The 57,671-nt window shown below is 38.5% G+C and carries 57 protein-coding genes and 1 tRNA gene (1 of these 58 running past the window's edge); 5 read left to right on the top strand and 53 right to left on the bottom strand.

Going from position 1 to position 57,671, the window contains the following annotated elements:
* The 14 genes from rnr to ACIQXW_RS17385 all read right to left on the bottom strand — a co-directional run.
* A protein-coding gene (rnr, locus tag ACIQXW_RS17450) for a ribonuclease R (RefSeq protein WP_402764190.1) crosses the window boundary here: on the bottom strand, positions 1-286 show its start. Its footprint begins 2,168 nt before the window's first position; 286 of the gene's 2,454 nt are visible here — the first part of the coding sequence; it begins with the start codon at positions 284-286; its stop codon lies off the left edge, out of view.
* A 38-nt stretch (positions 287-324) separates the two neighbouring features.
* Positions 325-1,071: an alpha/beta hydrolase gene (locus ACIQXW_RS17445; protein ID WP_402764187.1), complete on the bottom strand. Its 747-nt coding sequence runs from the start codon at positions 1,069-1,071 to the stop codon at positions 325-327.
* A 180-nt stretch (positions 1,072-1,251) separates the two neighbouring features.
* Positions 1,252-1,479 (bottom strand): preprotein translocase subunit SecG, encoded by a 228-nt coding sequence (secG, locus tag ACIQXW_RS17440; protein WP_173479464.1) that lies wholly within the window; start codon positions 1,477-1,479, stop codon positions 1,252-1,254.
* Positions 1,480-2,071: 592 nt separating this feature from the next.
* Positions 2,072-3,364, bottom strand: a complete 1,293-nt coding sequence (gene eno / locus ACIQXW_RS17435) for a phosphopyruvate hydratase (protein ID WP_340822541.1) — start codon at positions 3,362-3,364, stop codon at positions 2,072-2,074.
* Positions 3,365-3,366: 2 nt separating this feature from the next.
* Entirely contained in the window at positions 3,367-4,908 is a 1,542-nt protein-coding gene (gpmI, locus tag ACIQXW_RS17430) for a 2,3-bisphosphoglycerate-independent phosphoglycerate mutase (RefSeq protein ID WP_402764184.1), read from the bottom strand.
* Positions 4,901-5,662, bottom strand: coding sequence for a triose-phosphate isomerase (gene tpiA, locus ACIQXW_RS17425; protein WP_340822539.1), 762 nt, complete (start codon positions 5,660-5,662; stop codon positions 4,901-4,903). Before tpiA ends, gpmI begins: the two co-directional genes overlap by 8 nt.
* Positions 5,663-5,679: 17 nt before the next feature.
* Positions 5,680-6,864, bottom strand: a complete 1,185-nt coding sequence (locus tag ACIQXW_RS17420) for a phosphoglycerate kinase (RefSeq protein ID WP_402764181.1) — start codon at positions 6,862-6,864, stop codon at positions 5,680-5,682.
* A gap of 350 nt (positions 6,865-7,214) precedes the next feature.
* Entirely contained in the window at positions 7,215-8,231 is a 1,017-nt protein-coding gene (gene gap / locus ACIQXW_RS17415; RefSeq protein WP_340822535.1) for a type I glyceraldehyde-3-phosphate dehydrogenase, read from the bottom strand.
* Between the two features lie 37 nt (positions 8,232-8,268).
* A complete protein-coding gene (locus ACIQXW_RS17410; protein WP_402764178.1) occupies positions 8,269-9,297 on the bottom strand; it encodes a sugar-binding transcriptional regulator in 1,029 nt (342 codons plus the stop codon).
* Positions 9,298-9,529: 232 nt separating this feature from the next.
* Positions 9,530-9,652: a hypothetical protein gene (locus tag ACIQXW_RS17405; protein WP_255313811.1), complete on the bottom strand. Its 123-nt coding sequence runs from the start codon at positions 9,650-9,652 to the stop codon at positions 9,530-9,532.
* Positions 9,653-9,965: 313 nt separating this feature from the next.
* Positions 9,966-10,202 (bottom strand): glutaredoxin family protein, encoded by a 237-nt coding sequence (locus ACIQXW_RS17400; protein ID WP_340822530.1) that lies wholly within the window; start codon positions 10,200-10,202, stop codon positions 9,966-9,968.
* A gap of 308 nt (positions 10,203-10,510) precedes the next feature.
* A complete protein-coding gene (locus ACIQXW_RS17395; protein WP_402764174.1) occupies positions 10,511-12,787 on the bottom strand; it encodes a S9 family peptidase in 2,277 nt (758 codons plus the stop codon).
* A 377-nt stretch (positions 12,788-13,164) separates the two neighbouring features.
* Positions 13,165-13,920, bottom strand: a complete 756-nt coding sequence (locus ACIQXW_RS17390; RefSeq protein ID WP_402764171.1) for a TPM domain-containing protein — start codon at positions 13,918-13,920, stop codon at positions 13,165-13,167.
* The gene (locus ACIQXW_RS17385; RefSeq protein ID WP_402764168.1) at positions 13,920-14,501 is read right to left on the bottom strand and encodes a LemA family protein; all 582 of its coding nucleotides are present in this window, start codon (positions 14,499-14,501) and stop codon (positions 13,920-13,922) included. The genes ACIQXW_RS17390 and ACIQXW_RS17385 overlap by 1 nt, the downstream gene beginning before the upstream one ends.
* 160 nt (positions 14,502-14,661) lie before the next feature.
* On the opposite strand from ACIQXW_RS17385, the gene ACIQXW_RS17380 reads away from it, so the two are divergent.
* Positions 14,662-15,276, top strand: coding sequence for a spore coat protein (locus ACIQXW_RS17380; RefSeq protein ID WP_340822526.1), 615 nt, complete (start codon positions 14,662-14,664; stop codon positions 15,274-15,276).
* A gap of 50 nt (positions 15,277-15,326) precedes the next feature.
* On the opposite strand, the gene ACIQXW_RS17375 is transcribed toward ACIQXW_RS17380, so the two are convergent.
* The 4 genes from ACIQXW_RS17375 to ACIQXW_RS17360 all read right to left on the bottom strand — a co-directional run bounded on the left by ACIQXW_RS17375 (position 15,327) and on the right by ACIQXW_RS17360 (position 18,215).
* Positions 15,327-16,049, bottom strand: a complete 723-nt coding sequence (locus ACIQXW_RS17375) for an amino acid ABC transporter ATP-binding protein (protein ID WP_340822525.1) — start codon at positions 16,047-16,049, stop codon at positions 15,327-15,329.
* The gene (locus ACIQXW_RS17370) at positions 16,046-16,750 is read right to left on the bottom strand and encodes an amino acid ABC transporter permease (protein ID WP_340822524.1); all 705 of its coding nucleotides are present in this window, start codon (positions 16,748-16,750) and stop codon (positions 16,046-16,048) included. Before ACIQXW_RS17370 ends, ACIQXW_RS17375 begins: the two co-directional genes overlap by 4 nt.
* Before the next feature lie 91 nt (positions 16,751-16,841).
* A complete protein-coding gene (locus ACIQXW_RS17365) occupies positions 16,842-17,636 on the bottom strand; it encodes a basic amino acid ABC transporter substrate-binding protein (RefSeq protein ID WP_340822523.1) in 795 nt (264 codons plus the stop codon).
* A 504-nt stretch (positions 17,637-18,140) separates the two neighbouring features.
* Positions 18,141-18,215, bottom strand: a tRNA-Arg gene (locus ACIQXW_RS17360).
* A gap of 307 nt (positions 18,216-18,522) precedes the next feature.
* Between ACIQXW_RS17360 and clpP the strand changes: the two genes are divergently transcribed.
* Positions 18,523-19,110 carry an ATP-dependent Clp endopeptidase proteolytic subunit ClpP gene (gene clpP / locus ACIQXW_RS17355; protein WP_024363901.1) on the top strand — a complete coding sequence of 196 codons (588 nt, stop codon included), beginning with the start codon at positions 18,523-18,525 and terminating at the stop codon, positions 19,108-19,110.
* A 302-nt stretch (positions 19,111-19,412) separates the two neighbouring features.
* Here clpP and ACIQXW_RS17350 read toward each other — a convergent pair whose 3' ends face one another.
* The 29 genes from ACIQXW_RS17350 to lplA all read right to left on the bottom strand — a co-directional run bounded on the left by ACIQXW_RS17350 (position 19,413) and on the right by lplA (position 47,811).
* Complete coding sequence (locus ACIQXW_RS17350; RefSeq protein ID WP_340822520.1) at positions 19,413-19,670, bottom strand: HPr family phosphocarrier protein; 258 nt, start codon at positions 19,668-19,670, stop codon at positions 19,413-19,415.
* A gap of 109 nt (positions 19,671-19,779) precedes the next feature.
* The gene (gene whiA, locus ACIQXW_RS17345) at positions 19,780-20,727 is read right to left on the bottom strand and encodes a DNA-binding protein WhiA (protein WP_173479448.1); all 948 of its coding nucleotides are present in this window, start codon (positions 20,725-20,727) and stop codon (positions 19,780-19,782) included.
* A 90-nt stretch (positions 20,728-20,817) separates the two neighbouring features.
* Positions 20,818-21,789: a gluconeogenesis factor YvcK family protein gene (locus ACIQXW_RS17340; protein WP_340822518.1), complete on the bottom strand. Its 972-nt coding sequence runs from the start codon at positions 21,787-21,789 to the stop codon at positions 20,818-20,820.
* 4 nt (positions 21,790-21,793) lie between these two features.
* The gene (gene rapZ, locus ACIQXW_RS17335) at positions 21,794-22,687 is read right to left on the bottom strand and encodes an RNase adapter RapZ (protein WP_340822516.1); all 894 of its coding nucleotides are present in this window, start codon (positions 22,685-22,687) and stop codon (positions 21,794-21,796) included.
* Between the two features lie 9 nt (positions 22,688-22,696).
* Positions 22,697-23,164, bottom strand: a complete 468-nt coding sequence (locus ACIQXW_RS17330) for an NUDIX domain-containing protein (RefSeq protein WP_340822515.1) — start codon at positions 23,162-23,164, stop codon at positions 22,697-22,699.
* Between the two features lie 668 nt (positions 23,165-23,832).
* Positions 23,833-24,777, bottom strand: coding sequence for a thioredoxin-disulfide reductase (gene trxB, locus ACIQXW_RS17325; RefSeq protein WP_402764159.1), 945 nt, complete (start codon positions 24,775-24,777; stop codon positions 23,833-23,835).
* Positions 24,778-24,881: 104 nt separating this feature from the next.
* The gene (locus ACIQXW_RS17320) at positions 24,882-26,399 is read right to left on the bottom strand and encodes a tetratricopeptide repeat protein (RefSeq protein ID WP_340822512.1); all 1,518 of its coding nucleotides are present in this window, start codon (positions 26,397-26,399) and stop codon (positions 24,882-24,884) included.
* Between the two features lie 90 nt (positions 26,400-26,489).
* A complete protein-coding gene (hisIE, locus tag ACIQXW_RS17315; protein ID WP_402764156.1) occupies positions 26,490-27,107 on the bottom strand; it encodes a bifunctional phosphoribosyl-AMP cyclohydrolase/phosphoribosyl-ATP diphosphatase HisIE in 618 nt (205 codons plus the stop codon).
* Positions 27,104-27,865, bottom strand: a complete 762-nt coding sequence (hisF, locus tag ACIQXW_RS17310) for an imidazole glycerol phosphate synthase subunit HisF (protein ID WP_402764153.1) — start codon at positions 27,863-27,865, stop codon at positions 27,104-27,106. Before hisF ends, hisIE begins: the two co-directional genes overlap by 4 nt.
* Positions 27,859-28,491: an imidazole glycerol phosphate synthase subunit HisH gene (hisH, locus tag ACIQXW_RS17305; protein WP_402764150.1), complete on the bottom strand. Its 633-nt coding sequence runs from the start codon at positions 28,489-28,491 to the stop codon at positions 27,859-27,861. The genes hisF and hisH overlap by 7 nt, the downstream gene beginning before the upstream one ends.
* Positions 28,488-29,087: an imidazoleglycerol-phosphate dehydratase HisB gene (gene hisB, locus ACIQXW_RS17300; RefSeq protein ID WP_401020021.1), complete on the bottom strand. Its 600-nt coding sequence runs from the start codon at positions 29,085-29,087 to the stop codon at positions 28,488-28,490. Before hisB ends, hisH begins: the two co-directional genes overlap by 4 nt.
* Positions 29,088-29,091: 4 nt before the next feature.
* A complete protein-coding gene (gene hisD / locus ACIQXW_RS17295) occupies positions 29,092-30,366 on the bottom strand; it encodes a histidinol dehydrogenase (protein ID WP_402764147.1) in 1,275 nt (424 codons plus the stop codon).
* A gap of 83 nt (positions 30,367-30,449) precedes the next feature.
* Positions 30,450-31,073, bottom strand: a complete 624-nt coding sequence (hisG, locus tag ACIQXW_RS17290) for an ATP phosphoribosyltransferase (RefSeq protein WP_340822501.1) — start codon at positions 31,071-31,073, stop codon at positions 30,450-30,452.
* Complete coding sequence (locus tag ACIQXW_RS17285) at positions 31,066-32,238, bottom strand: ATP phosphoribosyltransferase regulatory subunit (RefSeq protein ID WP_401020027.1); 1,173 nt, start codon at positions 32,236-32,238, stop codon at positions 31,066-31,068. The genes hisG and ACIQXW_RS17285 overlap by 8 nt, the downstream gene beginning before the upstream one ends.
* 445 nt (positions 32,239-32,683) lie before the next feature.
* Positions 32,684-33,226 carry an acyltransferase gene (locus ACIQXW_RS17280; RefSeq protein WP_340822498.1) on the bottom strand — a complete coding sequence of 181 codons (543 nt, stop codon included), beginning with the start codon at positions 33,224-33,226 and terminating at the stop codon, positions 32,684-32,686.
* A 4-nt stretch (positions 33,227-33,230) separates the two neighbouring features.
* Entirely contained in the window at positions 33,231-33,872 is a 642-nt protein-coding gene (gene ppaX, locus ACIQXW_RS17275) for a pyrophosphatase PpaX (RefSeq protein ID WP_402764143.1), read from the bottom strand.
* A 12-nt stretch (positions 33,873-33,884) separates the two neighbouring features.
* Positions 33,885-34,706, bottom strand: coding sequence for a prolipoprotein diacylglyceryl transferase (lgt, locus tag ACIQXW_RS17270; protein WP_340822495.1), 822 nt, complete (start codon positions 34,704-34,706; stop codon positions 33,885-33,887).
* 37 nt (positions 34,707-34,743) lie between these two features.
* Positions 34,744-35,679 carry an HPr(Ser) kinase/phosphatase gene (gene hprK / locus ACIQXW_RS17265; RefSeq protein ID WP_340822494.1) on the bottom strand — a complete coding sequence of 312 codons (936 nt, stop codon included), beginning with the start codon at positions 35,677-35,679 and terminating at the stop codon, positions 34,744-34,746.
* A 225-nt stretch (positions 35,680-35,904) separates the two neighbouring features.
* Positions 35,905-36,234: a cytochrome c551 gene (gene cccB / locus ACIQXW_RS17260; RefSeq protein ID WP_340822493.1), complete on the bottom strand. Its 330-nt coding sequence runs from the start codon at positions 36,232-36,234 to the stop codon at positions 35,905-35,907.
* 51 nt (positions 36,235-36,285) lie between these two features.
* On the bottom strand, positions 36,286-37,134 hold the full coding sequence (locus ACIQXW_RS17255) for a YitT family protein (RefSeq protein WP_401020032.1): 849 nt from the start codon (positions 37,132-37,134) through the stop codon (positions 36,286-36,288).
* Positions 37,135-37,300: 166 nt separating this feature from the next.
* Positions 37,301-38,530 (bottom strand): EAL and HDOD domain-containing protein, encoded by a 1,230-nt coding sequence (locus ACIQXW_RS17250; RefSeq protein ID WP_402764139.1) that lies wholly within the window; start codon positions 38,528-38,530, stop codon positions 37,301-37,303.
* Positions 38,531-38,996: 466 nt separating this feature from the next.
* Entirely contained in the window at positions 38,997-39,641 is a 645-nt protein-coding gene (locus ACIQXW_RS17245) for a VTT domain-containing protein (protein WP_401014574.1), read from the bottom strand.
* 423 nt (positions 39,642-40,064) lie between these two features.
* A complete protein-coding gene (locus ACIQXW_RS17240) occupies positions 40,065-41,615 on the bottom strand; it encodes a fatty acid--CoA ligase family protein (protein WP_402764136.1) in 1,551 nt (516 codons plus the stop codon).
* A 141-nt stretch (positions 41,616-41,756) separates the two neighbouring features.
* Positions 41,757-43,697, bottom strand: coding sequence for an FtsX-like permease family protein (locus ACIQXW_RS17235; protein ID WP_402764133.1), 1,941 nt, complete (start codon positions 43,695-43,697; stop codon positions 41,757-41,759).
* Positions 43,669-44,445, bottom strand: a complete 777-nt coding sequence (locus tag ACIQXW_RS17230) for an ABC transporter ATP-binding protein (RefSeq protein ID WP_340822484.1) — start codon at positions 44,443-44,445, stop codon at positions 43,669-43,671. The genes ACIQXW_RS17235 and ACIQXW_RS17230 overlap by 29 nt, the downstream gene beginning before the upstream one ends.
* Before the next feature lie 12 nt (positions 44,446-44,457).
* Positions 44,458-44,889, bottom strand: coding sequence for a hypothetical protein (locus ACIQXW_RS17225; RefSeq protein WP_401020043.1), 432 nt, complete (start codon positions 44,887-44,889; stop codon positions 44,458-44,460).
* Positions 44,890-44,900: 11 nt separating this feature from the next.
* Entirely contained in the window at positions 44,901-45,884 is a 984-nt protein-coding gene (locus ACIQXW_RS17220) for a sensor histidine kinase (protein WP_340822482.1), read from the bottom strand.
* Positions 45,884-46,588: a response regulator transcription factor gene (locus tag ACIQXW_RS17215; protein WP_340822481.1), complete on the bottom strand. Its 705-nt coding sequence runs from the start codon at positions 46,586-46,588 to the stop codon at positions 45,884-45,886. Before ACIQXW_RS17215 ends, ACIQXW_RS17220 begins: the two co-directional genes overlap by 1 nt.
* Before the next feature lie 230 nt (positions 46,589-46,818).
* Entirely contained in the window at positions 46,819-47,811 is a 993-nt protein-coding gene (gene lplA / locus ACIQXW_RS17210) for a lipoate--protein ligase (protein WP_402764128.1), read from the bottom strand.
* 142 nt (positions 47,812-47,953) lie between these two features.
* Here lplA and yhfH point away from each other — a divergent pair, with 142 nt between their 5' ends.
* Positions 47,954-48,079: a protein YhfH gene (yhfH, locus tag ACIQXW_RS17205; protein ID WP_069514604.1), complete on the top strand. Its 126-nt coding sequence runs from the start codon at positions 47,954-47,956 to the stop codon at positions 48,077-48,079.
* 433 nt (positions 48,080-48,512) lie between these two features.
* On the opposite strand, the gene ACIQXW_RS17200 is transcribed toward yhfH, so the two are convergent.
* The 6 genes from ACIQXW_RS17200 to ACIQXW_RS17175 all read right to left on the bottom strand — a co-directional run bounded on the left by ACIQXW_RS17200 (position 48,513) and on the right by ACIQXW_RS17175 (position 55,037).
* A complete protein-coding gene (locus ACIQXW_RS17200) occupies positions 48,513-50,702 on the bottom strand; it encodes a YhgE/Pip family protein (protein WP_401020053.1) in 2,190 nt (729 codons plus the stop codon).
* 103 nt (positions 50,703-50,805) lie between these two features.
* Entirely contained in the window at positions 50,806-51,375 is a 570-nt protein-coding gene (locus ACIQXW_RS17195; RefSeq protein ID WP_340822474.1) for a TetR/AcrR family transcriptional regulator, read from the bottom strand.
* A gap of 145 nt (positions 51,376-51,520) precedes the next feature.
* Complete coding sequence (locus tag ACIQXW_RS17190; protein WP_340822473.1) at positions 51,521-52,006, bottom strand: FixH family protein; 486 nt, start codon at positions 52,004-52,006, stop codon at positions 51,521-51,523.
* 3 nt (positions 52,007-52,009) lie between these two features.
* Positions 52,010-53,398: a sensor histidine kinase gene (locus ACIQXW_RS17185; protein WP_401020057.1), complete on the bottom strand. Its 1,389-nt coding sequence runs from the start codon at positions 53,396-53,398 to the stop codon at positions 52,010-52,012.
* Positions 53,395-54,078 (bottom strand): response regulator transcription factor, encoded by a 684-nt coding sequence (locus ACIQXW_RS17180; RefSeq protein WP_340822471.1) that lies wholly within the window; start codon positions 54,076-54,078, stop codon positions 53,395-53,397. Before ACIQXW_RS17180 ends, ACIQXW_RS17185 begins: the two co-directional genes overlap by 4 nt.
* Positions 54,075-55,037: a YncE family protein gene (locus ACIQXW_RS17175; protein ID WP_402764122.1), complete on the bottom strand. Its 963-nt coding sequence runs from the start codon at positions 55,035-55,037 to the stop codon at positions 54,075-54,077. The genes ACIQXW_RS17180 and ACIQXW_RS17175 overlap by 4 nt, the downstream gene beginning before the upstream one ends.
* Positions 55,038-55,222: 185 nt before the next feature.
* Here ACIQXW_RS17175 and ACIQXW_RS17170 point away from each other — a divergent pair, with 185 nt between their 5' ends.
* Entirely contained in the window at positions 55,223-56,308 is a 1,086-nt protein-coding gene (locus tag ACIQXW_RS17170; RefSeq protein ID WP_402764120.1) for a glycosyltransferase, read from the top strand.
* A gap of 202 nt (positions 56,309-56,510) precedes the next feature.
* Positions 56,511-57,671, top strand: a 1,161-nt coding sequence (locus ACIQXW_RS17165) for a collagen-like domain-containing protein (RefSeq protein ID WP_483869808.1), incomplete at its 3' end; no start/stop codon positions are given.

The following is a 57,671-nucleotide window of genomic DNA, read 5'->3' as shown; positions in this document are numbered from 1 at the left end:
CCATGCCCTCAACATCAGGTGCGACAAAGCCAAAGCCTTTTGCGTGGCCGATAAATTTACCACGCAGTAAATTCATGCGCTCTGGTAAGCCGTAACGATTCGAGCGTGAGCGTACAACTAAGCCCTGCCCCTCCATTCGCACGAGCGTTTTAACGAGCTCCTTAAATTCTTCTGCATCCTCAAACCCAAATTCGTCTTCTATTTCTCCAACGGTTAAAGGTTTATATTCTTCTTCACCGAAAAAATCGAGTAATCGACTTTGTAGTGAATCTTTTTTGTCCGTCATACTAATACCCTCCCTCATGTAAAAATCCTAAATCATTTTTAGTGTGCCCAATTTAGGCCTTCTAAAAAACGATAAATATCTTCATGTAATTGATCTTTTTCTTGATCTAATGTTATAACGTGCTTTGAGTTTTCATACCATTTGATGTATTTTTCTAGTGACTCAGTTTGATTATATATAATGTTGGCAGATTCTGTCTCTATTACCTCATCATTTGTCGCCTGTACGACAAAAATCGGGGCATAAATCATATCTATTTCTTTTCGAGTCTGCGCAATAAACTCACGTAGTTGTTGTAATGATGGCATACCTTTTTCAGCGATTAACGACACTTCCGCATCTATTTCTGTGTCAGTTTTGCCTTCAAATTTTTTGTATTCTTTTGCATATTTCAATACGCCTTCAAACATTACGTCTGTAGTTCGCATCGTCATTGGTGCACACATTGTCACAATGCCCTTTACAGGATTGTTTAGCGCTACATTTAAAGCCATCACACCGCCAAGTGATAGTCCTGCTACGGCAATTTCCTCATAGCCAGCATCTTGTAATTGTTGGTACGCAGCTTTGACATCTTGCCACCAATCAGTTGGTCCTGTTGTAATAAGTTCTTCAGGTTGCACACCGTGCCCTTTATAATGAGGCGCTAATGTAGTATACCCTTTTTTCTCTAAATATCTACCAAGCATACGCACATCTGCAGAGCTACCTGTAAATCCGTGTAATAATAACACTGCACGCGGACCTGCTTGAAAGAAAAATGGCTGAGATAATGATTTGTTCATGGCAAGTTCTCCTTCACTGTAAAACATATTCACTCTATTATAGCCATATCCATTATACATTGGCGTAATTTAGCATCTTTCATACGTATAAAATCTACATTATTCGTCTAAGTTCATCTATGTACTGAAAATAAAAGAAAACGCCCAACCATTCTAGGTTAGGCGGAATATCTTCAACTATTATATTTTTGCAATAGCGATTGCTAAAAGAAAGAATAAAATTGATAAAACAATTGTTGCACGGTGAAGAATTAAATCCATACCACGTGCTTTTTGCTTTCCAAATAGTTGTTCAGCTCCACCCGAGATGGCACCTGACAAGCCTGCACTTTTACTAGATTGTAATAAAACTACGACAACCAATGCTAATGATACGATAACTAAAGCTATTAATACTGCTGTATGCATCCACTGCACCTCCCGAACTTTGAAACATCACAACACACTATATTATAACAAATAAAGGTTCCCATGACAAACACAGATTACAAAATGGTATTACTTTTCCAAATACTATGTACAATACATAAATTAAAAAGGAGAAGACTCAGTCTACTTTACTGTTATTATACAAAAAAAAATAGAAATATTTCAAATCCAAAATGCAGTGCCTGGCACCCAAACAATTTTGAATTTTTCTGCATTTATACTCATGCTTAGAACACCATGTAACATACGCTTTCCGCGGGCTTTGCGACTTACAACATGCCTGCGAAAAATCTAAAGTGCCAGGCACTCACACAATTACACCAGTGAAGGGCGGCGACTTCTGCTCCGAACGCACGCAAAGTAAGACGCAACAAGCCGCACTCTAGCGAGGGTTGCGGCTTACGTTGTGCCCGCGGAAAGCGCCGCCCGCAAAGGAAATCAAAGATGTAGAACTCTCCGTCTCAATTACGCGCTCAGCTTATTCATTTGCTCAAAAAAATTGCCTCGAAAAGCACATCCATGCTTTCGAGGCAATTTTCATCAAAGGAACTGCTAGTTGCTAGCCGTTCACTTATTTTAAGTTATAGAAAGTTTTTAAACCAAGATATTCTGAAGTTGCACCAAGTTGATCTTCGATGCGAAGAAGTTGGTTGTATTTTGCAACGCGGTCTGTACGAGATGGAGCACCTGTTTTAATTTGACCAGCGTTTGTCGCAACTGCGATATCAGCGATAGTCGCATCTTCTGATTCACCAGAACGGTGAGAAATAACCGCTGTGTAACCAGCACGTTTCGCCATTTCAATTGCTTCAAATGTTTCTGTTAACGTACCGATTTGGTTTACTTTAATTAAAATTGAGTTACCAACACCTTGCTCAATACCAGCAGATAATTTTTTCGTATTAGTTACGAATAAATCATCTCCTACTAATTGTACGCGAGCGCCAATGCGGTCTGTTAATAATTTATGACCAGCCCAGTCGTTTTCGTCTAAGCCGTCTTCGATTGAGATGATTGGGTATTTAGAAGTTAACTGTTCGTACCAGTCCACCATTTCTTCAGAAGTTTTCACAACGCCTTCACCATCTAAATGGTATTTGCCATCTTCTTTGTTGAATAATTCAGAAGACGCAACGTCCATTGCTAATTTCACTTCTTCACCAGCTTTGTAGCCAGCTTTTTCGATTGCTTCAAGGATCACTGTGATTGCTTCTTCGTTCGAACCAAGGTTTGGAGCGAAACCACCTTCGTCACCTACAGCTGTGTTGTAGCCTTTGTCTTTTAATACTGCTTTTAAGCTATGGAAAATTTCAGCACCCATACGTAATGCATGACGGAAGTTTTCTGCACCAACAGGCATTACCATGAATTCTTGGATGTCCACGTTGTTATCCGCATGTGCACCACCATTTAAGATGTTCATCATTGGTACTGGTAATTGTTTTGAGTTGAAACCGCCAAGATATTGATAAAGAGGTACATCTAAATAATCTGCTGCAGCATGTGCAACTGCCATTGATACACCTAGGATTGCGTTAGCTCCTAGTTTACCTTTGTTTTCTGTGCCATCTAGCTCGATTAAAGCTTTGTCGATTACTACTTGGTCAAGAACTGAGAAATTACCTTCTAATTCTTGAGCAATAATTGTGTTGACATTTTCGATTGCTTTTAATACACCTTTGCCAAGGTAACGTGATTTGTCACCATCGCGTAATTCTACCGCTTCGTATTCACCTGTAGAGGCACCTGATGGCACGATTGCACGACCAAAAGCACCTGATTCTGTAAATACTTCAACTTCTACTGTTGGGTTCCCACGTGAGTCTAAAACTTCGCGCGCATAAACTTGTGTAATAAATGGCATAATTAATTCTCCTCTTTTTCGATAAGTGATTTACCTGTCATTTCAATAGGTTGTGACACCTCTAATAATTCTAACATGGTTGGCGCTAAATCGGCTAAAAAGCCACCATTTCTTAACATTAAATTTGCTTTCGTCACAATTACTGGAACAGGGTTTGTTGTATGAGCTGTCATCGGATTTCCTTCTAACGTTACAACCTCGTCAGAGTTACCGTGGTCAGCTGTAATAATAGCTGCTCCGCCTTTTTCAAGCAGGGCATCTACTACTTTCCCTAGACATTCGTCGACAACTTCGATTGCTTTAATTGTTGGCTCTAGCATTCCACTATGCCCCACCATATCAGGGTTCGCAAAGTTTAGAATGATGCCATCAAATTTGTCAGCTGCAATCGCTGCAAGCAATGCGTCTGTTACTTCATAAGCACTCATTTCAGGTTTCAAATCGTATGTCGCAACTTTTGGAGAAGCGATCAAAATACGTTCTTCACCATCGAATTTCTCCTCACGACCGCCACTCATAAAGAATGTAACATGTGGATACTTTTCCGTTTCTGCAATACGAAGCTGAGTTTTGCCATTAGAGGCTAACACTTCACCAATCGTATTTTTTAAGTTGTCATTTTCATAAGCAACTTGTGCGTTTACTTCATCACTATAATGTGTAAACGATACGAATTTTACATTTTGTGGATGTTTCGCTGATAAGGTAAAACCGTCAAATGACGTATTCGTAAATACTTTCGATAATTGAATAGCACGGTCAGGTCGGAAATTAAAGAAAATAACTGCATCATTATCTTCAATTGTCGCAACTGGCTCTCCATGTTCCTGGATGCTAAATGGAATAACAAACTCGTCAGTTACTTCACGCTCATAGGATTCTGTTACGCCACCTTTTGCGCTTTCCGCCGTTTGTCCAACCCCATCAACGAGAGCATTATATGTTAATGCTACACGATCCCAACGTTTGTCACGATCCATCGCATAATAACGTCCATGGATTGAAGCAAATTTACCAATGCCAATCGAAGCCATTTGTTTTTCAGTTTCTTCAATATAGCCGATAGCTGTTGTTGGTCCAACATCACGACCATCTAAAAATGCATGCACAAATACTTCGTCAAGCCCTTGTTCTTTTGCTAGCTTTAGCAGTGCAAACATGTGCTCATAATGGCTATGTACACCGCCATCAGATAGTAAACCCATAACATGTAGCTTTGATTGATGTGCTTTAACGTGTGCTACCGCATCTAAAAATGCTTGATTCGTAAAGAAGTCTCCTTCGCGAATCGATTTATTTAAACGCGTTAAGCTTTGATACACGATACGGCCAGCGCCGATATTTAAGTGTCCAACTTCAGAGTTCCCCATTTGACCGTCTGGCAACCCTACTGCCTCACCTGAAGCTGTTAATGTTGCATGCGGGAATTGGTTCCAAAAGCGATCAAAATTTGGTTTCTTTGCTTGAGCAACTGCATTCCCAAAAGTTTCATCACGGAATGCAAAACCATCTAAAATAATTAATGCTACTGGCTTTTTAGGCATTTGCTGCCGCCTCCAATAATTTTAAATATGAATCAGCTTGTAAGCTTGCACCACCGACTAGCGCTCCATCGATATGCTCTTTTGACAATAATTCTTTAATATTATCAGGCTTTACGCTACCGCCATATTGAATACGTATAGCTTTTGCTGTTGCGTTATCATATAATTTTTCAACAACTGCACGAATGGCGCCACATACTTGGTTGGCATCTTCTGCTGTTGCTGTTTTCCCTGTGCCGATTGCCCAGATAGGCTCATAGGCAAGAACCATATGCTCCACGTCCTGTGCGGCAAACCCTGCAAGAGCTGCTGTAATTTGACTAGCTACCTTTTGCTCTGTCGTACCTGCCTCACGTTCTTCCAGTGTTTCACCACAGCAAATAATTGGCACGATATTATGTGAAAGTGCTGCTGCCACCTTTTTATTGATAGCCTCATCTGTTTCGTTATAATATTCACGTCGTTCGGAGTGTCCTAATATCACATAATCTACCTCAACGCTCGCAAGCTGCGCCGGGCTAATTTCACCTGTAAACGCACCTTCATTTTCGTAATGCATTGTTTGAGCACCGATGGCTAGTTCAGATTCACTAGCGACCTGCACAAGTGTTGGTAGAAAAAGTGCCGGTGCGCAAATAACAGCATCTACTTTGTCATTGGAAGGCAGATTATCCTGCACGCTATCGACAAACTGAATTGCCTCTTCAAATGTTTTATACATTTTCCAGTTACCTGCAATAATTGGTTTACGCATCGTTATGCTCCTATCTATTATTTATCGTTTAATGCCACAATACCAGGAAGCTCTTTGCCTTCCATTAATTCAAGTGAAGCGCCGCCACCAGTAGAAATGTGGTCCATTTTATCAGCTACTTCAAATTTTTCTACTGCTGCTGCGGAATCTCCGCCACCAATTACAGTATAGCCAGCAGTTGCTGCCATCGCGTCTGCAACAGTTTTCGTACCATTTGCAAATGGTTCTAATTCAAAAACGCCCATTGGTCCATTCCAAATAATTAATTTTGAATTTTGAATAACTTCTGCGTAGCGAGCAGCTGTTTTTGGTCCAATATCAAGACCCATCCAATCAGCTGGGATAGCATCTACATCGACAACTTTAGTCTCCGCATCTTTTGAAAATTCATTGGCTACCACTGCATCAATTGGCATATGTAACTTCACGCCTTTTGCATGTGCTTTTTCAATGAACGATTTTGCTAGTTCAATTTTATCTTCTTCTAATAAAGATTTACCGATATCATGCCCTTGCGCTTTAATGAAGGTAAATGACAGACCGCCACCAATAATTAAGTGGTCTACCTTTTCAAGTAAGCTCTCAATAACGCCGATTTTATCTTTTACTTTTGCGCCACCAATAATAGCAGTGAAAGGACGCTCAGGATTTGATAATGCTTTACCTAGCACATCCAATTCTTTTTGCATAAGGAAGCCTGATACAGCAGGAATGTGTTTCGCAATACCTTCCGTTGAGGCATGTGCACGGTGAGCAGCACCGAATGCATCGTTTACATAAACGTCCGCTAGTTTAGCAAATTGTTCTGCAAGTGCAGGGTCGTTTTTCTCCTCACCAGCATGGAATCGTACGTTTTCCAGTAGAACGATATCGCCGTTTTGCATATTTTCTACTGCTGTTTCTACTGCTTCACCGATTGACTCATCCAATTTAGTAACAGGTTTACCTAAAATTTCAGCAAGGCGGATACCAACTGCAGTTAAACGCATATCTTCTTTTACTTCACCTTTTGGACGACCTAAATGAGACGCTAAAATAACTTTTGCGCCTTGTTCAACTAAATATTCAATCGTTGGAATGGCTGCGCGGATACGTGTTTCGTCTGTAATTACCCCATCTGCCATCGGTACATTAAAATCGACACGTACGAAGACGCGCTTACCTTTTACATCAATATCTTTCATTGTTTTCTTATTTAACATGAAGAAACCCCCTTCAAAGTTTTGTAGTACGGACATAATAAAATGTGCTCCACCCATCTTGGCTTTACACACTTTGGACCAAGTTAAAATATACCTTTATTAGCTTTTATAGTAGCAAAAGTAACGTTCGGTGTCTCGTAAAAGACAAGGTGACTACTACCAATTTGCACAATAGCAAGTCATCCATATTTTATCCAAGATATTTGTATTTAAAAAGGAGTAGGGTAAACGTCCCCTACTCCTATTACCCTTGTTTATTATATCTTTTCGATATTATAAAGGCTATACTTTTTGTGCGTAAAAAGCCGTATTATGTCACACTTTTTACTTCAAATTGCGAATTATGACACTTATTTATGATTTAACCCTTGTTGTGCGATATATAATGCAAGGTCCATTAAACGAGTAGAGTAACCAATTTCATTATCGTACCAAGCAAGAACTTTCACCATGCTATTTTCTAAAACCATTGTTGAAAGGCCATCAACAGTTGAAGAGTTATGGTTGCCATTGTAATCAATTGATACTAATGGTAGTTCATTGTAGCCTAAAATACCTTTTAGCTCATTTTCTGAAGCTTCTTTTAAAGCCGCATTAATCGAATCTTTTGTTACATCTGCTTTAAGTTCTACAACTAAATCCACACATGATACGTTCGGTGTAGGAACACGCATAGAGAATCCATCAAGCTTACCTTTTAATTGAGGTAATACTTTAGAAACGGCTACTGCTGCTCCTGTTGTTGTTGGAATCATTGACACTGCCCCTGCACGTGCACGACGTGGATCAGAGTGCGGGAAGTCAAGGATACGTTGATCGTTTGTATATGAGTGAATTGTTGTCATCATACCGCGTTCAATGCCAAATTTCTCATCTAAAATTTTAGCTACAGGCGCTAAGCAGTTTGTTGTACAAGATGCATTTGAAATGACATCATCTGTTTTTGGATTGTAATCTTCATGGTTAACACCCATTACGAATGTTGGCATATCGCCTTTAGCTGGTGCAGATAAAATCGCTTTTTTAGCACCTGCTTCAATATGCTTACCTACCTCTTCCATTGAGCGGAAGCGACCTGTACATTCAAGTACAACGTCTACACCAAGCTCACCCCAAGGTAATTGTGCTGGGTCTTTTTCAGCGTATACTTTAACCGTTTTTCCATTCACTACGAAAGAATCTTCATCTGCATTGACTTCAGCATCATAAATACCGTGTACAGAATCGTATTTTAATAAGTGTGCAAGTTGACCAGCATCTGTTAAGTCATTCACTGCAACTACTTCAAACTCATCATGTTTCATTGCTTCACGAAATACTAAACGTCCAATACGACCAAATCCATTAATTGCTAACTTTAATGCCATTGTCAATTCCTCCAATAATGTTTTATTGATTTATTTTTTACAGTAAACGTTCAGCGATTGCTTTCGCAGCAGCTTCATCTGTTATAAAAATCGTCTGCTTCGGCGCTACCTTAAAGTAAGATAGCATCGCATTCACCTTTTGTTTTCCTGCTGCAACCGCAATAATATGCTTACATTTTTCAACTTGTTCAAGTTGAATTCCAATTGTACGAATACGATGTACAATTTCTCCTTCGGCATTGAAATAATAGCCGAATGCTTCACTAACAGCACCCTTTTCCTCGAGAATACGTAAATCTTCAGCCGATGAATTACGACGAATCGCCATTTCTTCAGCAGAGCCAATACCATGAATAACGCAATCAGCCCGGTCATAGTAAGCCATTATTTCTGTAACCATTGGCTCCATTAACATTGCCTGATATGCCTGTTCACTTAAATGCTCGGGTAAAAACAATGTACGGTACTGTGCTTCCATCTGCATAGCAAATGTTGCAACGAGTGTATTAGCCTGCATTTGCATTTCATGTCCGATACCACCACGAGCAGCAACAAATGTTACATTGTGCTGACCGTCAACTGGTTGTAAAAACTGTGCTAGCGAAGCCACTGACTTTCCTCCAGTAACAGCTACTACTTGCTCATTAGCAATAGTCGAAAGAAATTGCTGTGCCGCTTCCTTTCCAAGTAATGTTAATATGGTTTCATCATCGTTATAATCACCTGGAACAACAAGCACATGCTGTAGCCCTAAATGGTTTTCGAGCGCCTTGCCAAGCTGCGTTAGACCAGACCATTCGTAAACTAATGCTCTAAGCTGTTCAATAACTAATTCACCATCACTCGTACATACCATACCCGACTTTTGGGAATCTAATAACCCTTGATCACGTAAAATATCTGTTTCTTTACGGATTTCACGCTCTGTCATCTTAAGTGACTCCGCTAGTGTTCGTCTCCCAATTGGTTGCATTAACTGAACCGATTGCAAAATACGGTATCTCGATTGTAGAAGTGGATTCATTTCTGGAAGTAGTCTTTGCTGTGCCTCAGGTACAGTTAACATCTATATCTACTCCCTCTCACTTTAATGGGACGGATATCAACCCACTATACTAAATTGTGTCCCACTTGTAATTTTATTATAATATGCTTTAAGAAAAAGAGCAAGTAAATAATGGTATGGTTTGCATTTACACACTTTATACGCTATCGACATAAGGTTTGTAAAAAAAGCGTTATTTATGAAAATCAAAAAATCCCGCAACCAATTTATTTGGCTACGGGACTGCATGTTTTTATTTAGTGAAAGATAATACGGCGTTTTTCTTGAAACCTGCTAAAGCTTTTGTTGCTTCCGTTTTGTTTGTGTATTCAAAAATACGAACGTCCTTTTGTTCAAATACTGTAATAACCCACATAGTCAAATCTCCCTTTAAGTTTATTTTTGTAATATAACAACCACGTAATAATGTGATACTTTTTATAAACTGTTTTATAACAACCTCTTACTTGATTCCTATTCTACTCCAATTTTTTCAAAAATAAAGCTTTGTGTGAAGTTCTTCACAAACTGTTCATATTCATAACGCTTTCATTGAACAATTTGTGAATAACGTGAATTACAGGTTTAATTATATAATAGAAGAAAACAAAAAAATCCGCGCTTCACGAGGTGAATAACGAATTTTTTAAGTGTTATATTTTTTTAATTTTATAGATTAGATACATCGGTTATTCACTGCACAAATGCTCCATCAATGTTGCATAGTCTAAATTGCCATACTGTATGACTTCTCCATCCTTTTCTACTACTGGTATCATCAACATATATTTTTCGTGTACTGCATCGTCTTTTTCTATATCGATGACGTCGATTGAGAAACCTAGTTCTTCTTGAACAAGCTTTAATGTACGTAATCCTTCTACACAAAGCTCACAATGCGAACGACTAAAAAAAGTCACGTTCATTTACACACAACCCCTTCCTATTTAGGTGCCAGGCACTCAAACAATTCTGAATTCTCATGCCACTCCTATTAAAGTTTACCAAGTAAAGTAAGACACAACAAACCGCGCGCTCGTGAGGGTTGTGGCTTCAGAGCGCTGAGCGGAAAGCGAAGTGGATTTCTACTATTTAGGAGCTGCTGCTCATTAAGTGCCAGGCACTCAAACAATTTGAGTGCCTGGCATACCTGGGCCCGCGGAAATCGATGGCTTATATATATTTAAATGAAAAAAGACTGTGCAAGTAAAATTTCTGCACAGCCTCATTATCGTTATTTTTTTAAATGACTATCAAAGAATTTAACCATTGCATTATAGAATTCAATGCGGTTTTCTTCGTTTTGGAAGCCATGTCCTTCATTTTCTTTCAGCATATACTCGACATCTACACCTCTTGCACGTAATGCTTCAACGATTTGATCAGATTCTGCCTGATTTACACGCGGATCATTTGCACCTTGCGCAACAAATAATGGTGTTTTAATTTTATCTACATGGAAGACTGGTGAAACTGCTGTTAACAGTTCTTTGTCTGTCTCTGGATGCCCTACACGCTCATAGAACATGTTACGCATAGTTTCCCAATATGGAGGGACTGTATCTAGCAATGTGAAAATATTCGATACACCAACATAGTCAACTGCTGCTGCATATAAATCAGGTGTAAACGCAATACCAGCTAAAGTTGCGTAACCTCCAAATGATGCACCATAAATACCGATGCGGTCAGGATCAGCAATACCTTGATCGATTGCCCATTGAACGCCATCTGTAATATCATCTTGAATTTTCAGACCCCATTGCTTATTACCAGCTTGTAAAAATTCTTTTCCGTAACCCGTAGATGAACGGAAATTCACTTGTAACACAGCATATCCTCGGTTTGCAAGTAGCTGTACTTCTGGGTTAAAGCCCCACATATCACGAGCCCATGGACCACCATGTGGATTCACGATAAGCGGTAAGTCTTTAGCCTCTTTGTTTTTCGGTAATGTTAAGTAACCGTTAATTGTCAGACCATCACGGCTCTTATAAGAAACGGGATGCATTTCTGCAAGCTCTTCTGATTTTAACCAAGGGCTTAATGTTGCTAGTTCTGTCATTTCATCTGTAGTTGAGTCATAGTAATAATATTTGCCGTACACAGTGTCACTAGATACGCTGACGATGAATTTTGTCATTTCTTTATTGTAGTCGTTGATGCCTAGTTCGCTTTCTTCAACACCTAGCTTGTTTTGAATTTTGCGGAATAACTGCTCAAATTTCTCATCGAAGAATTGGTAATGTGCTTTATCTGTTACATATGCACCGTATAAAATTTTATCTTGCTCACTACTATATAATACTCCCGCTACGTCTACTTCTTCATTAGACATAATGACTTCTTCGTTACCTTCAAGATCATATTTCACTACTTCAACTTTATCTCTGCCTTTATTAGAAGTTGCGTAAATATGCTTATTATCTTTAGAGAACGCAAGTGGCGTTACTTCATCGCCCGCTGCCATTTCAATAAATGGCTTGAATTCGTCTTTTTCTGTATCACGATATAGAATCATGCCTTCTACACCATCAGAAACAACTGCAATACGAATATTACCATCACGGTCAGCTAGCCAATCTGCGATGTTACCAGGATTTTTTGCAACATGTTTTGTTTCGCCTGTCTTTACATTTAGCTTGTACACATCGAACACTGTTGCATCTTCTTTATTCATCATAATTAAAATCTCATCTTTAACACCTTGTAATCCACTTAATACCCCTACTGTTACACCTGGATAAGGCGTTAAATCTTTTTCTTCTTTTCCATTAAATGTAGAAGAATAAATGTGGAAGTTTTCATCTCCACCTTTATCTTTGGCATAAAGCAATGTATCATCTTTCCAGAAGAATCCAGCAATATCACGATCTTTTGAATTAGATACACGAACAGGTTCACTATCATCATTCATTTTTTTCACGAACACATTTGAACGGTTTTCCCATGCTGAAGCAAACGTAATGTAATTACCATCTGGTGAAAGCTGATAGCCGAAGTTTCCTGGATTTTTCATAAAATCCTCTACAGAAATTTCTTTAACACCTTCGTTACTAGCACCGTTTTTTAAACTCTTAAATGTAGTAAATATTTTAGTAGCGTCTTGTTTTGAAATTGTTTCACTATTTTCTGAAATACTATTAAATAAGCCTAGCTTATTTGCTTTTTCCAGATAGTCTGCTAGTGTTACTTCTTTTTCTTCTTTATCAAGAGCTCTTACTAAAATTCGTGCAGCTTCATTACGTTTAATCGAACTACTTAGGTTTTCTAATTCTCCGTCTTTAACCCACTTATTAATTACTTCTTGACGCATTGATTCTGAGCCATGTTGGAATGTTAAAGATGTTACAGCTAAATCAAGAAATTCTTTTGCTGTTAGGCGCTCCTCTTGTGCAATAGTAGTATTGCTAGTTTCATTAGCAGCGCGTACTTCCTGTACTGAAACAGGATAAACAACAGATGCTGTTAAAATGACCGCTAAAGATGCTGATAAAAATCTTTTTTTCAAAGTAATTCCTCCTTATATCAGTGTTCGTTATATCGTTTGTCGATACAATGAAATTATAACAAAATTAGTTAATTTGTCAATAATTGATAATACTTATTTATTTATCCTTTTTACCCAAATGAAAAGGACCCTCCTATTAAGGAGAGTCCTTTGTTAAATTGTTTCGGTGCCTGACACTTAAACAATTTAGTCCTTCTAAAACGGAAAAATCCACTTCGCTTTCCGCGGGCACGTTGTAAGCTGTTCCCGCAGGAGTCTTCGTGGATTTTTTCTTAGTTAAGTTTTCAGAATTGTTTGGGTGCCTGGCACTGTTGTGTGGGTGCCTGGCACTCACACAATTGGCACTCACACAATTGCGTTCAATCATTCCCACTCGATTAAAACTTTCGGCTGGCGCCGCCGCCGGCAGATGATCCACCGCCGAAGCCTCCAAAGCCTCCGCCTCCGCCACCTCTGCCAAAGCCTCCACCAAAACCTCCTGGATAACCTCCCCGTCCCCTTGAACGTGGTCCGCCTCCGCCATTTGAGAAGATAATGAAAACAAGCACTATTATAACGATTAATACAAATAGCCAATTGGGCATCGATTCATCCTCCACTGCTTGTGCTGGCATCTCACCGTCCCAATTATATTCTTTTGCTACAGTTTGAAATAATTCGGCATATGTTGCTTGAAATGCTTGATCGACTTCACCGTTACTCGCGTATGGATAAAAAGCATCGTCTAAAATACGTCCTAATTTTCCATCCGGTAACGCACCTTCTAGACCTTGGCCAACAGCAATAACTACATCATTATTTCCTTGTCCTTGCCCAAATGTAGCCAATAATAGGACACCATTGTTTTTCTTTGCATCTCCAATGCCCCAAGCACGAATTAATTTCGTTGCATACATTTTAGCCTCTTGCCCTTGAATGCTATCCACCGTTACAATCATTATTTCTGCACCTGTACCTTTGTCTAATTGCTCTGAATAATGATTGAGTTCTTCCTTTACAGAAGTTGAAAGCACATTCGCAAAATCATGAATGTACGTATTTTTCATTGGTGTAGGCAACTGTGCTAGCGCACTATTAGCTGTTACAAGCCACATTAAACAAGCAACTAAAAACGTTACTATCAAACGTTTCATTATTGTTTACCTGAATCACTAAAATCAACTGCAGGTGCTTTTTCAGCTCCGGCTGCTGCCTTAAAGTATTCCTTTTGTTCGAAGCCAAACATACCTGCGATAATATTACCTGGGAAGCGTTTTACTTTTTTATTAAAGCCTTGTACTTCATTATTATAATCTTCACGTGCTACTGTTAATCGATTTTCAGTCCCTGCAAGTTCATCCATTAATTGACGGAAATTTGCATCGGCTTTTAAATTCGGATAATTTTCTACGACTACAAGCAATCGACTAAGTGCACCGTTTAATGCATCATTGGCACTCGCTTGTTCCTCTGGTGTTTGTGCATTCCCCATCTGTGCACGAGCCTCTGTAATGCTGGCAATGACTTCTTGCTCATGATTAGCATATCCTTTTACAGATTCCACTAAATTCGGAATTAGATCATAGCGGCGTTGTAGTTGATTTTCGACTTGAGCCCACTTCGAATCAACATTTTCTTCCGCCGTCACAAGGCCATTATATTTTGGAATAAATAGTAAAGCTAATACAGCTAAAACAATGATGATTATTCCCACAGGTCCAAGTACTTTTTTCAATTTTATATCCTCCCTTAACTTTCTTTTCTTATACCTCTAATGTGTTACAAAAAAACATCACTATGCTAAATATATGCAAACGGATTTATATCGTATGAAACAGGACTAACAAGACATACTAAAAACTGCAACAAACTATACAATTCAGGAGGCGTTTTTTTTGTCACAATCTTTTTATAATGAATCAAATGATGCAACAACACCTAACCAACAACAAAGCCTAAATCATGGTGGCCACGAAGTTATGGACATGCATGAAACAATTGGCGAAATAATCGCTGGACTAAACCTATCCATTATTTTACGTCCGCAAGTAAAAGATCCAGAACTACTTAGCATTTTGGATAATCAATATAATTTCACACTCGGTATGTACAATACGATTGTGGAATCATTTAAAACAGGGCATGATCCTTCCGTTCCAACTGGTCGCTATGAAATGCAGACAGGGAACAACTTCCAATATGGCATTAAGCCCTCTCAGCCGAAAAAGCCAATGCAAAATGCAAGTGAGATAAATGATGAAGTTATATCTGGCTTCTTACTTGGTGCCCATAAAGGTTCAGCTAAATGTATGACTGCAGCAGCGACAGAAACAACAAATCCAGTTGTTCGCCGTGTTGTTGCTGATAGTATTCCCAACTGTATCGAGATGGCATACGAAGTATCTATTTACCAAAATAAGCATGGCTATTATCAAGTGCCACAATACACGCAACAAGATATGCGTGCAATGCTTGATGCTTATGCAACAACTACAAATCCCCTCCATTAAATGCAAAAAAACCATTCATCGCTTTCGCTTTGAATGGTTTTCCATTTTCATTATAGAACTTTTCCTAAAAAGGCTTTTGTACGCTCATTTTTCGGGTTGCCAAAGATGTCTTCTGGTGTCCCTTCTTCTACAATATAGCCACCATCCATAAACACAACACGATCTCCTACTTCTCGTGCAAAGCCCATTTCATGTGTTACTACAATCATTGTCATACCTTCAGATGCTAGATTTTTCATAACATCTAAAACTTCTTTCACCATTTCTGGATCAAGTGCTGAAGTTGGTTCATCAAATAAAATAGCTTTAGGTTTCATCGCTAATGCTCTTGCAATCGCTACGCGTTGTTGTTGTCCACCTGAAAGCTGCTCAGGATAGTTGTAAGCCTTACTATCTAGACCGACTTTTTGCAGTAACTCATGGCCAAGTTTCTCTGCATCCGCACGATTCATTTTTCGAATTTGCATTGGAGCCATTGTTACATTATCAATTACATTCATGTGAGGGAACAAATTAAATTGTTGGAATACCATACCGACCTCTGCTCGTATAGCATTTATATTCGTTTTTGGTCCATTTACCTTCACATTCTCTATATAAATTGCTCCATCCGTCACTTCTTCTAGCATATTAATGCAACGTAAAAAAGTACTTTTCCCTGATCCTGATGGTCCAATTACACAGACAACTTGCTTTTCATGTATTTCATAATCGATGCCCTTTAGCACTTCTAATTTTCCAAAGTATTTGTGTAAGTTTTCAATTCTAATCATCTTGCTTCTCTCCCTTCCGCTTTACGAGGGACATAGCTATTGCTGAATCGTTTTTCGATAAATGCTACTACTTTTGTTACACCATATGTTAAAACCAAGTATAGTAATGCAGCTACAATATACGGTTCCCAGAAACGGAAGCTCGCACCTGCCACAACTTTACTTGCATATAAAATATCTGGCGCTGCAATAACCGTTACTAAAGAAGAGTCTTTTAATAATGCAATAAATTCATTACCAAGCGGTGGAATCATACGTCTAAAAGCCTGTGGTAAAATAACTTTTTTCATCGCTTGATTGTGTGTTAGGCCAAGCGAACGCGCTGCTTCCATTTGTCCTTTATCAATGCTTTGAATACCCGCACGGAATATTTCTGCATTATAGGCTGCACAGTTTAATACTAGTGCGGTAATACCTGACACCATATATCCTAATGAATGGCCAAAAATCGTTGGGATAACCGCTAGATGAATTAATAAAATTTGCACTAGCATTGGTGTTCCACGGAATAAATCTACATATAGTTTACATGGCCAGTAAATAAACTTATTTTTAGATACTTTCCCTAAACCTAACAGTAAGCCTAAAATAATACCACCAAAATAACCACTGAGCGTTAAGATGATTGTTATACCAATACCACGGATAAACATATCACGGTAGTTCCAAACTATGTCCCAGCGTAAATCAAAGATGTCCATTAGAACCCCTACTTTCCCTATCAATTTCTCTACTAAATACGCTAATAAATCAAATGTGCCGCTAGCATGATTAGGCTAACGGCATCATCCATTACTTAAAGTCCTTACCAGTAATTTCTTTTAATTTACCATTGTCTTTAATTTTTTGTAGACCTTCATTTAATAGGTTTAATAATTCCGTATTGCCTTTTTTCACCATAAAGCCGTAGTATTCTTTTTCAAATGCATCATCTTCAATTACTTTAAGTTTTGCTTTTGGGTTAGCTTTAATATATTCATAAATAACTGCATTATCACCAATTGTTGCATCAACGTTACCGTTTAACATTTCTTGAATAGCAACAGGTTGGCTTTCGAATGCCATAATGTTTGTGCTTGCATCACCTTGTAATTTTTTTGCAGCCATATGACCAGTTGCATTTATTTGTACTGAAATCTTTTTATCTTTTAAATCTGCTAATGAAGTAATATCCGAATCCTCTTTAACTACGATTAATAATTGAGATTCATAATATGGCTCTGTAAAATCAAATGAAGCCTTACGTTCTTCATTAATAGTAATACCCGATGCACCGATGTCTGTTTCACCATTTTTAATTGTTTGGAATACAGGCTCCCAACCAATGTTTTCCCATTCTACTTTAATGCCCATTTCGTCTGCAATCGCTTGCAAAATATCGACATCTAATCCTACAATATTCCCTTTATCGTCAATTGATTCAAATGGTGCAAAAGTAGCCTCTGTACCTACCTTATAAACTTTATCCTTGCCGCCGCCACCAGAACCTGCGTCGCCAGATGATGCATCATCTTTTGCACCACAGCCAACTAGCACAAGCGTAAATGCTGCTACAATCATCAATAACGTCCAAAAACGTTTTTTCATAATTTTTCCCCCTAAACGATTAATATTTTCCGACTAATTCATTTTTATCAATTCGGAAATGTTAGACTATTAGGTCAATTATAGTGTCAATAGAGTTGATATACAATACGATTTCGCATAAAAGTGATTATTTTTTCATAATAATGAATTTTACTATACAGAACGAAGAGAAATTATGTAATAAAAACAATATCTATGTCTTAAAATGTATACTTATGCAATTCTAAGATGATTTTTATGCTAAATTTAGATATTTTTGCCCACAAAAAAAGAATCCCCTCAGATAGGATTCTTCTTTTGGGCTAGCATGCTAGCCTCACGATCAGTATGTTCACTAAAAAACTTTTTGGAGTTCTTGCTTTTGATGGTTTAGAAAGGAATAAATATGGGAATAGTGCCTAAGGGACAGATTTCCACCATATTCCTCTCTTTCTCCACTAAGAAGGCTGCTAAGCTACTTATTAGGAGAATCGAGCTATAAAAGTAAATCAATAAATCAGTAAATGGCGCCCTCGGAGGGAATCGAACCCCCAGTGCAAGAACCGGAATCTTACGTGTTATCCATTACACCACGAGGGCAATTGAACATAAAAAAAAAGTACTCACTCTTAGGCTTTACGGTAAAGCATCATGTAGATAATCCTCATTGTAGAAGCATACCTACAAAATAGTGTACTGTACTTTAACTTACGACCTTTCTATTATACAAACGTATTGCCCATAATTCAACTATAAATATTAATTTTTATTATGGATTTAATTTCTTAATATCAGCGTTAATATTTGACCTTCCCTGACTATAATGTGTATGATAAGGTTACAACTGAAATATAATGGATGATTTCAGTAAAAGTATTCGAATTTAGCTTTTTAAGGAGGATTTAACATGAATTTAATTCCTACAGTTATTGAACAAACAAGTCGTGGTGAACGTGCTTATGACATTTATTCACGACTACTAAAAGACCGTATTATCCTATTAGGAAGTGCAATTGATGACAACGTTGCTAACTCAATTGTTGCGCAGCTTCTATTTTTAGAAGCAGAAGATCCAGATAAAGACATTTCTCTTTACATTAACTCACCAGGTGGTTCTATTACAGCTGGTATGGCAATCTACGATACAATGCAATTCATCAAGCCAAAAGTACAAACAATTTGTATTGGTATGGCTGCATCAATGGGTGCTTTCCTACTTGCTGCTGGTGAACCTGGTAAGCGCTATGCATTACCAAATGCAGAAGTAATGATTCACCAACCACTTGGTGGTGCACAAGGTCAAGCGACTGAAATTGAAATTGCTGCAAAACGCATTTTATTCCTTCGTGAAAAATTAAATGGTATTTTATCTGAGCGTACTGGTCAGCCACTAGAAGTCATCTCAAGAGATACTGACCGTGATAACTTCATGACAGCTGAACGCGCAAAAGAATACGGCTTAATCGACCATATTTTTGTACGTAACGAACGCTAATTAGAAAAAACCGTTAAGTCCATGCGACTTAGCGGTTTTTTTATAGGTGCCAGGCACGCAAACAATTCTCAAACAATTTCCATGCTAGCCAATAGCTTGCCAAGGGAAAATTTACTTAGACTGCTTTGGGAATACACGCAATGTAAGACGCAACAATTCGCGTGCTAACGAGGGTTTTGGCTTACGGTGTGTCCGAGGAAAGCATCCACCCGTAGCGGAATTCAACGGCGGCAGATCAAAAACCTCTAAGTCACGTGGACTTAGAGGTTTTTTTGTTTTTAATATGCTAAGCATGGCTTTGCTTAGTCTTCTTTTTCAATAATAGCAGCTAATGATGTAACCGCTTGCTCTGCATCGCTACCTTCACTGCTTAAAACAACCTTTGTACCTTTAGCAATAGCTAAGCTCATTACACCCATAATGGATTTGGCATTTACTTTTTTCTCGTCTTTTTCAAGAAAAATATCAGCACTAAAACGATTTGCTTCCTGTACAAATAACGCCGCTTGTCTAGCTTGTAGTCCTAATTTTAATTTTACCTGGACTGTTTTCTCAGTCATTCGCAATTCTCTCCTTCACTACCGTTCATCTATTAGTTTTATATTACCGCACTTAGCAGTAGAAGAACAATAAGCGATTGCACTAGCTTTCTGTCTTTTGTATGAAAGCTTAACCGCCTATTTTTTCACCTCTTCTTAATGCATCTGCTATTTCGTCTATTTTACGCAATCGATGGTTAACTCCTGATTTACTAACCGTTCCACTTGATACCATTTCACCAAGTTCTTTTAACGTTACATCTTGATATTCCACACGTAAGCGTGCAATTTCACGAAGCTTTTCAGGCAGCTGATCCAGCCCTACTGAATTTTCGATAAAGCGAATATTTTCTACCTGGCGTAGTGCAGCGCCTATCGTTTTATTCAAGTTTGCTGTTTCGCAGTTTACAATACGATTAACACTATTTCGCATATCGCGTAATATACGAACATCTTCAAATTTCATCATTGCTTGATGAGCTCCGACAATGTTTAAAAAATCGGAAATCTTTTCCGCTTCTTTTAAGTATGTCACAAAGCCCTTCTTTCGTTCAATTGTTTTTGCATTCAACTCAAATTCATTCATCAAATCCATTAATGCTTCACCGTGTTCTTTATACAAAGAATAAATTTCTAAGTGATAGGCAGACGTTTCTGGGTTATTTACCGAGCCACCTGCTAAAAATGCTCCACGTAAGTAAGCTCTTTTATGGCCACTCTTTTTAATAAGCTCTTTAGAAATCGTGTGATTGAATTGGAAATCATCCGAAATTATCGCTAAATCAATGAGTAACTCACGCGCCCCTTCTCGCACACGACATATATAAACGTTGTTCTTTTTCAAACGCATTTTTTTACGTACAAGTAGCTCGACGTTATAGGGGTACAACTTCTTCATAATTGTGTAAAGCCTTCTAGCGATTGCAGCATTTTCAGTCTGCACGTCTAAACTAAGTTGCTTGTTAGCAAAAGATAATGAACCATTCATACGAATTAAAGCAGATACTTCTGCTTTCATACAATAATCGTCCGCTTCTACTTGCGTCAGCTCTTTTTTCGTTTCTGAAGCAAATGACATATTACGCCCTCCTTTCGACCTTTATTTCTATGTATATGTTCATCTTACCATATACAACAAGCATTCTTTAGGACTCTATTGTAGGCTTCCTTACTTTTTCGGTAAGATTTTTGCATAATCCACAAGCCATTGTGCTACATTTGCAGAATTATGGCGAACTGTCCCATCTGGTCGAATGGTTGCAATATCACGTTTAATAACCTCTAATCCCATACTTTCCAGCTTACCAACATCAAATGTTACGGGCTCCGCACATTCTTCTTTATACAGCTCTTTAACGGGGTGCGGAAGCTGTTCATCATTTACTAAAATAGCATCAATAAAAGAATTTCCAACATGCTTGTGAATAGCTTCAACATGGTCACCTGCTGTATATGAAATCGTTTCACCTTTTTGGGTCATTAAATTACATACATAAATTTTTCGTCCCTTGGCTCTTACTACAGCTTCTCCAATTTCTTTTACTAGCAAATTAGGAATAATACTCGTATATAAGCTTCCAGGTCCTATTAAAATATAGTCAGCTCGATTAATGGCTCGTATTGCCTCCGGTAGCGGTTGCACATTGTCAGGCACTAAAAAAACGCGGTTAATGCGCTTTCCAGCAGTTGGAATTTTCGACTCCCCTTCAATGACTACCCCATCTTCTAATTCGGCATTTAAAGTAATTTTTTTATTAGCCGCTGGAATTACTCGACCATGTACTTTTAAAACTTTTCCCATTTCGCTAATAGCATGGCTAAAATCTCCGGTAATATCGGTTAATGCCGTTAACATTAAATTGCCAAGAGAATGACCATTTAAATCCTCTGATACCGAAAAACGATATTGAAACATTTGCTCAACGAGTGGCTCCACATCCGATAATGCAGCGATGACATTACGAACATCACCAGGCGGAGGGATATCGTAATCATCACGTAAACGTCCTGAGGAACCACCATCATCCGCAACTGTTACAATTGCAGTGATATCAAACGGGTGATGCTTTAAACCACGTAGTAACGTAGAAAGGCCAGTACCACCACCTATTACAACTAGCCTTGTATGCTTTTTCCCCATTCACTCAATCCTTTCTTCGATTGATGTCACGGTGCGATATCACAGCATTTTCTTTTTTGGCTAAGCAAGCGCCAAAATATTCTGCTAAAGTCACCGAACGATGCTGTCCTCCTGTACAACCAAAAGCAATGACAAGTTGTGATTTCCCCTCTTGTTTATAAAGCGGTATCATAAATTCAAACAAATCCGTTAGTTTTTGAATAAGGATTTGTGTATCCTCTAACGCTAATACATAAGAAGAGACTTCAGTTTGCAAACCAGTTTTAGGGCGCAATTCCTCCACATAATAAGGATTTTTTAAAAAGCGCACATCAAATACTAAGTCTGCATCTATTGGCATACCGTGTTTATATCCAAAGGACATAATATTAATTGAAAAAGTATGATCTGCATCACTTGCAAATTCCTTAACGATTTTCTCGCGTAGCTCTTTTGGTTTCATGTTAGACGTATTATAAACGAAATTAGCGCGACCTTTTACTTCTGATAGAAGTACGCGTTCTTGTTTAATACCATCTAGCGGTAAACCAGTTACAGCTAACGGATGCGCACGTCTTGTTTCCTTATAACGTCTTACAAGCGTTGCATCATCTGCATCTAAAAATAAAATGCGGACAATGATGTCGCCTTCTTTTAATATTTGGTCGAGCGCACCAATAAGCGAATCAAAAAAGTTGCCGCCACGCATATCCATGACAGCTGCAATACGTGTAATATTTTTACCTGAATCCCTTAGTAAAGTTAAAAAAGTCGTGAGTAACGCTGGTGGTAAATTATCAATACAGTAATACCCTAAATCCTCAAAGCTTTGAATAGCTACGGTCTTCCCAGCTCCAGACATTCCTGTAATAATGACCAATTCATGTGTACATTGTTGACTTTCAACCACCACTGTCATGCAGCTCCTTTATTGTTCTATTGATATTTGTATTTTCTCATGAAGCAATTCAAAATCTTTCGTGTATTCGAATGTGCCGTACTGAATGCCTGATTGCGAAACAGCAAATTGTAAATTTGTTCGATCACCTTCAGCCATCGGCAAATGTTTTAAATCCCCAACTGGGTGCCATGCAAGCTTACCTTCTCTTGTTTCTTCGAATGGTACTCCTTCTATATCTTTCGCCATAAAAGTATAGAGCATCCATTCATCCACCTTAACGTTATCTTCTTTAATAATCATCGTATATACACCCTTTAGATGCGCGTTCAATGGTATAACATTTGTTTCTTCCTGAAACTCACGTAAAGCAGCCTCATAAATCGACTCACCGCTCTCCATTTTTCCGCCTGGTGCTACATACCAGCCCCGTCTCGGCTTTTGAAGTAATAATACTTTGCCGTCTTTTACGGCAATTAAGTTTGCAATTCTTTGCATAGACACACCTCTAATCTCTTTTGCATTATATTTTTTATTATAGCAAGACCTATCAGAGTTTGTCCTCATTTCACAACTATGGTATCTTGCGCAAAAAATCGATTATATTGAATCATCATTTAGGGTTTTTGTTTCTTTTTGTATAAAGGCTCGTCGTACTCCCAATGACAGTTATTTTACACGAATAATCATACTTATAGTATACAGTTTTCTGTTGTTAGACATGACACATTCAAAAATAATAAGCCTAAGCATCAGGCTTATTATTGCATAAAACTCCACTTCGCTTTCGTACGGTTTGTTGCGCCTTACTTTTTGTACTGTTGCTACAGGAATTTATATGGAGAGATTCACTTAAATTCAGAATTGTTTTAGTGACTGGCACTGGCACAACTCATAAGAATTCAGAATTGTTTTAGTGACTGGCACTAACACAAATATCAAAAATAGGTTGCTCCCACCTAATTAGGCGGAAACAACCTACTAAAAAAATAAAAGGGGGATTGCTAATTACACTCTAAATAATACACCTTTTATATGTCATTCAAGTTACAGCAATATTAAAACCGTATTAAAAAATTGTATTTTTTTCCGGTAATAACGGCCAATAGCAACCAGCTTTTTGTCGCTAAACGCTGGTATTCGATACGAACTGTTTTTTAGGCCAATTATGCGTTAATTTTTTCTAATAATTCTTCCACATAATGTTGTGCTGCTTGTGCTGCAATACTACCGTCGCCAGTCGCAGTTACGATTTGGCGAAGCGATTTTTCACGTACATCTCCTGCAGCAAAAATACCTGGTACTTTAGTTTCCATATTATCGTTAGTCACAATATAACCAGCTTCATTTAAAATTCCTAATGCTCCAAAAGGTTTTGTTAATGGAAGCATACCAATATAGATAAATACGCCATCTGCATTAAATTCTGATTCTGTGCCGTCAACAGTTGATTGTAACGTAACGCTGCCTACTTTACCGTTAGCATCGTTAATTTCTTTTACTGTTGCATTCCAAATGAAATCAATTTTTTCGTTGGCAAATGCACGATCTTGTAGAATTTTTTGAGCACGTAATTTGTCACGACGGTGAACAATTGTTACTTTATCAGCAAAACGTGTTAAATAAACGCCTTCTTCAACAGCTGAATCCCCACCACCTACGACAACGAGATTTTTTTGTTTAAAGAATGCACCATCACATACTGCACAATAGCTGACACCGCGTCCACCAAGTTCTTTTTCACCTGGTACACCCATTTTTTTATATTCTGCACCTGTAGAAAGGATAATTGATCGTGTTTTATATTCTTTAGCACCAGATTTAATGATTTTGTATTCTTCTCCATCGATGATTTCTGAAACATCACCGTATGCATACTCAGCGCCAAATTTTTTCGCATGGTCGAACATTTTAGTAGATAGCTCAGGCCCTAAAATAGTATCAAACCCTGGATAATTTTCTACTTCTTCTGTATTCGCCATTTGTCCGCCAGGAATACCACGCTCAATCATTAGCGTTGAAAGGTTTGCACGTGATGTATAAACAGCCGCAGTCATGCCGGCAGGTCCTGCTCCGATAATAACAACATCATAAATTTTTTCTTCTGACATACATACTTCCTCCTAAACTTGTAAAACTTTTTTATAATAACGTTAGTATGTTCATCGTATGTGAAAGCATTAAGTTATTCAACTATGTTGCTCACAACCTTAATTTAACTCGTTGGTAAAAACGTTAACATTTCTTCAATATATTTAGATAATGTAGACACAGATATCCCATACTGCTCTGCAATTTCCTTTTTCGTCACCTTCAACATGCGAGATGAGCGGAATAAGAAATCATTTGCACCTGCAATTGCTGCTGGATTTGTAAAGCGATAATTTTCACTAAGTGCTTGTTCACAAAGCACAAACCACATTTGAAACATCGGTGCAACTAATGTTGTCATTTTCCCATATTGCTCTAATAATATTTCTGATACACGGACGGCTCTTAAAAAGCTTGCCTCGACTTTGTTTTTTTCATCAAACTGATGACCAAGTGCATAAGCTAAAAAAAGCTTTTCAAAAGCATCAAATTGTTCAACATCTATCCATTTAGGATGAGCAATGATTTCCTGTTTATGCGCTGTACCTTTTAGTAAAAACAAACCGAATAGACGATCACTTATATATTCACTTTCAAGTTTAGATACAATGAAGTCACGATCATGTTCTAATGCGTCAAGCTCATATGTATTTTCATGCTGACGCCAAGGTTCAAAGCCCTCTTTCTCTGGATCAAGCTCAAGCAACTGCTCCCAAGCACCCTTTGAAATTTCATCATAGCCAGAGAAATATGCCGCATGAGATAACCAAAAGTAAAATCCTGGATCACCTAAATAGCCACGTTTTTGCATGCTTCGTAGCCATTTAAAGGCTATTTCATATTGACCAATAAGTGCAAGCGTTGCACCTAGTTTATAACGATGATCCCAAGCATAAGGCTGTATTTTCACCAACACTTCTAAAAGGGCATTTAATTCCTCATCATTTTTCTCATAATACGCAATAACCGTTAAATTGCATAACGCATGTAAATTTCCTTTATTTTCACGCAGTACAGTGTTTAGAATTGCTTTTGCCTGCTCTGCTTCACCGACATAAAAATAAGCTAAAGCTAAATTATTGTATGCAGACCAAAATTCTGGTCTATCTTCTACTAGTTGTTCTAAAATGTTTATTGCTTCTGGAAAATCTCCCTTTTCCATACAACGACGAGCTTGCTCCTGACGATATAAATCCTCGCCACTGCCTTCAAGCTCTTCATAATCATCTTGTTCAAAAGCTACAAACTCCAATATTTCTGCCGCTTCATCTGCATAAGCACCCTCAGGTTCCATTTCTAAGTACTGCTCCGCAAAGCGTTTGGCATCTTGAATAATGCCGACGCACCCAGACACTTCCGCCATATAAAATATAATTTCCGGCTCATTTGGATCTAATTGATAGGCACGGCGAAGTAAATCATAGGCTTCTTCAAAACCTTGACCTTCTAATTCTACAATCGCTAATTGCAATAAAATCATTGGATCATCTGGACTTAAATCAACAGCACGCTGTAAATATTTATAGGCTTTATCCATCTGTCCGCTATTCATCGCTTGAATTGATTTTTTATAATAATAGTCGCCTGTTGGAATGAACGATACGACATTCGTTTGCTTCTCTTTTTGACGTTTCTTTTCCAAAATATTTCCTCCGAAACAAGAAATAAGGAACGCATCATACGTTCCTTTTTACAGTAACTTATATTATACCATACAATAAGCGATATGCTGTTATTTCTCCTCGTGACGTTTTTCCAACACATGCAATACATCAAAAACATTTACTTTTTGTTCTTGTAGTAAAACTAATAGATGGTAAATTAAATCTGCTGCTTCCCATTTTACCTCTTCTGCATCACGATTTTTTGCACCGATGACAACCTCTGTTGCTTCTTCTCCAACTTTTTTACAAATTTTATCGATGCCTTTATCGAATAAATATGTAGTGTATGCTCCCTCTGGCATTTCTTGCTCACGCTTTTCAATTACTTTGACTAGTTCAGGGATAATACCAACCGAGCCAACTTTAGCATTTTCTTGAAGTACATTAGTAAAGCAAGAAGTCGTTCCATTGTGGCATGCTGGGCCAGCAGGAAGTACTTCTACAACTAATGCATCGCCATCACAATCCGCTTTAATGGATACTACCTTTTGTACGTTTCCACTTGTAGCTCCTTTATGCCATAGCTCTTCGCGAGAACGTGAGTAAAACCATGTTTCGCCTGTTTCCAATGTTTTTTCTAATGACTCTTTATTCATATAAGCTACTGTTAATACTTCTTTTGTATTGGCATCTTGCACAACAGCTGTCACAAGACCTTTATCGTCAAATTTAATGTTATCAATCATCGAACTGCCACTCCTTTTTCACGTAAGTATTGTTTTACTTGCGCTACGCTCGTTTCCTTGTAATGAAAAATGGATGCTGCAAGTGCTGCATCTGCATCTACATCATCTGCTAATACTTCGTAAAAATGTTCGGCATTCCCTGCACCACCACTTGCAATGACGGGGACTGTCACGGAATCTCTTACCGCTTTTGTTAACGCTAAATCAAAGCCAGATTTTTCTCCGTCCTGATTCATACTTGTTAATAAAATCTCACCAGCGCCTAAGCGAACAGCCTCTTTTGCCCACTCTATCACTCGCCATGATGTTTTGTTGCGGCCTCCGTGTGTATACACCATCCACGTACCGTCTTCTTCACTGTAGCGCGCATCGATTGCAACAACAATACATTGAGCACCGAAGAAGTCAGAACCTTCCTTAATAAGCTCTGGACGTTCTAAAGCAGATGTATTAACGGATACTTTATCAGCACCAGCTCGTAAAATACGTTTCATATCCTCTAACGAGCGAATACCACCGCCAACGGTAAATGGAATAGCTAATGTCGCCGCTGTTTGGCGCACCACATCGACCATTGTTTCACGACCTTCATGCGATGCCGATATATCTAAAAATACAAGCTCATCTGCCCCTTGCTCATCATAAAACTTTGCAAGCTCTACCGGATCTCCTGCATCGCGCAATGAAACGAACTGTACACCTTTGACAACACGCCCATCCTTCACATCAAGACATGGAATAATACGTTTTGTTAGCACGCCGCCACCCCTTTTAACCATTGTTCTAATAAGTACACGCCTAACTCACCCGATTTTTCAGGATGGAACTGCATACCTGTAATAGAGCCGTTTGCAACGATGCCTGGCACTTCAATACCATGATAGTCTGCATAAGCCACAAGCTCTGTTGCATCAATATTTGTCGCATAAAATGAATGGACAAAATAAACATGTTCAGCAGTTGCTTCATCTTTTAACCATGCAGGACGATTTGTCACAATCAATTCATTCCACCCCATATGAGGTACTCGAAAGGATTGTTCCCCTTGAACACCACTAAAGCGCTGAATACTCCCTTTGAAGAACCCAAGGCCCTTCGTTAATGTCACTTCTGCACTTTCCTCAAATAGTAACTGCATCCCTAAACAAATACCGAGCAATGGTCGATTTTCTGCCTTTACTTTTTGTAGGTAGTTATCTAATTTTGTTTCCGCTAAGCGTTTCATTGCATCTGGAAAAGCGCCCACACCTGGCAGTAAAAGTGCATCGACTTCATCTAGCTCGTGTTCATCTGCTGTTACAACGACCTCACAGCCCAGACGTTTTAATGCTTCCTCGACACTAAATAAATTGCCCATCCCATAGTCGATTACACCGATTTTCACGTTAACAGCCCCTTTGTTGAAGGTACACCTTTAACACGAGGATCAATCTCAACTGCCGCATCAATCGCACGGGCTAACGCCTTAAAGATAGCTTCAATTATATGGTGCGTATTATGACCATATGGCACAATTACATGCACATTCATTCTTGCTTCAAGTGCGAATTTCCATAAAAACTCATGCACTAATTCTGTATCAAAAGTGCCTACCTTTTCTTTTAGCTCCGGCACGCGATATTCTAAATGCGGACGATTTGAGCAATCAACCACGACTTGAGCAAGTGCGTCATCCATTGGGACAAAGGCGTTACCGTAACGTTTAATGCCTTTCTTATCACCAAGCGCTTCACGAATTGCTTGTCCTAACACAATGCCAAGGTCTTCTGTCGTGTGGTGATCGTCAATGTGCGTATCACCGTTCGCTTGAATTGTGCCATTAAAAAGACCATGTTTAATAAATAAATCCAACATGTGGTCCATAAAACCAACACCTGTTTGTATATCCGCCTTGCCCTCACCATCTAAATCAATGGCTACTGATATTTGTGTTTCATTTGTTGTACGTTCTACCTTTGCGTAGCGTTTCTGTTCTGTCATCGTTCTACTCCTTTTCCCATCCACGAGATTCTACTGCACGAGCATGCCCCTCTAGGCCTTCCATGCGAGCTAAGCGTGCAATTTTCGGGGCATTATCGGCCCACGTTTTTTCAGTGTAATAAACGATGCTCGATTTTTTCACGAAGTCATCTACATTTAAACCACTCGCAAAACGAGCTGTGCTGTTTGTCGGTAATACATGGTTTGTGCCTGCAAAATAATCACCAACAGGCTCTGAGCTATATCGCCCGATAAAGATACCGCCAGCGTGACGTACTTGCTCTGCCACAGCTTCCGCATTTTTTGTAACGATTTCTAAATGTTCTGGAGCTAATGAGTTAATTGCGTCTACTGCATCTGACATCGTTTCGGCAATATAAATCGCACCATAATTTTCTATTGACGCACGTGCTACTTCTTCACGTGGTAAAGTGGCTAATTGCTTTTCCACTTCAAGTGCTACGTTTTTAGCAAGTTGCTCAGATGTTGTCACTAAAATGGCACAAGCCATTTTATCATGCTCTGCCTGTGATAAAAGATCTGCAGCAACCTCATCTGCAAAGGCTGTTTCATCTGCAATTACTGCAATTTCACTTGGTCCCGCAATCATATCAATTGCAACTTCACCAAATACTTCACGTTTAGCAAGTGCTACAAAAATATTGCCAGGGCCTGTAATTTTATCGACCGCTTGAATCGTTTCCGTTCCGTAGGCAAGTGCCGCAATTGCCTGTGCACCACCAATTTTATATACTTCTTCTACTCCTAAAATATGAGCAGCAGCAAGCACGCCAGCAGGTAATTTACCGTCACGACCAGCAGGTGATGTAATAACAATTCGCTTAACCCCAGCTACTTGTGCAGGAATTACGTTCATCAATACGGAGGAGGGATATGCAGCTGTCCCTCCTGGAACGTAAAGACCTACTGCATCGAGCGCAGTAATACGTTGTCCAAGCCAAGAGCCATCTGCTAATTCCATTCGATAGCCAGAACGCTTTTGTTGCTCATGATAGAGACGAATATTTTGTGCAGCTTCCATTAAATCTGCATATAGCTGTGCATCTATCGCGTTTACGCCCTCTGCAATTTCTTCCTTTGTGACACGTAAATTGTCAGGAGCAAAGCCATCCCATTTTTCTGTATATGTACGTACTGCGATGTCACCTTGCGCTCGGACATCCGCCAATACTTGTCGTACAACCTTTAATTGTTCTTCGTTGCCACCTTCAAGTGGTCGTTTCAAGGAAATACCTTTTGCTAACTTTGTTATTTTCATGAAAAAAGTCCCCTTTGGTTTCTAGCAATTCGTGCAGCGCTCTTTTTGCAACTAGTATATAAGTAGAAGCACGTGATATTTAATTAGTCGACGCAATTCTTTAAGCGTTTTACCAGGTCAATGATGCGATCGCCTTTCATTCGATAGCTCACTGGATTGGCAATTAAGCGCGAGGATACATCCGTAATAAACTCATACTCTACTAAGCCATTTTCTTTAAGGGTACGTCCTGTCGATACAATATCTACTATACGGTCCGCTAAGCCTATCATCGGTGCAAGCTCGATCGACCCATTTAATTCAATAATTTCTACTTGCTCGCCAATACCTTTATAGTACTTCATCGCAATGTTTGGATATTTTGTCGCAATGCGTGGCGCAATTTCGTTCATCGTCGTATTAGGTAAGCCTGCTGATGCGATATAGCATGTACTTATTCTTAAATCAAGAAGCTCATGGACGACTCGCTGTTGTTCCAGTAACACGTCTTTTCCGGCAATGCCTATATCTGCAACACCATGCTCGACATACACAGGAACATCCATAGGTTTTGCTAGTATAAAACGAATTTTTTCTTCAGGAATTTCTATCATTAATTTACGCGTCATCTCAACCTCTTCTGGTAAATTAAAGCCTGCTTCGATAAGCATTTGGTATGCCTCTTCAAAAATGCGCCCTTTCGGCATAGCAATCGTTAATTCATTCACCTCGAACTTCCTCCTGTCCAACAACAACTACCTCAGTAAAATGCGTTAAAAAGGCTGCTTCATCGACTAAACTACTTCTTAACTGTAAGGTCGCTTGTTTTCCCGCTGCTCTTAAAGCTTGTATCTTTTCAAGAGCCACCTCAAAGTCTGCTTCCTCAAATAGCACAACGACAGCTTCTTCCTTTTGCAAAGCTTGCGCTGTTATCGTTTCTAATAGTCTGTCTACACGAATACTAAAGCCTGTAGCCCCAACTTTTGAGCCAAATACTTCAAGTAATCCATCATAACGTCCACCATTTCCTAATGGGAAACCGGAGCCTGATGCAAACACTTCAAATAACATGCCTGTGTAATAGCTCATATGGCTTGATAGTGTAAAATCAAACGCAACATACTGAGCTAAGTCAGCAACTTCTAACAATTTTGCGAGCTGTTGCATATATTCTAATGCGTCATTTTTCCGCACATATTTTTCAATATCTCGAATTTCCTTTAAAGTCATTGCCTCTTCGATAAATTGTAACAATGCATCTGATTTTGTCTTTGGTAAATCAAATGACGCCACTGCCTCTTCAAAGCCTACGTAGTTACGCTGCACAAGCAAAGTGCGTAGTGCGTCTTCTTGTTCGATACTTTCTGTATAGTCCTGTAAAATACAATTTAAAACACCTGCATGTCCAATCGTTACTTTGAAATTTTCTATACCAAACTGCTTTAACAGTTCCATTGCTGTAGCGATTACCTCAGCATCCGCAAATACAGAATGATCACCGATTAGCTCAACACCCATTTGCTCAAATTCTGCTGGCCGTCCACCTTCTGTTTCCTGTGCACGGAATACACTAGCAAAGTAAGCTAAGCGGAGCGGTATCATTTCTTTTAATAATTTCGAAGTGGCTACTCGAGCAATCGGTGTTGTCATATCAGGACGTAGGACGAGCGTATTACCCTGACTATCTACAAGCTTGAATAAATGCGCATCGGAAATTGCAGATGCTTTACCTACTGTATCGAAATACTCTACTGTAGGCGTTTTTATAAATTCATAGCCTCTTGAGCGTAAAAAGCTTCGACCTGTATGTCTTACAGCTTCTACTTTTTCATAAATTTGCGGAAATTTATCGCGCATACCAAGTGGCTTTTCAAACATTTTAATCGCTGACATGTTGACACTTCCTCACGTTTCACTTTAACTCACTAGAGTGCTAGAGAATTAGAATATGAAAGTATTTTAACGCATTCCTTTTATTCAGTCAATATATTACGCACTGAATTCTCTAAAAATTTAATTACTTATTATTCAGTTAATTATACACCTATTTATATAAAGTGGAACTTTTATCAATCTCTATTACACAGCTTGAATAACGTAAAAATAGCTAGGACAAAAGAAAAAGTGTTAGATTGACTGCAATCAATCTAACACTTTTTCCAACGCCGTTGATGTCCGCTACGGCGGTGCTTTCCGCGGGCACACCGTAAGCCGCAACCCTCGCTAACGCGCGGTTTGTTGCGTCTTACGTTTTGTGCTTTTCCCGCAGGAGTCACCGCCTCCGCTACCATCAACTAGTGCAATTACATCATGGAGTAATTATATCCAGCCTCTTTTTTTACTTTTTCGGCGTACACCATTGCACAACTTCCTTCTGTTTGCGCTCGGCCATCTGTTCTGCTGTATAAATAATTTGCATCGGGTTACCGCCTGCTAGACAGCCTGCTGGTACATCCTTATGTACTAGTGTTGCGGCTGACACGATGGCTCCGTCACCTATCGTCACTCCAGGTAAAATAGTTGAATTAGCCCCTACCATCACTTCATTGCCAATATGGACATCCCCTAGACGATATTCTTCAATTAAGTATTCATGCGCTAAAATTGTCGTATTAAAGCCAATGACTGTATTATTTCCGACATGAATACGCTCCGGAAACATCGTATCTGGCATGACCATTAAAGCTATAGATGTTTGGTCACCGATTTTCATTTTTAAAAAAGTGCGATACAGCCAGTTCTTCACGCGTAAAAAAGGTGTGAAGCGTCCAATTTGAATGACAATGAAGCACTTCATCACCTTCCAAAAGGACACCGTATCATATACATTCCATAGCGAGTTTGCTCCCTCGACACGATATCTTTCTGTTTTACGCGCCATGCATTTACCCCTCTTTCACAATATCAAGTAAATCCTTCATATGTTGCAATATATATTCTGGGTTAAACTGCTGTAAATATTGTTCCCCTTTAATTGACCATGCGACACCTGCAGCTCTTACACCTGCATTATGCCCAGCTTCAATATCATGAGAATTATCACCAATCATAATGGTGTCTTCTTTTGCTGCACCTAGACGTGATAAAGCAAGTAAAACTGGCTCTGGATCTGGCTTCACATTTTGCACATCATCTGTCCCTACTATCACATCGAATAGATGACTAGCACCTAGAATGTTCAAGCCGCGATCAATCATAGCATTGCGCTTTGTTGAGACAATGGCTAATTTAATACCCATCGACTTTAATTGCTCTAAAGTTGACACAACATCAGGGAACTCGGTCACAAGCTCATCATGATGCGGTTCATTCCAAGCGCGATATTTTGCCATCATTTCGTCTTCTTCACCTGGCGTTAAATCACTAAATGTCTGTTTTAATGACGGACCCATGAATTTTAGGCAATCTTTTGGCGAATATTGCCCGGGAAATCTCTCTTCTAAAACGTGCATAAATGATTGAATGATTAAGTCATTTGTATTTAATAATGTACCATCAAAATCAAAAAGCAATGCTTTTACAGCCATCCTTTACACTCCTTACTTATTGTCCAAATATTTCACTGCGGGCTTTACTTTCAATCTTCGATAAATAATTGCCCCAAGCCCTATGACAATACCAATAATTGAAACGACCTGCGCTGATCGGATATCGCCAATTAAATATAGACTATCTGTACGTAAACCTTCTATATAGAAACGACCAATTGAGTACCATATTAAATAGCTAAAGAATATTTCCCCACGATTTAAATTCACTTTACGTAATGCCAGTAAAATTAATAAGCCGACAAAATTCCATACAGATTCATATAAAAACGTAGGATGTACATATGTGCCTAGTTCTTCGATGTACATTTGATTAATAATCCAATCTGGTAGCATAAGGTTTTCTAAAAATGAACGTGACACTGGTCCACCAAATGCCTCTTGATTCATAAAATTGCCCCAACGGCCAATAATTTGTCCAATTAAAAGACTTGGCGCTAAAATATCTGCCACGCGTAAAAAGCTTACCCCTTTTTTTCGAGTAAATATGTAAGCCGTCACAAATGCACCTATTAGCGCACCATGAATAGCAATACCGCCATTCCAAATTTGAATAATGCTGCCTGGATTTTCACTATAATAATCCCAACGCATAGAAACATAATAAATGCGTGCGCAGATGATAGAAATCGGTACTGCCCATAATAACAAGTCAGCTAAAAAATCTTCGGGCAATCCGCGTTTTACAGCCTCTCTTTGTCCAACAAAATATGCTAAAATAATCCCCGATACAATTAACAATCCGTACCAACGTACAGGAATCGGCCCTAAATGGAAGGCTATCGGGTTAATGTCTAAAAGTAATAAATCCATCTTATGCTCCTCTCAATATTTAACGATTTGTTACCTATTAATCGTCTAATTCATCTGTTGAAGAAATAACTTCATCTAATCGTCTTGAAAACTCTTCAGCTGCATTGACACCCATTTTCTTTAAACGGTAATTCATTGCTGCTACTTCGATAATTACGGATACATTTCGTCCAGGTCGTACTGGAATTGTTAGTTTTGTCAGTTCTGTATCAATTATCTTCATTTTCTCTTCTTCTAAACCTAAACGATCATATACTTTGGTAGGATCCCATATTTCTAACTCAATAATTAAAGTAATACGCTTATATGGTCGTACGGCACTTGCACCAAAGAGTGTCATAATATCGATAATACCAATACCTCGTATTTCCAATAAATGCTCTAAAAGCGGTGGCGGACTACCTATTAAAAAATCCTCAGATTCCTGACGAATTTCCACACAATCATCCGCAACAAGTCGGTGCCCTTTTTTTACAAGCTCTAGCGCTGTTTCACTTTTCCCAACACCGCTTTTTCCGATAATGAGCACACCAATACCATATACATCGACCAACACGCCGTGCGCAGCTGTCATAGGAGCTAAACGTCCCTCTAAATAATTGGTTAGTCTACTCGAAAATTTTGTTGTCGTCATATGTGTTTTAAATACGGGTACATGCTTTTCGTTTGAAGCTTGAATAAGCTCCTCAGGCACTTCTAGGTCACGAGATATAATGATAGCTGGCGTATCCTGTGAACATAGTAAACGCATGCGTTCTAGTTTAACATTCGTTGGTAACATTTCGAAAAAGGAAAGCTCTGTTTTCCCTAGCAATTGTACTCGATTTGCAGGATAATGCGTAAAATATCCAGCCATCTCTAAACCAGGTCTAGAAATATCACTTGTAGTAATAGTTCTTCCAATACCTTCCTCGCCACCTAATAGTTCTAACTTAAATTTTTCCATTACGTCCCTTGTCAATACTACGACCAATGTTTGCAGCCTCCATTCAAACGAATTGAATATTGTTTTATTTTAGCATGCCTATGTATAAAAGAAATGAAATTACACTTGTTTGCATGTTTATATAGTAACACCATTATACTTACTTCTAGACAGCGGTGTAACATACAAGTACAAAATTACGAGAGATATACCATTTACAGTAACAAATAGAAAAACTAGCGGTCTCCAGAACCGCTAGTTTTTGTCATTTATTTATTTTTGAGTTGCTAACCATTTGGCAACAGCTTCAGCGTCTGCACCTTTAATAAGTCCAGCTGGCATTGCCCCACGACCATTGTTAATCACGTCTAAAATTTCTTCTTCAGATAAGCGAGAACCTACATTGTTTAGTGCAGGTGTATTACCCATACCTTGTAGCTCACCACCGTGACAAGAAACGCATGATTTCATTGCGATAGCTTTACCGTCTGGTTCAGCAGCCGTATCGTTATTACCTGTAGCATTATTTTTTTCTCCGCCGCCACCACATGCAGCTAAGAAAATTGCTGAACCGAACACTAATGTTAACATTGCTTTTTTCATTAGTACCCCTCCTAAGTAAATGAATATCTTACCATTGCTATTATACCAAATTTATGCGCGCTTGAAACCTTCACCTAACACCTCATAGGCATCAGAAACGATGACAAACGCAGATGGATCAACGCTTTTAATGAGTTGTTTCAGCTTTGTGAACTCTGTTTGATAGACAACAACCATTAAAACTGGTCGTGCTTCTCCAGTATAACCGCCAATTGCTGGCAATTTTGTCACACCACGATCAATTTCAGCATATATCGCATCACGCACTTCATCTTGTTTCAACGTAATAATATACACCATTTTAGATTGACTAAATCCAAGCTGAATAATATCAATCGTTTTTGTTGTGACATAAAGGCCGATTAAGGCATAGAGTCCTTTTTCTAAGTCAAAAACAATTGCTGCACTAATTGCGATAATTCCATCAATTAATAGTACACTTGTACCAAGCGAAAATCCGGTATACTTTGTAATAATTTGAGCTAGTAAATCAGTGCCACCAGTAGAAGCATTCCCCTTAAAGACTAGACCTATTCCTAATCCGACAACAATTCCTCCAAAAAGTGCACCAAGTAAAGGGTTATCAGTCCAAGGTTCCCAATTATTCGTTAATAAGACGATAAACGGTAACGTTATTGTACCAACAAAAGACTTTACGCCAAACTTTTTACCAAGTATTAGAACTCCAGCTAAAAACAACGGGATATTAAATGCATATTGTACTAGTCCAGGATTCCAGCCAAATAAGCCATGTAAAATGGTACTTATGCCGCTAACGCCCCCTGAAGCTACTTGATTTGGTAGTAAAAATACATTAAAACCAATTGCCACTACTGCGGCACCAACAATTACATACACATATTCCAGAATACTTGCCTTTACATCTTGTGATTGATTCATTTCCTCACGCCCACTTCAACTATCAGAATTTTTCTAAAGACGACATGATTATAGCAAATAGTTTTGACGTTGAGAACTTCATCTTGATGAAGAGAAACTCGACCTAACAAACAAAAAAAGCTACCTTATGAACATTGGTAGCTTATTTTCTGTAGTTTTCCCCTAATTATAATGATGTTTCTGCCCATTCTAAAGCTTCATTATATAAAAGATCAATACTTGCCATTTCAATATTAATTTGAGGTGCTAATTGCTCTAGACGTTCCCAATCTAGTTTACCTAGGGCAATACTAAACTCTAAATATGGTGTCATCTCGGTTTGTCCACCTAAAATCGTTTCCGTAATCGCTTCTGAAAAAGGTAATTGCTGCAAAATAGCATTCATCGGTCTTTGTAAGATCGTATCAATTAATGAAAACATCCCGACTAAAAAATACTCAGAAAAGTTTTGCTTATAGGATAGCTTTGCTAATTTTTCACAAACTTTTGCTCTGAACAATGATGTACGCATTAATTCTTGGAAAAGATCTGAATCCGTTTTACCATCAAATTCACGCAAAGCTAATAAATAGATCCACTTACGTAGATTTGCTAAACCAAGTAATAAAATAGCTTGCTTAATTGAACGCACTTTTGATTTTGAGCGTCTACTAGAATTATTAATCATTTTTAATAATTTATACGTTAACGATATATCGCGTTCAATATTTTCCGCTAACAGATGAACATTTGGCTCTTCTTCTTTTAACAGAGAAATTATATGGAAATATTGAATAGCATTTGCAGGTATATCCATTGCTCTAATGATTTGAGGCTGCTCAAAAAAATAGCCTTGGAATAACTCATATCCTGAATGCTTAGCTACTTTAAATTGTTTTTGTGTTTCCACTTTTTCAGCAAGCAATTTAATATGAGGGAAATTTTCTTTTACCATATTTTCAATTTCCATTCGTTCAAGCAAAGAGGAAAATAAAAAATCCACTTTTATATAATCAATATGAGGGAAAAGTTTTTCATATATTTGTACATCTTCGTTTAAAATAAAATCATCTAAAGCTATTGTAAATCCATGCGCCTTCAGCTCAATGACACGCTTAACTAATTTCGGTGTTAGTGGTACATCCTCTAAAATCTCAATTACTATTTGCGAAGGATTTAAAAATTCTTCGATCGAACTCATAAGCAAGTTTTCCGTAAAATTAACAAAACAAGGCTTCCCTTTCGTCACCTCGTCGATACCTATTGATAAAAATGAGTTCACTAACACATCCACAGTTGCAGCATCTGAATCGACATTAGGAAATGAATTTTCATTTTTATTTCGATACAACAATTCATACGCAACGACCTGTTCGTGAAGATTAAAGATTGGCTGTCTTCCGATAAATACTTCCATTTCGTTGCCTCCAATTCACCATTTTCTAGTAATTATTATAGCATCTTTCAGTACCTTACGCTTATTTTTTCAGCACTATATTATTTGTTTCTTACCCTCCAACTAACATATACCTATACAATTGGCTATTTATTACTTATGTAACTGGAGTAGTCATAAATAATACTTTTTTGATAAACATCCATTTTGCCACTCAACATAAAGTGTTTGTCATAAGCCTTTAATCGCATTATAAAATAAATTATAAGAAATCCATATACTGTTTAGAAAATAATTACATTAAGCAATAAAATGAAATGGTATTTTCTAAATTTGGAGTGGATGTTAGAAACTTCATTTGGAAGGCAGAGCGTAATTTGTGAGTAGCAATTCTAAATATATTTCAATAAAAAAGACTATAAACAAACTCGAAATTTTCAAGTTGTCTATAGTCTGAATACCTCAGAATCATTTCTGAAGCATCTATTTATTTCCCAAATTTAGATTTGAAAGCGCCAATAACCGCTGGTACTACTGAGATAAATATAATTAAAATAAGAACTACCGAGAAATTATCTTTAATAATTGGGATATTACCAAAGAAATAACCAAGTAATGTACAGCTGAATACCCATAAAACTGCACCTACTATGTTGTACAGTAAAAAGTAGCTATAATGCATCTTACTTGCCCCTGCAACAAATGGAATAAACGTACGAATGAATGGCATGAATCGAGCAATAACAATCGTTTTCCCACCATGCGTGTTGAAAAACTTCTCCGCAGCCTCCATACGTTCCTTTTTAACAATTCGGCCTAATAAGCTCTTAGGTGGAATCGAAGTACCAACTTTGTGACCGATATGATAATTCATTGTATCCCCTAAAATTGCTGCAGCCAAAAATACAGGAATTAGGATCCATAAATCAAAGGCTCCCATTGCTGCGGTTAATGTACCACTAGCAAACAGTAATGAATCACCCGGTAAAAATGGAAAAATGACAACACCTGTTTCGACAAACACAATTGCAAATAGAATGAGATAACTCCAATTACCAAAATCACGAATAATTTCTTCCAAATGCACATCAATATGCATTATAAAACTAATTAACTCTTGAATGAGTCCTATCATTGTTTTTGTATGCTCTCTTTCAATTTAATTTTTCCTAAAAGCTTGGACGTTGTTACGCACAAAAGGGTTCCAAATCAATACAACATAGTATACAAGTTACTACTCCCCTACTATATGACAAGCCCTTTTAAAGTATGTAGAAGTTTTGCACATGACTGATTTTATCACTACGCCTCTATGCACTCAACTTATTTAGTCATATTTAGTATAAGTGCCAGGCACTCAAACAATTCTGAATTCTTCCCATAATATAGTTTTAATAACTACGTAAAAATCCACGGAGACACTTGCGGGACCGCGTAGAACGTAAGACGCATTAATCCGCACGGTACGAGTGCCAGGCACCCATACAATTAACAATTTTCAAAATAAAAGCCCACCACTAACTTTCTGTGGTGGACATGAATTCTATTAAAAATCCTATACTGTTGTCGCTTTTAAAGAACGACGCAAAATTTTACCTGTTGTATTTTTCGGTAGCTCGTCCAAGATTTCGACAACTTTCGGAACTTTGTATTTCACCATATGTTTTGCACAGTACTCTAATATATCATCTGCTGTAGTAGCCGTTCCTTCTTTGAGCACAATATATGCATGAACTGCTTCACCGAAGTTAGGATCTGGATAGCCCACTACTGCCGCCTCTACGATATTGTCATGAGCAAACAACACTTCCTCGACTTCTCTCGGGTATACGTTATAGCCTCCAACAATAATCATATCCTTTTTCCGATCAACGATATAAAAATATCCTTCGTCATCTACTTTTGCAAGATCCCCTGTGTATAACCAACCATCACGGATGGCCATCGCAGTTTCCTCAGGCATTTTATAGTAGCCTTTCATTACGTTTGGCCCACGAACGACTAACTCGCCAACCTCACCAACAGGAACTTCTCTTCCATTGATATCAACGACTCTATTTTCGACGTTGTTAATAGATGTACCGATAGAGCCTGCTTTCCGTTCTCTGTCTAATGGATTGAAGCATGTTACAGGTGAAGCTTCTGATAAGCCATACCCCTCTGATACACGTACATTAAATTTCTGCTCGAAATTATGTAATAGTGCAACAGGTAAAGATGCGCCTCCTGAAATGGCTAAACGAATTGTCGAAAAATCTTCCGGCTTGCCTTCAGGTAATAAATGTAAAAAGTTATACATCGTTGGGACACCAGCAAATACCGTTGCCTGTTGCTCCTTCGCCAATGTGAAAATTTCACTCGGGCTAAAGCGCGGTGCAAGCAAAACGGTTGCGCCACTGATTAAAGGTGCGTTGACAACTACCGTTAATGCAAATACGTGGAAAACTGGTAATGTTGCAATAATGCGATCATCAGCTCTATACCCTAAATAGGTTGAGACGTCACGTGCATTTGAATAAACATTTCCGTGGGACAGCATGGCACCCTTTGGATTCCCTGTTGTTCCTGATGTATATAATATAATTGCCGTTTCATCATCTGCTACGTCCGCTGGTTCAAGTGATTCAGTTGCACGCGCAATGATCTTTGAAAATAAATGCGTTTTCGCTTTTGCCTCTTCCGATAAAGCAGCTACTTTTTCAGCTACATCTGCTGTTGTTTCACAAACTACAAATGTCTCAACTTCTGGAAACGCTTGTACACCTACTTCTACTAATGGAAGCAATGCATCGAGCGCAATAACCGCCTTGACATCTCCATTGCGTAAAATATAAGAAATCTCATCTGGCGTATAAATTGGATTTACAGGAATTGCTGTAGCTCCTAAACGCATCGTTGCATATAAAGCAATTAAATAATGTGGCGTATTGCCGAGTAAAAACGCCACATGGTCCCCTTTTTGTACCCCTAAATCTTGTAACCCCTGTGCAAAGCGACCAATTGTTTGTTCAAATTCCCCATACGTCGTATCTTTCCCCATAAAATGATACGCAATTTTTTCCGGTTGCTCTGCTGCTTGTTGACGAACACATGAAACTAAATTCAATTACACCATCCCCTTATCGTATAAAATGAATCGTTATTCAGTAATATTATATAAGAAATATATCTAAAAGACAATGAGTCTTTTTACTTCATGTCATTATTACCGTCAAAAAATTCATTTTTTTCTCTTTTGTACAGATTTTCAAGAACGGATATGTGAGATATATCGCCAACGGATTAAGTAAAAATAAATTACTTGAATAACAACAAAAAAACCAAATGCAAAGAAAACTTCTTTAACAATTGAAATATTAGCAATATCCTTTAAAATACCTTGAACCATAAAAAAGGCAAAGGCACTGTGCATCATAGCAACACTCCACGGCAAGAAAAATTGCGGGAATAGATGGCGATTGACCAGCTTTTTCAATTCTATATCTGTTAACCCCATTCGCTTTAAGACATCAAATTTCCGCTTCTCTCTTTCAAGTGAAGTATGCAGTTTAAAGTAAATGAAGCTACCAGCCGCTAGTAAAAATACAGTCGCTACTAAAACACCAACTAATGTAAATAATGAGTACGTAGCTAATATATAAGAATAATTTAATCCTGCATTTTCAAAGTAAAATGGGCTATGCTTGCCCTTCTTAATATTATTAAAATATTCAGTTGATGCCATTTCAACTATGTCCTTACCAATTTCTTTTGTCTCCATCCACTGCGGAATATCAAAAGTAAACAAATGATAGCTTGGTTGCACAACACCTTTACTTGTAATTGGCTTCACAAGTTTCACAAAGTCTTCATCACTTATAACAATCGAATTCACACTAACTATTGATCCTGGGAATACTATTTTAGGATATACACTATCTATCGTAATAGGTATAGAGTTTTCTTCTAAAACCGTTTGAACTTCTTTATTTTTAAGCTTTTTTAAAGACTCTTCCGAATATGGTATGAATACTGCCTCTCCAGATTCTAGATTAATCAATGGATAGTTAAAAGAGGATAACAAGACGTTCATATCTGATTCTCGGAATACCTCAACCTCATTATGTGTATATGAGGAAGTTTGCTTTACAACTACAAAGCGGGATAAATGATAGGATAATCCCTTCTCCTCTAATTGGATGCGTAGAGAATTAATGTGCGTAGCTTCATATGGGTTATCGCTATCTCCTTTATAAATAAGACCTAGTGGATTTAAACGATCGTATTGTGTCGTATAGGAGGACATCGTAGCCAATACTCCGACAGATAAAAATGCCATTGTCGATACCATCGTTACGACGAAAAACATTTTCACATTATCCCTCATAATGTGTGTTTGTTCAGCTAAAGATAAGAGGCGATAGCGCTGCCAATTAAATTTACGTTTTCCACGTGCAATTTGTAAAAAGAATGGAACTGAATCACTAAAAAAATAGTAAGTTCCAAAAGTTGCTGAGAACGGTATTAATAACGTAAGACCAATCATTGTCGTATGAGAAACGATAAATGCCAACACATAGGTTGCTAAAATTAAAGCAATGCCATATGTTGCACGAACCTTTGAATAGCTAGTCTCGCTATTTATATAATCATTTCCCTTGATCAGATCGCGAAGTTTTCTCTCACGAGTAAAATATACGCTTATGAAAGAAATAACGACAAAGGCACTAGTAAAAACACCGATTGTCAGTAAAAAAGGTTGCCAAGAAACATAGAGCGGTAAATCCTCTAAATGCAAAATTTCTCGAACAATCATGAAGAAAAACTTCGAAAATGAAAAGCCAAAAATAATGCCCACAATAATAGAGCCCGCACCGATAATCATTGTTTCTAAAAAGACAAGCTTGTTCATTTGACGTTTTTCCATTCCAAGATGCAATAAAATAGCAAACTCATGTGATCTCGCCTCTAAAAAAGCACTCATGGAATAATATAAAAAGAACAATGTAAAGAGGACAAGTACGATTTCTGCACCAATCATGCCGACTAACGATACTTCTCCTAAAATGCCACGTTCAATATCTGGATGAAACATCAGCATTGAATAGATAAAAAATACAGCTACGGAAAAAAAGCTCGCCATAAAAAAGGCCCCGTATATACGGCTGTTCCGTACGACATTACGGTAAGCGAATTGTCGAAAGGTCACCTACTTGCCCTCCTCCTAGTAAGCTCAATACATTTAAAATACGTTGGAAAAACATTTGACGTCGGTCATCTCGATAAATCTCATTGAAAAATTCCCCGTCCTTAATAAATAGCACACGATCACAATAACTAGCTGCAATCGGGTCATGGGTCACCATCACAATTGTCGTTTGTTTTTCCTTATTAATTTTTGTTAATAGTTCTAGTACATCACGCGAAGAATTAGAATCCAAATTCCCCGTCGGTTCATCTGCTAAAATAAGGCTTGGGTTATGAATCAATGCCCGTCCTATCGCTGTTCTCTGTGCTTGTCCACCTGAAATTTCATTTGGACGTTTTTGCAAAAAGGAAGCTAAATCAAGCTTTTCTATAATATCTGCAAGACGCTCTTCCATTACTTCTAATGGCTGCTGATCAAGCGTTAATGGCAACACGATATTTTCCTCGACAGTGAGCATATGCAATAAATTGAAATCCTGAAAAACAAAGCCCAGCTGTCTTCTTCTAAAATAAGCAAGTTCAGTAGCATTAAGCTTATGAGGGTTCATGCCATCTAAAATGATTTCTCCACTCGTTGGTTCGTCAATCGTAGAAATAATATTTAATAACGTAGTCTTACCACTTCCCGATGGTCCCATTACTGCTAAAAACTCACCTTCTTCAACCTCAAAGCTTAATTGATTGAGTGCACGATGTGTAACCTTTCCCTCGTATACTTTTGTAACATCTTTTATTTGTAAAATAGGCATGCCTTGTCCACCTTATTTCTCGATTAATTCCATAGATTCTGGTAATAGCCATTTTAATACCACCTCAAAGCCAATTTGAAACTGTGGCTCTAAAATGGCTGAAGGTAAGTTCTCTTCATCTTGAACTAGACTAAAGCAATGCTCCCCTACGACCATATCCCAACCATCTAATTCACCTTCTATTATTTCGCCACAAACTGAGTAGTGCCCACTATACATGACTTGCTCGCCTTCTACTGGAAAAGCATTGAGTAGGCATGGTTTATGTAAGTTTAGCCCAAGTGCATTGCAAAAATGCATTACCTCATCTTGAAGTAATAGGCTAGCCTGACGGAAATTTTCACAAAACAAACAGTCACAAGCTTCTAGCTGTGAGTCATACAGATTTTTCGTCTTTTCTAATTCAATATTTAATACCCAGTCATCAATACGCACTTCTCCCATTTTTGCTCCCCCTAATTTGTAAATGTCACGGTGACAATCGTACCTTTACCTACTTCAGATGTAATGTCCAATTGATGCCCTAGTTTTTCACAGATTTCCTTTGCTAAATATAAGCCCATACCTGTGGATTCCCCAGTTTTACGCCCATTCTCTCCCGTAAAAAAGGCTTTAGTCACACGTGAAAGGTCAGAAGCAGGAATACCAATTCCTTCATCACAAATTGCTAACTGAATATAATCATCTTTTTTAATGGCAGATATCACAATTTTTTTATTTTCTTCAAATGTATATTTCACTGCGTTTGTAACGAATTGCCCAATAATAAAGCGAAGCCATTTTGAATCACTCGCTACGATCATGTCATCCTCTATATGAATTTCTGGAAAAACTCTATTCGTTATAAATAAACGTTTATTTTCATTAACAGTTGCAGTGACAATCGCTTTTAACGGAATCTGCTCTACTTGCATATCCTCTTCAAAGTTTTCCAGTCGCGCATTGACAAGCACCATATCCAATCCTCTACGTAAGCGATCAATTTCCTCTTGAACATTCTTTTTATCGAGAGGACGCTCATCCTGTAATAGCATCTCGATGACTGAAATTGGGGTTTTCATTTGGTGTACCCATTGATTCATAAATTGATCGTGTCGCTTTTGACTAGCATATAACGAATGCAGCTCGTGCTGGTAAAGACGATATAGTTCATGCATATATTTTTCTACTTGCATCGCCTCTGGTGTCTTGGCATTTTTTTGTAGTACATCCTCCATTGATTTTGGAAGATGTAATAATTTGTTCAAATAACTTTGCCGCATTAAATAGCGAATAAGTAAAAATGAGCATAGCAATACCAAACTAATACTTACAGAGTAAATAGCAGTATCAACGTTACGAAAGCCGTCGAGCCAATACAACACCATAATAAAACCAACTAAAATTAGCTGGAAGATAAAAAATGTTGCATAATCTCGCAAAAATAATTTCCAACCCATTACAGTTCACCCGCACTTAATATAAAGCGATAACCTGCTCCGCGGACTGTCTCAATTGTTGACGAAATATTATAATCTGCTAGCTTTTTACGCACACGCGTCATATTAACATTCAACGTATTTTCATCGACAAATGCTTGGTCGTCCCATAGCTCTTCTAACAATTGCTCGCGCGTAACAACTTTTGGTGCCTGGCCCATTAACAGCTCTAAAATGATACATTCTTTTTTCTGCAATGGAATTTCTAAATCATTTTTGTGCAACTCCATACGCTCTAAATGCAATACAAGCTGCCCTTGCTTAATCGTTCGTTCTTCTTGCCTAGCCGCATACTCGCCATATGTACGACGCAAGTGACTACGGATTTTAGCCAAAACAATTTCATAATTGAATGGCTTTGTTATAAAATCGTCACCTCCATTTTCAAGCGCAAAAATTTGATCCATTTCCCCAGATCGTGCTGAAATGAAAATGATTGGACATGTTGTATGTTGACGTAACTGACGACACCAATAATAGCCGTCATACGCTGGTAAATTTATATCAAGCAATACCATATGTGGATTAAACGTTGTAAACTCTTCAATTAGATGGTCAAATTCTTGGATTGTTTCCACTTCGTATTGATATTTTCTAAGTGTTTCTGCAAGCAATGATGCAATCTTTACATCATCCTCGACAATAAATATTCGATGCTTCTCCATACCGACACTCCTTTCTATCGTATATTGTACCAAAAAAAGGCCACGCGCCATAATTGCGCGTGCCCTTTTCTATCATGAGTACGGAAGTAGCTTCGAATTTCCATTACTAAGGAGTTTAGCATGTTTCGACTCATAATGTTCCCAGTAGCATAACCATTCTATGGTCTAAATATAGGCTAAAAATATCTTTCTTATCGAAAGGCATTTGCCAACTACTTTTTTGTCTACTGTTAATATATTAATTGTAAAAACTCTTCTGTTGAGACACCACCAAAGTAAGTTGGTATTTCGATATCTGCTAGAGCCTTTGCAATCGCTACACGGTCATAGTTTGTCCCAACTAGACGTTGTTCTACATCAGCCATATCGCCTACACCGAAGAAATCACCGAAAATATGTGCTTCTTCAATAACACCATGCTTCACCTCTAAACGGATATCAATTCCACCTGAAGGGAAGCGATGTGTTTTTTGAATATTAAAGCGTGGCGATTTACCGTAATTCCATTCCCATGTTTGATAGCGTTCAGCGGATAATTTTTGAATATTCGTCCAATCTTCGTCAGTTAGCTCATAATAGCGAATATTTTCTTCACCACCGAAAATGGACTTTAAAATTTCTAGGCGGAATTCTTCTATAGTCATTTTATCCTTTAAAAATTCCGAAATATTTGCTACGCGTGAACGTATCGATTTAATGCCCTTTGATTCGATTTTATCTTTCTTTACCTTTAATGCAGATACAACAGCATCAATTTCTGTATCAAACATTAATGTCCCGTGACTAAACATACGGCCTTTAGTAGAAAACTGCGCGTTCCCAGAAACTTTACGTCCTTCTGCTAAAATATCGTTACGACCTGACAGCTCAGCGTTTACGCCCATTTTTGCAAGCGCATCTACAACAGGCTGAGTGAATTTTTTATAATTCATAAAACTATCGCCATCGTCGTTTGTAATAAAACTAAAGTTTAGGTTTCCAAGATCGTGATACACCGCACCACCACCAGAGAGACGGCGCACAACGATAATACCGTTATCCTCCACATAGTCTGTATTAATTTCTTCTATCGTATTTTGATTCTTCCCAATAATGATGGATGGCTGATTTATGTAAAATAACAGCACTGGCTCCTTCTCAACGTCCATTGTCTTTAATAAATACTCCTCAATGGCAAGGTTAATGCGTGGATCATGTATCCCTTTATTATCAACGAAAATCATAGTCGTTTCCTCCTTCACAAAATATCCATATTTTATTTTAACGCAAATTAGGCATTTTGTGTTGACGAAACGCATCTGTTATAATACACTAGAAAATAATAAAACAGTAATAGTACAGATGAACTTAAAGGAGGAGTCCACAATGTTAGAAAACGTAGTTGAATTTTTCAAGAACTTACCTGCAAAACAATGCACGGAATGCGGTGAAAAGATCGAAGAACAAAGCGAATGCTACAGCAACACTTGTGAAAAATGTAACTGCCTATAAGCATTTGCCTATTCTGTAAGTCATTTCGTGCCCCACACGAACTAATAATGACACCCCTCATCATACATTTATGGTGAACCATTAATTAAATCTCTTACACTTACACAAAACAGCAGCTGATACGCTCATATCAGCTGCTGTTTTACTTTGTAAATTGTTTGAGTGCCTGGCACTCTTCCCACTGAGAGCTGGTGCCAGGCACTCAAACAATTTCCATGCAATTTTATGAAGCACTAAGGGAAAATCCACGTAGACTCCTGCGGGAACAGCACGAGTTGTAAGACACAACAAGCCGCGCGACAGCGAGGGTTGCGGCTTACACTGTGCCCGCGAAAAGCATCAGCCGTAGTGAACATCCACGGCATAAAAAAAAGTGTTAGATTGACTGTAGTCAATCTAACACTTTTTTTGTCGTAGCCTCGCAAATTATTAATTAATTTTCTTCTGCTACTTTTGAGTAACGTCTTGTGTGTAATAACATGAAATAACCAAAAGTAATGGCTAAGAACACAATTAAGTATCCAAATAACACACCGTAGTTTTGCCATAAATAAGACATGTCGCCTGTTGAAATGCTTGCTTTAAACGCTTGAACAGTATAAGTCATTGGCAGTAATTTATTGAACACTTGTAATGGTGATGGAATAAGCTCAAGTGGGAATGTACCCGCGCTTGTTGTAAGTTGTAAAATTAGTACAACAATCGCTACGAAGCGACCTGGATCACCGAAAATAGATACTAACATTTGAATTAATGCTAAGAACACATAGCTTGTTATTAAAGCTGTTAGAACAAAGTAGCCTAAATTTTGCACTTCAAGACCTAAGCCCCATTTTACAATTGCTACTGTTAATAAAGCTTGAACAAGACCGACAAATGCAAGCACTGTCACTTTACTTGTAAACCATGTTGCACCATTTTTCGGACGAATAGCTGGTTCAACAAGTGGGAATACAATCGAGATCAATAGTGCCCCAACAAATAATCCAAGTGAAATAAAGTAAGGTGCGAAACCTGTACCATAGTTCGGAACATGGTTAACTGATTCTTTTTCTACTTCTACCGGATTACCTACCATATCATACGTGTCATCGTTCGCATGTACTTCGTTCGCTTTTTCACTAGCTTCACCTAACTTGCTAGATAATGTAGCAGTACCATCTGCAAGTTCAGTCGAACCATCTGCAAGTGTTGCAGAGCCGTCTGCTAACTCACCAGATTTTGAAGCAAGTGTTGATGTGCCCTCGTTCAATGTTGTTGTACCACTTGCTAAGTCATTTAATCCTGAAGCTAATGTTTGTGAACCAGTAACAGCTGTGTTAACGCCCGCATGTAATTCACCAAGTTTATCAGCTAATGTGGCATTACCAGCTTGTAGGCTTTGTGCACCTTTAACTAATTCATTACTTTTTGCTGATAAGGCATTTGCACCAGCTAAAACATCTTTTTGACCAGCTGCAATTTGTGTTGCACCACCGCTTACTTGGTTGGCACCAGCTTGTAATTTTTCAGCACCCGCTGATAATGAATTTAAACCATTATGCACACTAGCACTTCCTGCTTGTAGCTCTGCTAACGTTTGTTTTAACGCTGCTGCTTGCTCTTCTGGCATTGATGCAATTGCATTTTGTAACTGTTCAGTTAATGCTTTAATACCCGCTTCCACTTGTGCAGAACCATTCGATAATTGATTTGCTGAACTGTTTAATGTACCAGCATTTTCAGCCACTGATGCAGCACCAGAAGCTATTTGCTGTTGTTTTTCATTTAATGTTGTAAGACCAGCTTCTACCTTAGCTACACCTTGTGTGTATTGAGATAGACCTTGTTCAAGATTTGTCGCCCCTGCAGCTGCCTGCTGTGCACCTTGTTGTAACTGAACTGTACCATTTTCTAATTTCACTAGCCCTGTTGACAGTTCGTTAGCCCCAGATGCTGCTTGCCCTGCACCTTTTGTAATTTTATCTGTACCATCAGAAAGTTCAATCGTGCTAGAAGCTAACTGCTCCAAATACCCTTTTAAATCTTTTGCTCCATTTGCTACTTTTTGAGCTCCTTCATCTAGCTTAACTGAACCGTCAGCAGCTTCTGTAAAGCCATCTCCAAGCGTTGCAATTGAATCAAATAATTTTTCTGCATATGTAGCAGAAACTTGTGAATTTACTTCTGCGCGTATGCGATCCATTGCTGTTTCACCAATTTGCGCTCCTAGGAAGTTCAAGCCTTCATTTGGGATATAGTTCATCACTAACTTCGAAGGTTTGTCATCAAGTAAAGTCGTAGCATGTTCTGAGAAATTTGCTGGTATTTCTAAGATCATGTAATAGTCTCTACTATTTAAACCTTTTTCTGCTTCTTCTTTTGACACTTCAATAAAGTCAAATTGCTTACTATCGACGAGTTTATCGACCAAGGTATCGCCTAAGTCTAACTTCACTTCATCCATTTTTGCTCCATTATCTTCATTGACAACCGCTACAGGCAAATTAGACATACCTGCATATGGATCCCAAAACGCCCATAAAAACATGCCTGCATACATGACAGGGATAAATAGGACGGCAATTATGGAAACAAGCATTTTTCTTGTTTTTAGGATTTTCAGCCATTCAGCTTTAATCATATTTTTCTCTCACTCCTATACTAATTGACCGTAATCGTCAATTGGTCATTTTTCTGTAAAAAAATCACAAACTTCACAGTGCGTAAAATTTGTAGATTCTTCTCTAAAGAACTAGTCCTCGAAAGATTGTTTCCTTGAAAAGATTTAGTATCTTTTCTTCTGGAATCATGTCGCCATGAAGCTCATGCCAATCTACGACGAACGCTAAATACGCTTTTAACAACAGATAGCTTACTAACTCTGTATCACAATCTCGAATCTCACCTTTATCAATACGTCTTTGAATTAACGTTGCAACGTACGATAATATTTCAGATTCTATGCGAATTAATACTTGTTTTACTGCTGGCGTACGTAATTCTTTTTCTTCCTCTATTAACTTCGCAAATAAAAGATGCTTTTCACGGAACTGTAGCATTTTCATTAAAGCATTATGTGCATTATCCATGAAGCTAGCTGATGCATCCAACACTGCATCCGCTTCCGCTTTCATCTCTCGTACAAGTGACATCGCAATCTCTTGAAATAAAATTTCCTTATTTGCAAAGAATGTATAAATCGTTCCTTTACCGACATTAGCAATTTTCGCCACTTGTTCCATCGTCGTTGCCTTATAGCCAAACAATGTAAATGATTTTGCAGCTGCTTCAAGAATTTCCTGCCTACGATCCATATGTGACATCCTTTCCTGTTAAGTTATGTACATCCTTTGTACACAGAAATTAAAATGACCAGAAAACCATTTCGGTCATCTGGTCATTATAATATTCCTATTTTAAAAATAATGCAAGCATTTATTGAATATTTTTTTCTTTTTATTAATGCTCTGTATCCTCTGATGAATCTTTACCATGGTCCGACATGTTCATATTAGCTTTTTCATCTTCTTCGATTACTTGTGTCATATCAGGTGTTCCAGCCGTAATTTGCTGCTTCGGCATATTATGAATACCATTTGCTGTAGTATGGGCAAACATAAAGTATACACCGTCATGATCAAATGTAGTTTGTGCTTTATAGACGCCATCTTTTTCTAATTTACCTTCAAGCATTTGTCCCTCATCGCGTTTACCTGATTCCCACACTTCAAATTCAACTATTGCATCATCGATATTTTTTTCACCTTGAATAACATGTGCACCAAGTTCGATAGGCGTATTTACCTCAACTTCTTTTGGCGTTAAAATTTCCACTTCTAACATTTGAGGCTCTTCCAATGTAGTAGATGTTGCAGGTTTTTCCTTTTCCCCACAACCTACTAATAATGCGGGTACAGCTATCAATGTAAATAACCACTTCTTCATGTTCTATTCCTCCATTAATGGCATCGAAATTTTTACCTTTGTGCCTTTGTCTATTTCACTTTCTATTTCAATCTTGCCTTGTAACTGTTTTAATAATTGTTCAACAATGGATAGACCTAGGCCACTCCCACCATCTACTCGACTGCGCGCTTTATTAACACGATAAAACCGCTCTGTAACATGTGATAAATCTTCCTGCGGTATACCGATGCCTTCATCCTCAATAGTAATGAGCGCGTTACCGTTATCTTCAATTGCTACAATGTCAACCTTCGACTGCTCATAGGAGTAATTGATAGCATTTTCAATAATATTGATAAAAATTTGCTTTAGTTTCACTTCATCCGCTTTAACAATTAATTCATCATCTACATTCAGATGCAATGTAATATTCTTTTTCTGTGCTTGATGCGTTAAAATTTTCTGTACTTCACGTAATGTCTCTGCAAGTGGTATCGGATAGAGAGCGATGTCCTTTTGTTCATTTTCCATGCGAGCGAGTTGAAGAAGCTCATTTGTTAAACGCTCCATACGATTTGCTTCACGCACGATTAATTGAATTGCTTCCTCTTGTTGCTCTTCTGCGATAATTCCGTTTTGCATTGCTTCACTATAGCCTTTCACATAGCTAATAGGTGTACGCAATTCATGAGATACAGTTGCTAAAAAGGTCTTTTGGGCCTCATCTTCTCGTTGAATTGCCTCTGCCATGTCGTTAAACGTGCTTGATAGTTTCCCTATCTCGTCACTCGATTTAACAGGTACACGTGTTTCATATTGTCCATAAGACATCTGCTCTACAGCAGTTTGTAAGTCACTTAATGGACGCATAATATGTTGAATACCTTTATATACAAAAAAACTAGTAACAATCAAAAAGACAAATGCACTCAAAAATAAAAAAATGACTTCTTGACTTGCCAACTCACTAATTTTTGCTAAGGGGAAGTAAATATAAATTATTCCCTCTAGCCTATTTTGATCTACTAAAGGTAGTACTACTGAAATAAGCTGCCGATCGAATCGAGGTTCATAGCCAATTTTTTGTACATATTTACCTTCCAGCAATTGTTGCCGTTCTTCAGCCCCTATCAATGTTTCATAATCTATATCAAAGGGGACACAGGCACTAAGTTCACGAGGGTTTCGAACAGCAAAAATATTTAAATTGGAATAATCATTATAATGTTCAATATTAGCAATAAATTCGTCTGTAACTTTACCACTCGTATACATTGTTTGTAGCTTTGTACCGATTTCAATCATATTGCTTTCCGTATCTTCCACGTAAAGCTGTTCATATAAAAAATCTGTCAGTACATACATAAAAACTACTGTTATAATCAAAAATGCGAAAATGAGTAGCCAAATACGTGTTGAAATCTTTTTCATTCTCCTGGATCAAAGCGGTAGCCTACTCCCCAGACGGTTTGTATATAGCCTGACGCTTCCTTTCCAAGCTTCAATCGCAAAGTTTTAATATGAGTATCAACCGTTCTTGTTCCACCTAAATAGTCAATATCCCAAATGCGCTCTAGTAACTGCTCACGTGAATATGCATTGCCTGGATTTTTCATAAATAAGTGCAATAATTCAAATTCCTTTAAAGTTAATGGAATAACCTTCCCTTCAACTGAAACTTTACGTGCAATTTCATCTAATTTAATTGGCCCAAAGACAACATTTTTTTGCTCAAAATCTGCTATACTAGCGCCACTTCTTCTCAATACAGCATGCATTCGTGCCACTAGTTCATCATTTGTAAACGGTTTGACGATATAATCATCGCCACCGAGTGTTAGACCTTTTACTTTATCCTCATTAGCATCTCGTGCCGTTAAGAATATTACAGGCACATTAGACATCGCTCGAATACTTTGACAAACCGCAAAACCATCTTCATGTGGCATCATTACATCTAATAAAACTAAGTCGATTTGTTCACGAACAATAATATCGTATGCCTCAGTTCCACATGCAGCCGTAAAGGTCTCGAAATTGGAGTTATTGAGCATCATCTCGATTAAATTACGCATATCTTGCTCATCATCTACAATTAATACCGTTGTCACTTTTCTTCCTCCCTTACTAACAGCTGAAATGCACCTTTGCCAACATCAACTGTTTTTTGTACTTGACCATCTTTTATAAAATATAAAGTATGGTCGTCATAACCAGCCACAACAATATAGTCTTTAAACTGATTCACAACAAATGGATTTGCTCCTACTTCTTTTTCCCATAAAACATTTCCTTTAAAGTCGACAACATATAATTCATTATGTCCATGGCTAACAACTAACACTTTATCCTTCGTCTTTGTTAAACCTACTGGCATTAAAGGCATTTCTATACTGCCACGCACAACACCCGTTCCAAGATCAAATCGCTTGACTGAACTATTCGGCTTGCTTCCTTCACCATGTCCGCCGACCCAAAGCTCATTTGTCTCCTCAATGATTACAATGCCATGCGATGATTTTCCTATTGGCCACTCTTGCTCTATTGTTAAATCCTTAATGGATAACACCGATAGTTTCGTATCTTTATAATTGACTACATAGAGCTTATCCTTGTAAGTAGCCATCGACATCGGATAGTTACCAAGTCGCTGTGAGGCCAATTCATTTCCTTCCACATCAAAGCTTGTCACTGTGTTCATCTTACTATTCGTAATAAAAAATTGTTTAATTTTTGGATCATAATACACATTCGTCGTGCCTAGCTCTACTTTTTTTGAATAAAGCTTTTTACCAGTTGAAAGTGTAAAGACAACTATTTCATCTAATTGATGTCCATATAATAATATTCGGTCATTATCTAATAATATTGCTCCTGTATATGCTTTATCGAATGACCATGTTGCAATCACGTTCCCCAGCTCATCAATAAAATCGAGCGAAGGCTCTTGTATATTGAGCGATGCAATAAAACTCTGATTACGGTCAATTGGCTCAAACGATTTCTCGGTACACCCCGCCACCAACATAACTTGTATAAAAGAAAAAATGAAGAATGCCCATTTTTTCATAATCATCACCTCTGCCCTTTAACTATACTTTACATTTGTGAAATCTGCGTGAAACTTGAAAGGTAAATTTATGACAAATTACCAAGTGATAACAGTGTGTTTGCACAATAAGAAAGGGCAATCTGCCTCGCAAAAAAACTGACTCTACATATACTACAAAGATTATTGAAAGGAGGAATCACAATATGGTAACGATAAGTTTATGTATGATTGTGAAAAATGAAGAAGATGTTATCGCCAGATGCCTTGACTCAGTAAGAGATTTAGTCGATGAGATAAATATAGTGGACACTGGCTCCACTGACAAGACAAAGGAAATTGTTAAACCGTTTACTGATCGTATTTTCGATTTTGAGTGGATTCATCATTTTGCTGATGCGCGTAATTTTTCCTTCCAACAAGCAACATGTGACTACATCCTTTGGCTAGATGCAGATGATGTGTTAATGGCGGAAGATCAAGAAAAGTTTAAAGCTTTAAAGCAATCTTTAACTCCCGATATTGATGCTGTCTCAATGAATTATCATTTAAGCTTTGATAACGAAGGGAATGCCAATTCTCTTTTAAGAAGAAACCGACTAGTTAGAAGGGAGAAGCAATTTCGATGGATAGGAGCGGTACATGAATATTTAGAGGTTAGTGGTAATCTTTTTGAAAGTGATGTGGCCGTTAGCCATTTACCACTTCATCACGATCATCAGCGCAATATTACTATTTATAAGAAACTCCTTCAATCAGGAGAACCTCTCACACCACGCGACACGTTTTATTATGCCAATGAATTACTGGATCATAATGAAATCGAGGATGCGGTATTCTACTATGAGCTTTTTTTAACAACTAAACTAGGCTGGGTAGAAGATAATATTAACGCCTGTTTTAAGCTAGCTGATTGCTATTCGAAATTAAATGATAATGAAAATAACGTAAGTTCTATTTTAAGAAGCTTCGAATACGACACCCCACGCCCTGAAGCATGCTGCAGGCTTGGCCATCATTTTATGGAACAAGCAAAAAATCATGAGGCCATCTTTTGGTATGAACAAGCACTTGCAATGAAATCTAAACCAAACGCCCCTTTCCAAAATAAAACCTTTACTACTTGGTTGCCCCATTTACAACTTTGCGTCCTCTATGACCGTTTACAACAATATGAATTAGCCAATACCCATAATGAATTAGCCCGTGTCTACTTACCTAATGATCCAAAAATCTTACACAATCAAAACTACTTTGATCATATGTTTAAAAAATCCAAGGATAAACCTTGAATTACCTAATTTAATAATGATTTAGACTCTTGTAAAAGCATTTCCCTTCTTCTCTCAATCCTATCGCCCTCCCCCTACGGTAATTTAACTAATTATAATCACTATATGTTTTACAAATTATCATATAAACATTAAAAGTAGTTAACCGTCCACCTCCTCTATCATTTTTATGAATAGGATACTTGAGAGAGGAGGTGAATAAATGAACTTCGAAGATTATTTTTTAAATAATGTTTGCAGTAAATGTAGAACATTCCCTTGTGGTTGTAGAAGAATACCCGAACATCATAGCTGTGTTTGGCCAGTAAAACCTACAGGTTGTACAGGCGCAACAGGGCCGACGGGGGCTACTGGTAACACCGGGCCAACGGGTCCTACTGGCGTAACCGGTGATCCTGGTGCTACTGGGCCTACGGGCAGCACTGGCGCGACGGGGGATCTTGGACCAACTGGGCCGACTGGTAGCACTGGCACGACGGGGTTACTCGGACCTACGGGACCTACTGGCGCGACTGGACTTCTCGGACCTACGGGACCTACTGGTGCCACTGGCTTACTTGGGCCAACAGGACCTACTGGAGCAACAGGACTTCTCGGACCTACGGGACCTACTGGTGCCACTGGCTTACTTGGGCCAACAGGACCTACTGGAGCAACAGGACTTCTCGGACCTACGGGACCTACTGGTGCCACTGGCATACTTGGGCCAACAGGACCTACTGGCGCGACTGGACTTCTCGGACCTACGGGACCTACTGGCACTACTGGTGAACTTGGACCTACTGGGCCTACTGGCGCGACTGGACTTCTCGGACCGACAGGACCTACTGGTGCCACTGGTTTACTCGGACCTACAGGACCTACCGGCGCGACTGGTGAACTCGGACCTACTGGCGCTACAGGCTTACTCGGACCTACGGGACCTACTGGTGCCACTGGCTTACTTGGACCGACAGGACCTACCGGCGCTACCGGTGAACTCGGACCTACGGGGCCTACTGGCGCCACTGGTTTACTTGGGCCAACAGGACCTACTGGAGCAACAGGACTTCTCGGACCTACGGGACCTACTGGTGCCACTGGTTTACTTGGGCCAACAGGACCTACCGGCGCGACTGGTTTACTCGGACCTACGGGACCTACTGGCACTACCGGTGAACTTGGACCTACTGGGCCTACTGGCGCGACTGGTTTACTCGGACCTACAGGACCTACTGGTGCCACTGGCTTACTCGGACCTACGGGACCTACTGGCGCTACAGGACTTCTCGGACCTACGGGACCTACTGGTGCCACTGGCTTACTTGGACCGACAGGACCTACCGGCGCTACCGGTGAACTCGGACCTACGGGGCCTACTGGC

It is taken from the genome of Lysinibacillus sp. NPDC097162 (assembly GCF_044762185.1).
GTDB lineage: Bacteria > Bacillota > Bacilli > Bacillales_A > Planococcaceae > Lysinibacillus.
Note: the sequence above shows the minus strand (reverse complement) of the source record. Positions and strands in the feature narration are given on the sequence as shown.

Bases quoted from the DNA above. Each gene is read 5' to 3' on its own strand.
- ACIQXW_RS17445 (WP_402764187.1), bottom strand. From the start codon at position 1,071: ATGAACAAATCATTATCTCAGCCATTTTTCTTTCAAGCAGGTCCGCGT.
- secG (WP_173479464.1), bottom strand. From the start codon at position 1,479: ATGCATACAGCAGTATTAATAGCTTTAGTTATCGTATCATTAGCATTG.
- eno (WP_340822541.1), bottom strand. From the start codon at position 3,364: ATGCCATTTATTACACAAGTTTATGCGCGCGAAGTTTTAGACTCACGT.
- gpmI (WP_402764184.1), bottom strand. From the start codon at position 4,908: ATGCCTAAAAAGCCAGTAGCATTAATTATTTTAGATGGTTTTGCATTC.
- tpiA (WP_340822539.1), bottom strand. From the start codon at position 5,662: ATGCGTAAACCAATTATTGCAGGTAACTGGAAAATGTATAAAACATTT.
- ACIQXW_RS17420 (WP_402764181.1), bottom strand. From the start codon at position 6,864: ATGTTAAATAAGAAAACAATGAAAGATATTGATGTAAAAGGTAAGCGC.
- gap (WP_340822535.1), bottom strand. From the start codon at position 8,231: ATGGCATTAAAGTTAGCAATTAATGGATTTGGTCGTATTGGACGTTTA.
- ACIQXW_RS17410 (WP_402764178.1), bottom strand. From the start codon at position 9,297: ATGTTAACTGTACCTGAGGCACAGCAAAGACTACTTCCAGAAATGAAT.
- ACIQXW_RS17405 (WP_255313811.1), bottom strand. From the start codon at position 9,652: ATGTGGGTTATTACAGTATTTGAACAAAAGGACGTTCGTATTTTTGAA.
- ACIQXW_RS17400 (WP_340822530.1), bottom strand. From the start codon at position 10,202: ATGAACGTGACTTTTTTTAGTCGTTCGCATTGTGAGCTTTGTGTAGAA.
- ACIQXW_RS17390 (WP_402764171.1), bottom strand. From the start codon at position 13,920: ATGAAACGTTTGATAGTAACGTTTTTAGTTGCTTGTTTAATGTGGCTT.
- ACIQXW_RS17375 (WP_340822525.1), bottom strand. From the start codon at position 16,049: ATGATTAGAATTGAAAACTTACACAAATACTTTGGAAAATTAGAAGTG.
- ACIQXW_RS17370 (WP_340822524.1), bottom strand. From the start codon at position 16,750: ATGGACATCTTTGATTTACGCTGGGACATAGTTTGGAACTACCGTGAT.
- ACIQXW_RS17365 (WP_340822523.1), bottom strand. From the start codon at position 17,636: ATGAAAAAACGTTTTTGGACGTTATTGATGATTGTAGCAGCATTTACG.
- clpP (WP_024363901.1), top strand. From the start codon at position 18,523: ATGAATTTAATTCCTACAGTTATTGAACAAACAAGTCGTGGTGAACGT.
- ACIQXW_RS17350 (WP_340822520.1), bottom strand. From the start codon at position 19,670: ATGACTGAGAAAACAGTCCAGGTAAAATTAAAATTAGGACTACAAGCT.
- whiA (WP_173479448.1), bottom strand. From the start codon at position 20,727: ATGTCATTTGCTTCAGAAACGAAAAAAGAGCTGACGCAAGTAGAAGCG.
- ACIQXW_RS17340 (WP_340822518.1), bottom strand. From the start codon at position 21,789: ATGGGGAAAAAGCATACAAGGCTAGTTGTAATAGGTGGTGGTACTGGC.
- rapZ (WP_340822516.1), bottom strand. From the start codon at position 22,687: ATGACAGTGGTGGTTGAAAGTCAACAATGTACACATGAATTGGTCATT.
- ACIQXW_RS17330 (WP_340822515.1), bottom strand. From the start codon at position 23,164: ATGCAAAGAATTGCAAACTTAATTGCCGTAAAAGACGGCAAAGTATTA.
- trxB (WP_402764159.1), bottom strand. From the start codon at position 24,777: ATGTCAGAAGAAAAAATTTATGATGTTGTTATTATCGGAGCAGGACCT.
- hisIE (WP_402764156.1), bottom strand. From the start codon at position 27,107: ATGATTGATAACATTAAATTTGACGATAAAGGTCTTGTGACAGCTGTT.
- hisB (WP_401020021.1), bottom strand. From the start codon at position 29,087: ATGACAGAACAGAAACGCTACGCAAAGGTAGAACGTACAACAAATGAA.
- hisD (WP_402764147.1), bottom strand. From the start codon at position 30,366: ATGAAAATAACAAAGTTAGCAAAAGGTATTTCCTTGAAACGACCACTT.
- ACIQXW_RS17285 (WP_401020027.1), bottom strand. From the start codon at position 32,238: ATGTCAGCGATTAAAATGTTTGAAAAGCCACTTGGTATGCGCGATAAA.
- ACIQXW_RS17280 (WP_340822498.1), bottom strand. From the start codon at position 33,226: ATGGCGCGTAAAACAGAAAGATATCGTGTCGAGGGAGCAAACTCGCTA.
- ppaX (WP_402764143.1), bottom strand. From the start codon at position 33,872: ATGGCTGTAAAAGCATTGCTTTTTGATTTTGATGGTACATTATTAAAT.
- lgt (WP_340822495.1), bottom strand. From the start codon at position 34,706: ATGGATTTATTACTTTTAGACATTAACCCGATAGCCTTCCATTTAGGG.
- cccB (WP_340822493.1), bottom strand. From the start codon at position 36,234: ATGAAAAAAGCAATGTTAACATTAGTGTTCGGTTCAGCAATTTTCTTA.
- ACIQXW_RS17255 (WP_401020032.1), bottom strand. From the start codon at position 37,134: ATGAATCAATCACAAGATGTAAAGGCAAGTATTCTGGAATATGTGTAT.
- ACIQXW_RS17250 (WP_402764139.1), bottom strand. From the start codon at position 38,530: ATGGAAGTATTTATCGGAAGACAGCCAATCTTTAATCTTCACGAACAG.
- ACIQXW_RS17230 (WP_340822484.1), bottom strand. From the start codon at position 44,445: ATGCCTATTTTACAAATAAAAGATGTTACAAAAGTATACGAGGGAAAG.
- ACIQXW_RS17225 (WP_401020043.1), bottom strand. From the start codon at position 44,889: ATGGGAGAAGTGCGTATTGATGACTGGGTATTAAATATTGAATTAGAA.
- ACIQXW_RS17220 (WP_340822482.1), bottom strand. From the start codon at position 45,884: ATGGGTTGGAAATTATTTTTGCGAGATTATGCAACATTTTTTATCTTC.
- ACIQXW_RS17215 (WP_340822481.1), bottom strand. From the start codon at position 46,588: ATGGAGAAGCATCGAATATTTATTGTCGAGGATGATGTAAAGATTGCA.
- lplA (WP_402764128.1), bottom strand. From the start codon at position 47,811: ATGATTTTCGTTGATAATAAAGGGATACATGATCCACGCATTAACCTT.
- yhfH (WP_069514604.1), top strand. From the start codon at position 47,954: ATGTTAGAAAACGTAGTTGAATTTTTCAAGAACTTACCTGCAAAACAA.
- ACIQXW_RS17200 (WP_401020053.1), bottom strand. From the start codon at position 50,702: ATGATTAAAGCTGAATGGCTGAAAATCCTAAAAACAAGAAAAATGCTT.
- ACIQXW_RS17195 (WP_340822474.1), bottom strand. From the start codon at position 51,375: ATGGATCGTAGGCAGGAAATTCTTGAAGCAGCTGCAAAATCATTTACA.
- ACIQXW_RS17190 (WP_340822473.1), bottom strand. From the start codon at position 52,006: ATGAAGAAGTGGTTATTTACATTGATAGCTGTACCCGCATTATTAGTA.
- ACIQXW_RS17185 (WP_401020057.1), bottom strand. From the start codon at position 53,398: ATGAAAAAGATTTCAACACGTATTTGGCTACTCATTTTCGCATTTTTG.
- ACIQXW_RS17175 (WP_402764122.1), bottom strand. From the start codon at position 55,037: ATGAAAAAATGGGCATTCTTCATTTTTTCTTTTATACAAGTTATGTTG.
- ACIQXW_RS17170 (WP_402764120.1), top strand. From the start codon at position 55,223: ATGGTAACGATAAGTTTATGTATGATTGTGAAAAATGAAGAAGATGTT.